Origin of the sequence: Fontibacter flavus (assembly GCF_042432905.1) — a bacterium.
Lineage (GTDB): Bacteria > Bacteroidota > Bacteroidia > Cytophagales > Cyclobacteriaceae > Fontibacter > Fontibacter flavus.
This window is the reverse complement of record NZ_JBHLWI010000009.1, coordinates 234,266-275,126: the sequence shown is the minus strand read 5'-3', so window position 1 is coordinate 275,126 and position 40,861 is coordinate 234,266. Positions and strand designations below refer to the sequence as shown.

The window sequence follows — 40,861 nt, the reverse complement described above, 5'->3', positions numbered from 1 at the left end:
TTAGTCGACCAGTATTATACGTGTCAAGGAAAAAATCTAATCAAAAATCCCCAATCATGACTTTAGATTTTCAAAATCAAAAAATTGCAGCATAAAAAAGGCTGCCCTTTTCGGACAGCCCCTTTTATTTTTCCAGCCATCTTGCCATTGTTGAGCGCTTTTGCATTGTTCTGAGAAGTTGTATTTTTATTTTTTCAATTTTTTAAATTCGGATTCTTGAACCTATCTTTAATCATTAAAAATTTGATCAAACCAATAAACCTATGAGTAAAAAAATCAAATCAGCAATCGTTGGGACTGGATTTATAGGTCCTGCCCACCTTGAAGCACTGCGAAGAATACCCAATATAGAAGTTGTAGCCCTCTGTGAAGTCAATATTGAACTGGCTAGGGAAAAAGCCGAATTATTAGGAATTCCACATGCCTATACTTTTGAAGACATGCTTCAGAATCCAGAGATTGATGTCGTGCATATCTGTACCCCCAATTTCCTGCATTATTCCCAATCCAAAGCAGCTTTATTGGCTGGAAAGCATGTGATCTGTGAAAAACCACTGGCCACAAAAATTGAAGAAGCAGAAGAATTGGTTGCCATAGCAAAGGAAAAAGGCTTGGTCAACGCTGTTCACTTTAATTTGCGTTATTATCCTATGGTACGGCAAATGAAAAATATGAGGGAAAATGGAGAGTTGGGTGAAGTATATAGTATCATGGGATCCTATCTTCAGGATTGGCTTTTCTTAAATACGGACTACAACTGGAGGTTGGAACCGGACAAATCAGGAGATTCCAGGGCTATTGCAGATATCGGCTCGCATTTATTGGATTTGACCGAATATGTTACCGGTCTGAAAGTCACGGAAGTCATGGCTGATTTTTCAACCGTTCATAAAACAAGATTGAAGCCCCTAAAAGCCATTGAAACCTATTCTGGCAAAATGCTACAGGAGTCTGATTATGAAGAGGTGCCTATCAATACCGAAGACCATGCTACGGTTATGCTGAGGTTTGACAATGGCAACAAAGGCTCCGTAACCGTTTCCCAGGTGAATGCAGGAAGAAAGAACAGGTTGAACATTGAAATTGCTGGTTCTAAATCCAATTTCGAATGGTGCTCAGAAAGACCTAATGAGCTTTGGATCGGTAAAAGAGAAACAGCAAATCAGCATTTAATGAAAGATCCTTCCTTGTTCACAAGAGAAGCTGCCGGATTGATCAGCTTTCCGGGAGGGCATATTGAAGGTTTCCCTGATACTTCTAAGCAAATGTTCAAAGAAGTATATGCTTCAGTAAGGGAAGGAAAACAACCAGAAAATCCCACTTTCCCAACTTTCGAAGACGGCTTAAGAGAACTTGTCATCTGTGAAAGAATCATTGAAAGTCACAGAAAACAGGCTTGGGTAAAAATTTAGGATAACATAACCCAATTAATAAATTCAGAATAACCATGAAAAAAACAGTTTTCAAAAAACTAGGCCTATTGGCCGGTATTTTCCTGATGGTAAGCCTATTGGCTCAGGCACAGGATGAGAAACCCAGTCCTGCACGCACTGCTGAGGGAGAAATCAATGGTGCAAAAATCACCATTCAGTATAGCAGTCCTGCAGTAAAAGGAAGGACCATTTGGGGTGATCTGGTTCCGTTAGGCCAGGTATGGAGAGCAGGTGCCAATGATGCCACAACTTTTGAAACCACCAAGGATATCAAAATTCAAGGCCAAACGCTTCCTGCTGGAAAATACAGTTTCTTTATTATCCCAGGAGAATATGAATCAACATTCATTTTCAATAAAGTGGCTAAGCAATGGGGTTCCTATTCCTACGATGAAAGTCAGGATGCGCTTAGGGTAAAGGTATCTTCCGGACAAGGCTCTTCTTTTGAGGAAAGATTGGTGTATGAAGTAAAACCTGATGGATTTGAAGTTCGTTGGGAATACGGACGTGCATCAGCTAAAGTGGAGTAGTTTCCGCTAAATCATCAATGTACCACTGCATAGCATTAGCCATGCAGTGGTATTTTTTTTTACTTTTGCCTGAAAATTAGACCACCTTGAATTTCGATCCCTCAACTGTTGAATTACCCATAGTGGATATTTTATCCACTGTAAGCAAGCAGCTTTCTTCTTCCAACACCTTAATTGTCAATGCTCCTCCAGGAGCAGGGAAAAGTACAGTATTACCTTTGGCTCTTTTAAATGAACCATTTTTAAAAGGGAAAAAAATTCTGATGCTTGAACCAAGGAGATTGGCTGCAAGGTCAATTGCACTGAGAATGGCAGATCTTTTAGGTGAGAAAGTTGGGGAAACTGTTGGTTACAGGATCAGGTTTGATAATCAGGTTTCAACCAGCACAAGACTAGAAGTGCTGACAGAGGGAATTCTGACCAGGATGTTGCATCAGGACAATGCCTTAGAAGAAGTGGGTATGGTGATTTTTGATGAATTTCACGAGCGCAATATCCATGCAGACCTCGCCATGGCACTTTGCAGGGAGGCACAGGAAGTCCTTAGACCAGATCTTCGTATTTTGGTCATGTCTGCCACTTTGGATATGCCAGAACTCACAAAGTTACTAAATGCACCATCGGTTAGCAGTAAAGGCAGAATGTATGCGGTAGAGGTTCAATATACCGGAGATTTTGACATGATGATGATGTCTGAAATGGCTGCCAAAACTGTGTCAGAAGCAGCAAAAAAACATACCGGGGATATTTTGGTTTTTCTGCCAGGTCAAGGTGAAATCAAAAGGACGGAGACACTTTTGAGAAAAAGCCTTCCTGATTTTTCTATCCATCCGCTTTATGGGCAATTATCCCCGACGGCTCAGATTCAGGCCATTCTACCCAACAAAAAAGGAAAAAGAAAAGTAGTTTTAGCGACTTCCATTGCAGAGACAAGCTTGACTATAGAAGGTATTACTGTTGTCGTGGACAGCGGATATGGCAGAACTTCTAAATTCAACCCACGGTCTGGTTTGAGCAGGCTTGAAACCATCAAAATTTCCAAAGACGCAGCAGACCAGAGGGCTGGTCGTGCAGGAAGATTAGGTCCAGGCACTTGTTACCGGATGTGGTCCATTGCCAGTCATCAATATTTGGATGATTTCCGTACTCCTGAAATTCTGGTAGCTGATTTGGCTTTTCTGGTTTTAGATCTGATCCAATGGGGTATTGAGGATTTTCAAAAAATGGCCTGGTTGTCTCCCCCACCAGCTGGAGCTGTTGCTCAGGCCATGGAAATTTTAGAGCAAATCAATGCCATTGAAGATGGGAAGATCACAGCGCATGGCAAAAAAATCCATAGGATTCCGGCACATCCAAGAATTGCTCATATGTTGGTCTTGGCAGAAGAGATGGGCAAAATTTCTTTGGCTATTGATATTGCTGCCCTCTTAGAAGAAAGAGATCCTATGACTTCAGAAAATGGTGTGGATATCAATCTCAGGATTGAAGCCCTTAGAAGAATAAGGAAGGAGCAGTTATCTGTCAAAGGTTATAATAAAGTGGAAAAAATTGCGAGCCAATACCGAAGACTATTCGGTATTGAAGCCAGTAATAATCCTGTAGACCCTTATGAAACAGGCTTATTACTAGCTTATGCCTATCCTGAAAGGGTCGCAAGTTCGAGGCCAGGAAATAACGCCCAATTCCAACTGGCCAATGGGAAAATTGCCATGATCAGCCATCAGGATGATTTGGCTCACGAATCCTGGCTGGCCATATCCCATATCGATGCACGTGAAGGCGTTGGAAAAATATTCCTAGCTTCCCCTATTAACCCCAAGGATCTTTTACCTATGGTCAAAGAACGGAAAGTGATCATTTGGGAGCCGAAAAAAGGAGGATTAATAGCTACGAATAACCTTTCAATTGGTAACATTATCCTAAAGTCAAGCCCTCTTGAAAAGGTTTCTTCAGAGGAAAGAAAGCAGGCAGTGTTGAAAGCGGTGGCTGAGCATGGAGAGGGATTGTTGGATTTTTCAGAATCGGTACTTCAAATTATTAATAGGGTAAATTCTTTAAGAATTTGGAACCCAGACCAAGCTTGGCCTGATTGGACTCTTGAAAATTTATTGAAAGATGCCAAAAGCTGGCTGTTACCTTATTTGGAGAATGTCAGGAAAAATGAGGATCTCAGAAAACTGGATCTTCACAATATCCTTTTCCATGCTTTGAGTTATGAGCAACAGCTTTTGCTCAATGAGCTTGCACCAGAAAAAACACAAGTCCCCAGCGGAAGTTCCATCAAAATAGAATACCGTCCTGATGGAGAGCAACCAATACTCTCTGTTAGGTTACAAGAGCTGTTTGGGTTATTATCAGGTCCGACCGTAAACAATGGCAAAGTCCCCTTGCTGTTGCATCTGCTTTCGCCCGGATACAAACCCGTACAGGTAACGGGAGACCTGAGAAGCTTTTGGACAAATACTTATCATGAGGTAAAGAAAGAGTTAAAAAGAAGGTATCCAAAGCATTCTTGGCCTGAGGATCCTTTTCAGGCAAAAGCTATAAAAGGAGTACCAAAAAAAAATGATTTTAAGCCTTGATGAAACCTTGTAGCATATTGTTTTGATTAGTTTGTGAGTTTTTCACCTCAAGATTTTGGGATTTAGTGATTATAGATCCAAAAAGACCAAGGGATATAGATTTTTGCAATATTGAGTTTGTTTTTAGGTTTTCGCTATTTTTATAATGAAATTTTATACTGGAATTTCAATTGAAAATTAAATGAAGACTTTTATATCAGGAGCAACAGGTTATTTGGGTCAAAGACTTACAATGAAACTGGCCGAAGGTGGCGAAGAAATACATATTTTGGTCAGAAACAAAGCCAAGAGCCCACAACTTGTTCACCCCAACATCAGCATTTTTGTTGGAGACATTTTGGATTCAGATTCGATTAAGGTTGCCATGGAGGGATGTGAGAAGGTTTTTCATGTTGCAGCCTTGGCAAGAGCATGGTCCAAAAATCACTATTCTTATCTGAAAAAGAGAATCGGATAAAGGCTCAAGTATAGTTGACAAAAAGGACGAATCAAATGTGCTCCAGGTAATCAAGCAGGTTGATAAAACTTGCAAGCGTAAATGGAGTTACTTGTTTTTCATGAAGCATGGTCAAGTATTTATTTTTAACATCTTCATACACTTTAGGATTATAGAGTTTGGCCAAGGTAGCCCCTCTCGCTGACCTATAAGTAAAATTTTGTGTGGGTATAGGGGTATCAATGTCACTATTGAAAAATCTTTCCAAAGATTCACCACTGGACAAAGCATCAAGGTATCCGAAACCTTTAGAGACTAAAAACTTTTCAACACCACGGATTACTTCATTGATTTCCTGGTCATTATCCACCAAAAACCTTCTCGGCAATTTACTGTCAATGCTATCCAAAGTTGTCACTAAGGTTATGCTTCTCTCTTTGTAATCACCAAGGGAAGGTAAAAAGCGATGGACAATGTTCTCAACTTTTTCGTTTCTTATTCCCAAATGATATTCTAAATAGGAAACCTCCTCATATTGGGTATGATGAAAAAATAACATCTGCTTTCCTAAGGTTATCTCTTTGACATAATAAAGGGAACGGCCATCTAACCTGAATCCAAAGTCATTTAAGAAATCCTCATGAAGCAATATGACGTCTTTAAATTGCATATAAGTATTAAACATCAAATGGTAAGTAAAAGTTACTGATTTTCATTAAATAAATCCCTCATTTCCTGCAACATAGTTTCTACTTCATCCTTTTTTAGGATGAAGTCATCCGATTCAGCATTGGTATTGTTGATAAAATGCTTCCAATGCTTTTCAGCCTTTTTCAAGACTCTTGGAGTAATGTCAAACTCAACGGAATCCAATAACTCTTTTGCCAGGAGTGAGGCCTTGAAGTTTCCAAATAGGTAGATCCTGAATAAGTCAACAAAATTGTTGCTCAGGTCAAAACCTTCCAGCATTTCGACAAATGCACCGTTTCTATGTTGATTGCTTTTAGAATGAATTACTTCAAGTAAAGGTTCCAGGGCAACTTGGTTATCTCCCATTTTGCTCAATGCTCTTGCAGCAAGGTAGGCCTCATCAAAATCCTCTGATCGTAAAAGCTCCAATAATTTTGATAGCACTTCTTCTGTACCGATTTTGGCAAGCTGATCGGCATAAAAGAAAGCTTCCGATTCATCTTTATCACACATTTTACGAAAGAGGTCCTGAATTTTTTGCTGCATGGTCTTTAAGAGTTTATATCTTCGTGCAAAAATAAGACCATAAAAAGAATATCTTAAGGTAAGTTTGATGAAGCAGCAATTATTTGAAGATGATTGGATATTAAAGTTTTTTAAGTATTTAAAAAACAGGAAATTGATGCTTGAATACTTACCGAAGAAAAGAAAAATTATTTTTTCTACACAAGAACAAGACAAATTGCTGTCCATCAGATTATCTATGCAAATGGACTTTGAACTTGGAGCTTCTGAATTAAAAAGTTCAGATTTCAAAAATTTTGTTTTGATTCTCATCAGGTCCGGTTTAGCTTCTGTTGCTTTGGTTGAAAACGAAGAAATAGTGGACCACAAAGTTTTCAGGTCTTATATGGTCAGAAAAAAACAAGGCAAAAGTCAGATCAAATACCTTAAAACTAAAGGCAAATCCAGAGCCGGATCAAGAGTAAGACTAGCTGAAACCCTTGAGTTCTTCGAGGATATCAATCAAAGAGTTAACACTTACTTTGACGGGTATAGAATTGACCTGATTGGAATTAGTTGTTCGCAAACCCTTCTCCCCTACTTTTTTGGAAGTTCTACCTCATCAGCATTCGACAAAAAAGATCATAGGTTGTTCAGGATACCCAAACACATCGCTTCACCTACGTATGAAAGTCTAAAAAATGTCAAAAATCTATTGCACCTAAATGAGGTAAAGGTGGAGGAAAGTGGATTGGCGATTTTCCAGGATTTTATTGAACAAGAGTCAAAAACAAAATCTGATGATTTTCAAAATGATGACTGGTAATAGCAACTAAAATTTGGAACAGAAATTGAGGTAATGAGTAATCTTTTGAAAATTTTATGAATCGAATTTTAATAATACCACTGTTTATTTTAGTTGCCTCACTATCAAGCCCCGCAGTTTACGGTCAGCGTTACGCATCTGCTGTCGGTATCAGGCTGGGAAGCAATGATTTTAGCAGGACTGTTGGATTAACCGCGCAACAGAGAATTTTTAAACAAGTTACCCTCGAAGGAATTATTCAGTCAGATTTCAATAAAAATACAACGATCCATATTTTGGGTAAAAAACACCATCCCATTATTTCAAAGCGCTTTAATTATTATTATGGGGGAGGTTTTTCTTCTGGTTGGGAAGAAAGCTGGCTGAAACATCCTGAGACAAAACAGGTGCTGCATACCTATGGAAACGCTACTACAGGAATGGATCTGATAGCAGGAATCGAAATGACTGTGGCCAGTACTGTGATTTCCTTGGATTACAAACCAAACATCAATTTGGCAGGAAGAAATGAGTTTTACAGAGGGCAAGTGGGTATTTCTGCCAGAATGGTATTGGTAAAAGGAAGAGAACAGGATAAAAGGTGGAGGCAAAAAGCAAGGGCCAAGAAAAGAGCTAATCGGGAACCTTTCGGAGACAAACTTAAGAATACCTTTAATTTTAACAATAAGTAAATTTTAAACCACAATAAATTTTCATTTTAAGAGTTTCATTGATGCCTCAATAATCAATATTTAAATTTTTTCAATATTTCCAAGAATAGAAATTACTGAATTGAATACATCTCAGGTTTTACATATTCTGAATTTTTCCTTTTGAATAAAAAATAGGTAGAGTTTGAAATTTTTGACCTAAATTATTACGGTTAAGAATTTAAACTCATGCTATGAAAAAATTACATTTTCCTTTGTTGCTCCTTTTCTTGTTTTTCGCTGGACTAAGTCAGGCGCAGGAGAAAAGCATACTTGAGCAATTAGAAGAAATTGCCATCGTAGACCAAAAGGTCATGATGCCAATGAGAGATGGGGTCCGGTTGGCCACAGACATTTACCGACCAAAAACAGATAAGCCTGTACCAATTATTTTCTCCCGTACCCCATACAATTTCAACAGCTACAGAGATGGGGAATTGGTGACGAGAACGCTGCAAACTGCTTATGAGGCCGTTCAGAGAGGATATGCCTATGTAGTTCAGAATGAAAGAGGTAGATTTTTCTCAGAAGGTGAATGGGACATTTTAGGAGTTCCACTGACTGATGGTTACGATGCTTTCGAATGGATGTCCAATCAGTCATGGAGCAATGGAAAAATCGGAACCATCGGCTGTTCTTCCACTGCCGAATGGCAGATGGCAGTCGCGTCCCTCAACCATCCTGCCCATACTGCTTTGATTCCCCAGGGATACGGCGCAGGGGTGGGAAGAGTAGGTGATCTCTACGAACAGGGTAACTGGTATAGAGGCGGAGCTGGTCAAATGCTGTTCACAGCATGGCTCTACAGCACCCAACATGACCCTCTGTCACCAAAGCTTCCTGTTGGTATTGAGCAGGCGGATCTGCTGAGATTGCAGCGTTTTTATGACATGGCTCCAAGATACCCAAGAGTTGACTGGGCTAAGGGACTGGCACATTTACCAGTACAGGACATCATCAAAAATGCCAATGGACCACAGGGAATTTATGAGGAAATGATTACCCGTAAACCAAATGATCCTAAATGGTATGAAGGCGGACTTTTCCATGATGATATGGAATTTGAAAAGCCTAGCTTCTGGTTTGTATCCTGGTATGATGTGGCTTCTACTCCCAACTTGAAGCTTTTTAACCATGTCAGAGAAAATGCAAAAGATCCAAAAATAAGGGACAACCAATATCTGGTCATCGCTCCTACCCTTCATTGCGCTTTTACCCGGGCAACAGAAAATACCATCGTAGGTGAAAGAAGTGTCGGTGATGCAAGACTGGACTATAATGAACTGACCTATGGCTGGTTTGACTATTGGTTAAAAGGTGAGGAAAACGGCATGAAAGAAAAAATGCCAAGGGTAAGGTATTATACTATGGGTTCCAACAAATGGCAAACATCAGATACCTGGCCTCCTAAAGAAGCCCAGATGGTCACTTATTACCTGGACAGTAAAGGAAATGCCAATTCACGTCTAGGTGATGGCAAATTGGTCAGCAGAAGACCTGGCAAGGACAATCCGGACACCTTCCAATATGATCCCCTGGACCCTGTAAACTCCAACGGAGGCAATGTTTGCTGTACGGGAAATGCTGTTCAGGGCGGTTCATTTGACCAACAAGAGATGGAATTAAGAGAAGACATCTTGGTCTATACCTCTGAACCTTTGGAATCTGGCATTGAGGTGAGTGGTTTTATTGAAGCAAAACTCTTCCTCTCTTCTGATGTGAAAGATACCGATCTCACGATCAAGTTGATCGATGTATATCCTGATGGAAGGGCTTATAACTTGGATGAGACTATCCAAAGAATAAGATACAGAGAAGGGTATGAAAAAGAGGTGTTTATGGAAAACGGAAAAGTATATGAAGTCAATATGACACCAATGTCCACTTCCAACTATTTTGAAAAAGGTCACAGGATCAGAATTGAAATCTCATCTTCCAACTTCCCAAGATTTGACAGGAATATGAACACCGGTGGCAATAATTATGATGAAACTGAAGGTGTGGTCGCAACTAACAATATCCATCATTCCAATAAATATCCAAGCAGCATCAGTTTGCCAGTTATTAGAAAATAAAAAAAAATTTATACTCCCCAAAAGCCCTAGATCATCTGGGGCTTTTTTTTAATTATGATTTATTCAAGTTATTATTAAACAAATCAACAGTTTATTTCTGTTTTATTTGCTATATAACTAAATTATTTTTATAATTGAATTTCACCAATAAATAGTCTGGTAATCTGGAAAAGTCTATTTATCTCAAATGCTGAAAAATTTTGAATCCAACTCAGCATTGAAAAACTACATCAAATTGATTAAACGTTATGAAAAATCTCAGTAAAATTCTATCCTGTACTTTTTGGACATTGTGCCTAATTGTATTGTCAACTTTTCTTCTTTCTTGTAACAAAGAAATGGATGATACAGAACCTGTATTGGAATTAGTAAAATTTGAACGTTTATCAAATTTAGTTTGGGGAAGAGCAGATGTTGGTCGATTTGGAAAATTTGATGATAGACTATATTATTCCAATATCAATAATCCTGGATATTTTGATGAAGATGGAAGACAGAATCAATTTGCTTTCCGTTCGTTTGATATGCGTTTTGGGCACGTTTTTTCAGAACAGTTCACTGTTGGAGTAGAAAGTAATCGAAGATCTTTGATCATAATCCCAAATATTGACTATAGTTCAAGCAACACTGTTTTTTTAAACGCTCGTAATATTCCGGAATTATCAACAGAATTTTTGTTGAAACCGGGATGGTCAGAAATTCCGAATTTTGCATTAAATGAAAATTTTCTAATCTCAGCTTGGGAGAAACCCTGGTACAGTGAAAATCCTAACCAAAGAGAAAATGTATTTATCCTTGAATTGAATGCTAGGGAGAACGGAATGGGAGAAAATGGACAGGTAATAGATAGAAATGAACCTGTAATCAATAAAATTTCAATTGATTACCAGATTGAAGGGTTTTCCATGGAAGATCTTATTTCAGTATTTCCATTTGAAGATGGTTGGATTGCTTCTGCCAATATTGCTGGACTTCAACCTTCTTTTTTTATTGAAAAAAACGGAAATGTTTCACCATTATTCAATGACTTACGCAGGTTTGTCATCTTTGGATTGCAAACAAGTGAATCAGGTGAACTTTTTGTTTCCAACGAAGGTGGATTCTATTATTCTCCAAGCGGAAGTCCTTTTACTCTAAACCAAATAGCAACTGCTAATGTTGATTTAAGATTTCGACTGATTGGAGATAGAATTATCGTTTGGGTGGGGATGGATAAGTTATATGAATTGAAAAACTACAGAGATACTTCTGAAATCAGTTTGGTTGAACTTGAAAACAGTGGTTTGGAAGGCCTCTTGATAAAAGATGTTGAACTTTTTCAGGAAAAGTTTTATGTGTCTACAAATGGAGGACTTTTTTTAAAAGATCAGGAGGATTTTTGGACAGAAAAAGAGTTGAGTTCAGATCCTACCCTTGATATAGGCTGGGAGTTTGTCCGTTAAATTTTACCGAAAAATCAAGAAATGACCCTCATTTAAAAACCAAAGGCATCCAATTCTCAATAATTGGATGCTTTTGTTTTTAAAAAAGTTCTTTCAAGTATATCTACATTTTTTACTAATCCCCTATACCATTTATTTCTTAACTCGGATTTTTCGTCATCCGAGAGATTGAAATTTTGAATCTTTCCAAGTTGGGCTTTTTGGTGCAAATCATACAGTAAAATAGAAGCTGAAACTGAGATGTTAAAACTCTCAGTAAATCCATACATGGGAATATGCACCAAGCCATCAGCTTCGGCAATTACCTCATCACTAACTCCTTCATGTTCATTCCCAAATACCAGGGCAATTTTTTGGTCTGGAAATAAATTTTTGAGCGGCATGCTATCCTGTTTAGGGCTAGTCGCAAAAATTTTATAACCTTTTGACCTTAAGTCTGTAAAACAAGCTTTGACAGCTGATCCTTCAGGATTGTAATATTTATGAACATCTACCCACTGAGAGGCTCCCCTGGTAACATAAGGATTGATTTTATATTGATTTGTTTTTTCAATCACATGTACATCCTGAAGCCCAAAACAATCAGCTGTTCTGATGACTGCTGAAGCATTATGAGGTTTGAAGATATTTTCCAGGACAACGGTGAAATACCTTGTTCTTTTATCCAAAACTTCCTCAATCAGTCTTTTTTTATGATCAGTAATATAGGTTCCAAGATATTCCAGAAACTCATCATTGGTATAATTCATGTCCAATTATACCTCAAATGCATAAAACTTAGAAAAATTAAAACGATTTTTTTATCTAAATTCACTGAGTGGATAGGGAAAATAAATTATTCAAAATATTAAATCAACTAACTTAAGGAGTAATAAAAAGATACAACATGGTAGCAGCCAAAGTGTAACCAACTAAAAAAGAGAAAAAGATGGGAGTGCTTAAAGAAAACTTAAGATATTCAGGAACATTCTTATGGTGATTGAAATGACTGATTTTCCTAAGGTATTTTTCAGGAAATAAAGCCAAGATCATTAGCCCATAAAACGAGGTTAGCAAAAACAATGAAAAGAAAGTTTCCATACCTGTTATGTGTATTTCAAAGATAGGAAATTGGACCTCACTTTCCTCATAAAATGCAACAAAATATTCACTATTAAATCATTATAAAGCTTTAGTTTTGAAATTTCTTTCGATTTGAAGATTCCCTAATGATCAGGTTTGTTTTCAGCATAAGGTTTTCCTCTTCTCTTTTTTCCGGATTGTTGATATTATGGATCAGCATTTTTGCAGCATTTACGCCCATTTCATAACCATGTTGGTCAATAGAACTCAAGGTGGGATTGACAATTTCTGCAAGCTTCCAATTACTAAAACCCATAACCCCTACCTGATCGGGGACACGGAAACCGGCTTCTTTCAGATATTTCAAAACACCCAAAGCGACCAAATCTGTAATACAAAAGATCGCATCAGGAGGGTTAGGGCTCTCCATTAATTCTCTGGCAAATTGGTACCCCTCCTCTTCATTGATCATATTACATACCTTTACCCAATCGGAACTATATTCTAAACCATGGTCCTCAAGTGCTTTATGGTAACCTTCTGCCCTTTCATTTGCATTTTTCACTTCCTTCCTACCCCTGATATGGGCAATTTTTGAGTATCCTTGCCCAATCAGATGCTTCACCGCCTGATAGGCACCTTCAAAATCATCCACGGTTACTTTAGGAGTCTCCAATTCATCCGTAATTTTATCAAATTGAATAACAGGTTTCCCTTCTGCTAAAAATTCTTTGATATGCTCACCCTCAAAAGTTTCATTTGAAATAGAAATCAGCAAACCGTCCACACTGCTGGCCAACATCGTCCTGCAAGCAGTGATCTCATCATCCAAAATATCATTGGACTGACTGACTAAAACATTATAACCATGCTTCTTTGCTGTATCTATCGCACCTGAGATTACGGTTGAAAAAAAGTGATGCACCAATTCCGGCACTATCAAACCTATATTGTAAGTCCTGTTTTTTCTAAAATTTACCGCAAGTACATTCGGGACATAGTGATGCTCTTTGGCATAGGCTTTCACGATGCGGATCGTTTCATCGGCTATATCAGGATGTTCCTTGAGTGCCCGTGAGGCCGTTGAAACAGATATGTTCAATTCTCTTGCAATATCTTTCAGCGTAATTTTCCTCTTTTCTGGCATAAGAATATTTATGGCTTTGGTTTACTCTTGGGCTTAAGTCTTTCTACTCCTAAATTACAGGAAAAAGATTTAAAATAAATTAAAATTATTCTAAATAACATGCTTGCAATGGATTGCGCAATCGTTTGAAATTTTTTGACGCTTGGTTAAGATATCAGAAAAGTTTTACTTTTAGTTCTTTGGTATTTTATGGTATCTAAGAATCCCAATTAACCTAACTCATGAATAAAGACCTGATTAGTAACCTTGATCTGATCATCATGGTAATCTACCTGATAGGAATGATTTTTTATGGCCTTTATCATTCAAAAAGGCAGAGTTCTGAAGAATACTTTTTGGCAGGAAGAAGCATGACCTGGCCAATTGTGGGCATTTCTTTGTTTGCTGCCAACATCTCCAGTACAACATTGATAGGTTTGGCAGGTGATGCCTACAGTACCGGCATTTCGGTTTATAACTACGAATGGATGGCTGCTGTAATTCTGGTCTTTTTCAGTATTTTCTTTTTGCCGTTTTATTTACGATCAGGTGTATTTACCATGCCTGAATTTTTAGAAAGAAGATACGACAGAAGAAGCCGCTATTACTTCTCTTTCATCACCTTAATAGGCAATGTAATGATCGAAACAGCTGCAGGACTTTATGCAGGAAGTTTGATTTTAAAACTGGTATTTCCAGAAATCAGCATGACGGTCATAATCATGATTTTGGCATTTGCAGCTGCTGCATATACCATACCTGGAGGATTATCTTCAGTGGTACATACTGAAGTAATCCAGGCAATTCTCTTGTTGGCAGGTTCATTGATCCTCACTTATGTCACCTATCAAGCGGTAGGTGGTTGGGAAAATGTCAAGGCCGCCACTCCTCCTGAAATGATCAGCCTAATCAGGCCAATGGATGATCCATCTGTGCCCTGGACAGGACTAATATTCGGAGTCCCCTTGTTAGGATTCTATTTCTGGGCAAATAATCAATTCATGGTCCAAAGAGTACTGACAGCAAAAGACCTCAACCATGGAAGATGGGGAGCTTTGTTTGCCGGCCTATTAAAATTACCAGTTTTGTTCTTTATGGTGTTTCCGGGAACCATGGCCAGGGTACTTTATCCTGAATTGGAAAACCCGGATACAGTATTTCCCCATCTGGTCTTCAACTTATTACCGGCTGGTTTGATAGGTCTTTTGATGGCGGGCTTATTGGCGGCCATGTCCTCGAGTATTTCAGCCACTTTGAATTCTGCCTCAACCCTGATCACAATGGATTTTGTGAAAAACCTCAGGCCGGGTCTGAGTAGCAAACAGTTAGTGAAAGTGGGGCAATTCGCGACGGTGATTTTGGTCTTATTGGCAGCAGCCTGGACCCCTCAAATTGAGAAGTTCGACTCCTTGTTCAAATATCTTCAAATGGTAGTTGGTCTAATCGCCCCTCCAGTGGTAGTGGTTTTTATTTGGGGCATGTTTTGGAAAAGAGGAAACGCAGATGGGGCCTTTTACAGCTTGATAACGGGTTTTGTTATAGCAGCTATCCTGATCATGTTAAAGGTGACAATGCCGGAAGCTGGTATTTCCCAGTGGCATTTTTTGCATACTGCCCCATTACTGTTTTTGGCATGTACATTGGTCTATGTTGTGGTCAGCTTGTCTACTGACATTCCTTCTTCCGAAAAAATAAATGAATACACCTGGAACAATAAGATCTATACCGATGAAACAGCCAGTTTGAGTGCGCTTCCTTGGTATAAAAATTACCGTATTCTATCTGTGTTTCTTTTGATCTTGACTTTCATCATTGTATGGATTTACAAATAGCAAATGAACAAGCATTGAACTTATTGCGGAAGGCATCCCACGAGAAAGGATTTCTTGCCTCTGCAATTATAAAGGATAATTACCAAAGGGTTTGGACACGGGATGGTATGATTACAGGTCTTGCCGCACTGGCATCAAGAGAAGCTGACCTTGTACAGACTTTTCACCAAACCATTAGCACTTTGGGAAGACATATCAGCCCGCAAGGCCTTGTGCCCTCAAATGTGGATGTGGCGGAAAAATCCATCAGCTATGGAGGGCTCGCAGGACGAGCGGATACTGGGGCATGGTGGATCATAGGTATCTGTCTTTATGTCAAACTTACCGGTGAAAAAGATTTCCTGAAAAGCTTTGAAAGTCAAATTGAAAAAATCCATGAACTCTACCATGCTTGGGAATATAATAGCAAGCACTTGGTTTATGTTCCCCTAGCAGGTGATTGGGCAGATGAATATGTGCTCCATGGATATGTGCTATACGATCAGGTACTCAGATATGCCGCTTTAAGACTTTCCGGGCAACTCTTGGAGCGGCAGGAATGGATTAATAAATCTGATGCGGTAAAACTGGCTATTTATGAAAATTACTATATAAATGAAGATTGGAGAGAATCTGGAATCCATCAAAAGGCCAAAAAAGCATTATTAAAAAAATCTGGGGCTACAGCTTACCTTCCGGCTTCTTTTCATCCTGCAGGTTATCAAGATTACTTTGATGCCTTGGGAAATTCTTTGGCGACCATTTTCAATACCCATCCGGATCCTGAAAAATACCTGGATTGGACTCTCGAAAAATTCGAAAGGGCCATACCGGCGTTCTATCCAACCATTGAAGAAAAGGATCAGGATTTTGCATTATTGAAGCAGAATTTCAGGTTTGAATTCAGAAATAAGCCGAATGAATTTCACAATGGGGGTATATGGCCAATGGTTAATGGATTTTGGGGAATAGCGATGTTCTTGTTTAAGGGTAAAGCTGAAGCTGCTGAAATTTTGGATAAAGTCATTGCATTCAACAGTCAAAATTCATGGGAATTTAATGAATGTTTCCATGGAATAACCGGAAAGGCCTGTGGGATCCCCCAATGTACCTGGAGTGCTGCAGGTCAACTTTTATTAGAAAACACACTGAGTAAAGGATTTTATTTATTGGATTGACATGAAGAAAAGCATAGACATTATTGTCATAGGAGAATTACTTGTGGACCTCATAGGCCATGAATTGAGAGATGAGATTTTCAGAACCCACTCATTCAGACGTTTTCAAGGTGGAAGTCCTGCCAATTTGGGTGCTAATCTGACCCGATTGGGAAAAAATGTACATCTCATAGCAAGTGTGGGCAAAGATGGCATAGGTCAATACCTGATCCATGAATTGGAAAAGTTGGGATTAAATAGCTCAGGAATTAAAGAGAGAGAGAATTTTCCCACCTCATTGGTTTTGCTTTCCAGAACACACGGCACTCCTGATTTTATAGCCTACAGGGAAGCGGACCATTTTATTTTTCCCGAAGACATTTCCGATGAAGTCCTTCATCAGTCTAAACTCTACCATACCACATGTTTTGCTTTGAGTAAACAGCCGGCACAGAGAACCATCATGGATGGGGCAAGGAGAGCTCTAGAACATAATGTTCAATTAAGCATAGACCTCAATTATGCACCAAGTATTTGGCCGGACCACATTGAAGCACTCCATGTCATCCAATCATATTGTAGTTTGGCCCCATTTGTGAAATTAAGCCAGGATGATTGTGATAGGATTTTCATAAAGAAAATCAGCCATGAAGATGCCATACAAACAATTTTGGATTGGGGAGCACGCTTGGTTTGCTTCACATTGGGAAAGGAAGGAAGTTTATTATGGACTTCGGATGGAGAAAAGCTGAAAATTCCTGCAACAGAAGTAAAAATAAAAGGTGATGCTACAGGTGCCGGAGATGCCTATTGGTCTGGTTTTTTGGGAGCTTGGTTAGATGGGAAAGACTGGATGCAATGTGTTGAAAATGCCTCCAAAATGGCCGCATTGAAGCTTTCCATTGATGGGCCTTTACCTGAAAAAGTGACTTTTGCGTGAAAATTTGATCCAACTGACTTTCATAAAAAAATTAACCTGCCGGATTTCAACGAAAATTAGGCAGGTTAAATTTAAGCTTAGACTGAATGGATATCCCTAAACTTATCTTTCTATATACATTTCCACCCTTCTGTTCAGTTCTCTTCCATCTTCAGTATTATTGTCCCCAACAGGCCTTGTTCCTCCCCAACCCGAGATCCTGATTCTTTCAAAATTTATTCCTTTGAGTGTTAAATAAGCCCTTATTTTAGAAGCTCTTTTCAAGGACAATTCTTTATTCAAAACAGGATCACCTGCATTGTCAGTGTGGCCTTCCAGACGTATTTTGATTTCCGGATTGCTTTCCATAAAAGCAACCAATTGATCGAGCACCTGAATGGAAATAGCATCTTCAAAATCCGACGTTCCCCTGACAAATTGAATATTATTTAAAACGAGACTAGCTCCAGACTTGGCAGGAACCAAATATAAGATATTATTTTCCAGACTATTCCACTCAGCGACAGTAAGAGAAGTTGGTAAATATCCTTGAGCAGATACCAAAATACTGCTCCACCTGACTTGCCTAAATGCATCCTGAAGAGATTCATCATCTCTCACCTGCTTTGTTACACCTTTTTCATTGGCCAATGTCAATTGATAACCAACCGGAATTTGAGTTTGAACTTCCAGTACTTTAACATCATTGATGGCTATGATGTCTTCTTCGGCCAATAAGGGCTGCACCATCGGTTCCTCTACATTTGCCGGTACGGCTTTTTGTACCGCTTCACTTTTCACCAATTCAACGGCCTTATTCTCTACCACTATCTCCTTAATAACTGTATCCTGAACGATTACCGGAGGATTGATTACCGGAGGGTTTATCACTGCTTTGTTTGTTACAGAATCAAGATTAACCTGTAGTTGGGTTTCCTGGATCTTCTCTTCAATTTCAACTTTTGCTTCTTCAACCACTGCCACTTCCTCAATAATCAATGACTCTGCTTCTTCAAATTTTACCTGAAAAAAATCCGCGAAACCATCTGAATTCTTTGTTGAAGTCAATAAGGCCAAGTTTTCTTCAGGAAATAACTGAGCATAGCCAAGATCGGATCCGCTGGAATTTACATTTTCCAAAAGTCTTGGACTTGTCCAATCCTTCCAAGAATCATTTAATCGTTGTGCATAGAAAATATTTTTTCCTTTTCCATTGGCATTGGCATTTGTAGAAAAATAAAGTGTTTGCTGATCATTAGATAAAAAAGGAGTCTGCTCCTGGGCAAAGGTATTTATGGTAGGCCCAAGGTTCTCAGGAGAAGACCAAATTCCCTCAGACTGTTTGAAACTGATATAAATATCTTCATTTCCAAAAGAACCGAAAGAGTTCATGGACATGATGATGATACTATCTCCTGATAACCTTGCGCTGAAATGACTTGAATTATTTCTGAAACTTCCCATCAGCAAAGGCCTGACATAATTCCAGTCACTCCCAAACTTTGCATATTGATGAATTCCCTGAGGTTTGCCACTTCCACTATGGTATACAAAAACTGTAACGGGATCTGGAAAACCAACCACAACATCATTACCGGCGGTTGAAAGACCGGGAACTCTTGTTGCTTTTGACCAATTTCCTTTGGAATCCTTGGCACTCATATAAATATCTCCAAAATCAGCAGGTCCACCAGTGTTTTCAGGATGGTACCCAATACTAAAAAATAATTCCCCGGAAGGCGAAAGCACAGCGTGCTGCTCATCATAGGGTGAATTCAAGTTTTTAATCGACTCATTTTCCTGAGCAGATACAGAGAAATAAACACAAAAAGCAAGCAGTAAGGGACTGCTTGCTTTCAATTTTGGAAATATTTTTTCTAGATGCATTTTTATTATTGATCCAAGACTATTGCAAATACCAAAGGTGCTACAATAGTTGCATCAGATTCGATGATGTATTTAGGTGTTTTGATACCTAATTTACCCCATGTAATCTTTTCATTTGGAACTGCTCCGGAATAAGACCCATAAGAGGTCGTAGAGTCAGAAATCTGACAGAAATAACCCCATAAAGGCACATTATCCCTTTGAAGGTCCTGATGCAACATCGGTACCACGCAAATAGGGAAATCACCGGCTATACCTCCTCCAATCTGGAAGAAACCAACTGTACTATCTTCAGTGGCGTTTTTGGTATACCAATCTGCTAGGAACATCATATATTGGATACCACTTTTTACGGTATGCACATTTTTGATATCACCTGCGATCACGTGACCTGCATACATGTTGCCCAAAGTTGAGTCTTCCCATCCCGGAACGATGATTGGCAGGTTTTTCTTTGCCGCTTCCAACAACCAGGAATTTTTAGGATCAATTTGGAAAGAAGCATCCAATTTTCCTGAAAGAAGAATTTTGTAGAAAAACTCATGCGGGAAAAAGCTTTCACCGGCTTGGTCTGCTCTCATCCATTCTTCCAGGATAACATTTTCGATCCTTCTCATGGCTTCCATTTCTGGAATGCAGGTATCCGTCACCCTATTCATATGACGTTCTAGCAAATCTTGTTCCTGTTCTGGTGAAAGGTCCCTATAATTTGGAATTCTTTCATAATAATTATGTGCAACCAAGTTAAAAACGTCTTCCTCCAGGTTTGCTCCGGTACAGGTAATGATCTGAACTTTATCTTGACGGATCATTTCAGCCAATGAAATGCCCAATTCTGCTGTGGACATGGCACCGGCAAGGGTTACCATCATTTTGCCATTATTATCCAGGTGCGTTTTATAACCTTCAGCGGCATCTATCAAAGCTGCTGCATTGAAGTGTCGAAAATTATGTTTTAAAAATTCAGTGATTTTCATGGATATAGTCTTTTAGTTGTCAAGGTGCAAAAGTACCAATTAATCCAACATGAAAAAAGCCCCGGATTATCGGGGCTTTTTAGAAGATCAAAGGTGATTGATTCTTATTTCTTTTCTACTTTGGAAGCAGCGTATTTTTTATTCAACCCTTCCACAACCTCATCGGTTACATCCAATGATTTTTTAGAATACCAAACAGCTCCACCTCTTGTGTAGGAAAGGATCATTTCCAAATCTTTTTCTTCAGCATAGGAAGTAAGATATTCCTGTATCATATCATAAACATCACTGTAGAGTTTGGATTCATCTGCAGAAAGCTCCTGCATCAGGTTGTCTCTATATGTTACCAGATTTCTCTCTTTCTTCATCAAGTCCTCTTGCTTGGCTCTTGCCTGATTCATGGTCATTGAAGAAGCGGTCTGCTCAAAATTGGCCACTTCCTGTTCGAAACCTCTCGCCCTGTTGCTCAGTTCAGATTCGTATTTTCTGCCCTTTTCGGTGATTTCTTCTGATTTCTCTTTATAGAAATCAAACTTTGAAATCACTGAATCAGTAAGAACATAAGCGATTTTAAGATCGGTAATACTTAATTCATTGGAACTTTCAGCATCGGAAGCGGCGGCGCCACTTTGTCCTTGCTGGTTACAGGATGAAAAGGTAATGGCAGCGATGCCTAAAAAACCCAATACTTTTGCTAATTTTTTCACGTGTCTTGACTTAAATTTCAACTAGGCGCAAATATAAACAAAGTATCGAAACCACAAATCTTAAGGCAACTTCGAAATGTTAAAATCCGTTAATACTGTTTTTTCTCTCGGTCTAAAATGGATTTGTACACAACCGCTTGTCCAAAAATTGACAAACCAGCAAAAATAAATGACAAAGCCAGTGTACCTAAGCCAAACCAGGACAGGAATCCTTTACCGCTAAATTTCATGATTGTGGACTCTCCAAGCAGACTCAACCCAAAACCCATCAACAAAATCCCTGCTACTGCATAGGTTAACCACTTTCTTTTCAATGCTTTCATTTTGATCATGATTAAAAGAATAAATCCTGCGCCAAACGATAAGTATTCGCATGAGCTTCTATAATTTGGGAAATTTTCTCAGAATATCCACCTCCCATACAGCACATCACCGGTATTTGATTTTTTTTAGCTGCTTCCAAAACTTTCCTGTCTCTTTCCTTACAGCCTTGAATGCTTAATCCAAGCCTGCCTAATTTATCAGAAGCCAGGACATCCACACCTGATTGATATATGATGAAATCCGGTTGTACATCATCAATAAGTGGCTTAAGATGCTGATCCAACAATTTTAAATACTGTTGATCATCTATCTTATCAGGAAGTCCAATGTCAAGATCGGACTTTTCTTTATGCATTGGATAATTGGCAGCACCATGCATACTGAAAGTAAATACTCTATTTTCCTGCTGAAAAATTTCAGCAGTACCATTACCCTGATGCACATCAAGGTCAATGACAAGAATCTTTTTTGAAAGTTGATTTTCTAACAGGTAATTAGCTGTGATCGCAATGTCGTTCAAAAGACAAAAACCTTCTCCCCTGTCTGTAAAAGCATGGTGCGTACCTCCCGCAATATTCATCGCTACTCCAAATTCCAGCGCAAAAATAGCCGCCTGAACAGAGCCATGCATAATATGAATCTCTCTTTCAACCAATTCCTCACTTAACGGAAAACCTGTTTTCCTGATCTCTGACTTGCTCAGAGAAAGGGTTTTAAGTTTGCTAAAATAAGTCGGTTCATGGGTATTTAAAATCCATTTATCGGCCAAAACCTCTGGATTAAAAAAATTAGCTTCTTTTACCGTCCCTTCATAAAGAAGCTGTTCTGGTAAAAGGTTGTACTTTTCCATTGGAAATCTGTGTCCTTTTGGAAGAGGATGGCAATACTTAGGTGACCAGGCAATTTTCAACATGTCATAAAAAAACGCTTGTTGATTTAACAAGCGAAATGTGTTTTTGTTAGTCGGCTATTGATGACTTTATTCATCATCCACATCCTCTTCTTCAGACTGAAAACTGTATAACGTATCGTCGAGTTTAAGAGTATCATCGTTGAATGCTTTGACAAACTTACTGATAACTTTGTCATCTATATATTCCACATTCAGTGCAGCATCTAACCCAATACCAAAATCATGGTTGGTGTCAATATCAACAAACTCCTGCACTTTTACGGTTTCATCTTCTTCCATATCCATGATAATCTCTGTTATGAACCAACCGATCTCCTCTTCTTCGCTGCTTAATGGTTTCAAGTTGCCATTCTCATCTTCTTCATAATGGATACCTTTGAAATTGGGGAACTTTTTGGCTGCTTCATGTTCTGCAATTTCGTACAATTCAGACGAATGATGCAGCCTTAGGGTATACAATGCAGCATCATATATTACTTCCCTACCTTCATACATCCCAATAAAGTAGAAATTGACAAATTCATCTGAATTTTCTTCTCCAGGAACTATCTTGTATAGTTGCTTGGAAGCAGAAAGTTCACTCTTTAAGGCCTCTATGGTTTCTGGTTTAAAACCTTCATTTAAGATGTTCATAAGAAAAGTTTAGGGTTTACAAAGACAACATACAACACAATCAGTTAATTTAAAAGCTGAAATTTACTATCCGGTCAGTTGTTCAACTTTAAGTAATTAATTTATAAGCAATTAACTTAAAAAAAAATGATGGAAATAAAAAATGATGATGAATATTTAAAAGAATTACTAAAACTTTCTGAAAATGAAACTTTGGATTTTAAACAAGGTATCAACAAATCTTCAAGAATTGCCAAAACATTGATTGCATTTGCCAATACAAAAGGTGGAAAAATTGCCGTTGGGATTTCAGATAAGAAAAAATTAACAGGCATAGATCCGGAGGAAGAAATATTCATGCTCGAAAAAGCCAATAAAGAATATTGCTCCCCTCCCATTCAGATGTCCAATACCGTATATGAAACCAATGGTCTTGATGATCCCAAATCAGAAACCGAAATTTATATTTTAATTGTTGATATCCCGAAATCCGAAGAGAAACATTATTTTATCAATCCGGATCAAACCCTAATGGCCTATACAAGAGTAAAAGATAAAAGCCTGCCTACCACTTCTACCAATTGACATGAAAGACAGTGTAATTATCTCCCAAAGGAAACACCAAGCAAGGAATTGACCAAGCCCAAAATCAGGCCAAATAACAATGCCCACCAAAAACCATCCACTGTAAAGCCTGGAATAATTTGTGCGGCCAAAAGGATTAAAATGGCATTGATGGCCAATAGAAACAGACCAAGCGTAATGATGGTAATGGGAATGGTCAGCACAATCAAAATTGGCTTTATGGTCAAGTTTAACAAAGCTATCAAAGCAGCAACCACCACTCCGGTCCAAAAACTTTCTACATGTACTCCGGGAAGGAGATATTGGGTGATGAAAACGGCTATTCCTCCCAACAGAAGTTGTATCAGAATATTCATTGCCTGATTGTCTTTACTCATATTAATTTGCTCTATAGGTCCTTATTCAAATATAACGGAATAGTTTCATTATTTCAATTCATGATTTTGGTCAAAAATCAAGGTCAATTTTACATGAGTAATTTAAAAATTATGATTTAAGGCTTTATCTTTGTGTCTTAACATCAAATTTATTTACCGAGTGATCTTAATTATCTTCTTTCTGCTGCATTGGTATTTCTCTTTGTTTTGCCAAAGTTTCTTCCTTCACAGATATGCAGCTCATCAAATGTTCTATATGAATAAATTCTGGGAAAGATTTTTCTACATCTTTACCTGGATCTGGCAGGGAAGTTCTTATTTATCCCCAAGAGCCTATGCAATTCTTCACAGAATGCATCATGCCTACAGTGACACCCCTAAAGACCCTCATAGTCCCCATCATACAGAAAATCTCTTTACGATGATGTGGAAAACCAAAAACATTTACAATGATTACTTTACCTTCAAATTGAAGCCAGAAGAAAGGTTTTCCAAAGATGTGCCAGATTGGAACAGATTTGACCGCTTTGCGGATTCCATGTCCATTCGTTTGGGCTGGGGTATTGTATATGTGTTGATCTATGTACTCAGCATTTCGGTATTTGAATTAGCCGGTACTCACTGGTGGATGTATTTCTTACTTCCGATTCATTTCCTGATGGGACCCGTTCATGGGGCAATTGTTAACTGGAGTGGACATAAATATGGCTATGCCAACTTTGACAACAATGACAAATCCAAAAACAGCTTGTTGTTAGACGTTTTGATGCTAGGGGAATTGTTCCAGAACAATCACCACAAACTACCAAACAGGCCTAACTTTGCCGTTAAATGGTATGAATTTGATCCCACCTATCCTATCGTGAAATTATTGCATGCTACAGGCATCATCAAGTTAAGAACAAGTTAAACAAAAAATATTTGTTGAATAAAGAAGCTGTTTTCTCTGGATGGCAGCTTTTTTTGTTTTTTTGATGGATTTTTTTCCTTAAGACTCATTTTTTCACACCATATCCTGATTTGATGTTTTTTTAAAATTATCGCAAATTATAACCTCTTGAAACATACATTTTTGAATAATCCTTAAAATTACTAATGCATTAATTTGTTAACTAATAAATTTTTACTAATTTTACCGTTACCGATAGAAAGATTTATTTCTCATGTTAGGAAAAAACAAACTAAACAGCTAATTTGGATGTGTAAACAAACTTAAACACAATTATGAGAGAATTAACAAGAGCAGAAGAGCAAATCATGCAGATCCTATGGGATATCGAGAAAGGTTTCGTCAAAGATATCTTGGAAAAAATGTCTGAGCCTAAACCGGCTTATAACACCGTATCCACCATTGTGCGTATTTTGGAAAGAAAGGGATTCGTAAGTCACAAAGCTTATGGCAAGTCACATGAATACTTCCCGATTGTTTCCAAGGATGAGTACAGAAGCTTTTCCATCAAAAATCTTCTTTCAGGCTATTTTAGTGGCTCATTCTCGAAATTGGCTTCTTTCTTCGCCAAGGATAAAAACTTGGACTTAAAAGAGCTTGATAAGATCATGAGTGAGGTAAAAGATGATATCAAAAAATAGCCTATGGCTGTTTTAATTGATTATATCTGGCAAAGCACCTTTTGTATGCTGATTTTCTACGGGATATATTGGATATTCCTTAGAAATGAGAAAATTTTCCATGTCACCAGGTTATTCTTGTTGATTGCGCCAATTCTGGCGTTAATTTTCCCTTTGATCAGCATACCGGTAGGATTTGATAAGCCTGATATCTCATTAGAACAAACGCAGTTTTACCGGGCGCTGTCCATTCAGGAAGCGCCCGATGAAATTGCAGCGACTTTTGGCCTTCCTGAGGTCACCGTTGAAAGTACCAAGCTACCTATTTTGTGGGAATTCAAGGATTACTTCATCCTTTCCTATTTTGCAGTAATCATATTTCTTTCTTTTCGGTTATTTTGGAATTTTATCCAATTAAGATTGATATGGGAAAAAGGATGGTACCAAACCTCCTTTAACCTTAAGGACAATTATTTCCTGATTCCGACTTTCGGTCTTACACCTGTTTTTTCTTTCTTTAACAAGTTGTTTTGGGATGATACACAAGAACTGCTTCCTAAAGAAAAAGAACAGATCATCCAGCATGAGATTGTCCATATCAGGCAAAGACACTCGTATGATGTACTTTTCTATCAGGTTTTGAGTGTGATTTTCTGGTATAATCCAGCCATTCACCTATTGAGAAATGCGCTTGTAGATGTCCATGAATACCTCGCAGATGAAAATGTATTAAAAGAAACTTCACATAAAGAAATATATCCAAAACTGATCGTCAAAATGGCTTTTAAGGGAATAGATCTTCCTATCGGTAATTATTTCATAAGATCGACAACCCTCAAACGAATCATGATGATGAAAAAATCAGCAAAAACAAATTGGGTGAAAACCTTGATGGTATTTCCTCTTTCTCTGGCATTGATGGCCCTGGTTTCCATGAAAACCAATTCCGGGAACAAACTTATTCCACTGAGCCTCACGGACAATATAGAAAATATCCGTAACCTACTTTTGGCCTCACAGGACTCATTGGATATCCACATGAAAGTCAAAAAGATCAAAAGTCCTTTGCATTATGAGTATATCCATCCTCTTGAAGGTGATTTACTTAAGGCTCAAATCGGGGAACTGCAATATGAATTCAGTCAAATCAATACTGATGAAGATTATATCAAGGTCAGAAGCCTGATTCAATCCCTTCGGAACACTTCGCAAATCAGAAAAGAGTACCCCGAAACATATAGGGAAGATCAAGTAGATAGAAAAGCAGAGCCTCGGCAAGGTCTTTCGGATTGGAGTTTGGAGTTAATTCGAAATCTGGAAATACCCAAAAAAGAATTGGCGCTTGGAATCGGTGGCAGATTGGAAGTGGAATTTGTCATCAATCAGGTAGGTAATATCGAAAAGCCTGTCATCAAAACAAGTTTTGGAGGTGGACTGGATGACCTGATCCTGAAAGAAATCAGCAAGCCTGCCTATCAAGGTTGGAAAACAGCACAAATAGACGGGAAGCCGGTTAAGATGCTCCAAACAGTTACTTTTGCTTTCTCTCCTGAAAACAACGTCACTGCAAATGCGGCCTCTACCTTTTTTAATCCAAAAGGCAATGAACCTGTTCATCAAAACATTGTTTATGGACAAGATGAGGTTTTTGATGTAGTAGAGGATGCTCCTGAATTCGAGGGAGGTATGGAAGCTCTGAAAAATTACCTGAAAACAAACTTGAAATACACTGATTTTGCAAAAGAAAAGGGAATTGAAGGTACTGTCTATGTGGTTTTTGTGGTAACCAAAGAAGGTAAAGTTGAAAACCCAGAGATACTAAGGGGCATTGGAGGAGGCCTGGACCAGGAAGCCCTAAGGGTCATTTCAGAAAGTCCCGCTTGGATACCAGGAAAACAAAGCGGAAAAGATGTAAACGTACGCATGAGGTTACCGATAAGGTTTAAATTACCGGAGCCCCATACTTCATTAAACGGAGTAGCAACCTTGGATAGCCCCTCTTATTCGGAAACAGGAATCCAGCCTTCAGAAGCCTTTAACATTTATGTAAGAAGAAATATCAAATATCCCCTAGCTGCTAGGGAATCAGAAATCAGTGGTGTAGTAAGAGCGGAGTTGACACTTAATAAAGATGGTCTTTTCCAATCCATAAGCATCATCAATAGCTCTGACAAATCATTTGATGAGGAAGTACTCCGTGTACTTGATCAGAATAAAGAGAAGTGGCTTGTGGATGGCAAGCAGGAAAAATATAAAGTTGTCTTGCCCATTAACTTTATGCTAGCCAACAAAAATGCCTCTGTAAGATCAAAAGAACCACATGAAATTGGGGTAACTTATTACCAAAGTACTGCCAACAGCCAAAATAATTTTAAAGTCAATGAGTTAAATGGGTACCTAAACATGCAGGATGGCGTCAACATTAAGACCCAAACCAAAGAACAACCCTTATTTATCATCAATGGGGAAGCAAGACCCGGTATCAATCTTGACAAAGAAATTGATCCTAAGAAAATTAAAAGCATGGAAGTGCTCAAAGGAGAAAAAGCGAATGAACTCGCAGCTTCTCATGGAGAAAAAGGGCTGAATGGCGTTATTGTTATCTATACCAAAGATTAAAAAATTCAATTAAAGAGAAAAGATAAAGGCCAGCTTATCAACTGGCCTTTATCTTTTTATTTGAGATTTAATTTCCCTTGAGAAACACCAAATAGGTTAGCCATTCTGTAAAGTACCCTTGCCCCTACATTTCCATCCCACTCATCTCCATGAGGTCCTGGTGCGACTTCCACCAAATCAAACCCAATTATCCTTTTTCCGGCTTTGACCACCTGTTTCATGAGGTATAGCACCTGCTCCATTTCAAATCCACCAGCCACAGGAGTACCGGTATGTGGACATAACTTCGGATCCAATCCATCAATATCAATGGTGATGTAAACCTCTGACGGCAATTGTTCCACGATATCATCACAGATAATTTTCCAGGCCTTTCCTTCAAACATATCTTCTTTGATGTCTTTATCATAGAATGTATGGATTCGGTTATTTTCTTTAGCCATAATGGCTTCTTCCTGGCAATAATCGCGGATGCCCACTTGAACCAATTTACTGATCTGTGGAAATTTCAGTGCATTGTAAGCAATCGAAGCATGAGAGTACTCAAAATTTTCGTAGGCTTTTCTCAGGTCAGCGTGGGCATCGATCTGTAAAACACCAAAGCTATCATACTCCTCTGTCAAAGCTTTGATCAAACCCAACGGCGTACTGTGGTCACCGCCAAGAAGGGCTACCTGTTTGCCCATTTCCCTGTATTTTTTTGCTTGGGCATAAACCCAGTCTACCATTTCTAAAGATGCCTTATTGATGATATCCGGTACAGCTGCAAACCTCTCCAAATCCTCTTCAGGCGACCCTGCTTCAAGCCATTGGATATAATTCCTTGCCAAGATTCTATGACTACTGCTAAGGTTATGGATTTCATTGGAAACAGGCAACATATGTATGCCCATTTTCCAGGCGTCATGTATATCGCTTTGGAACAAATCCACCTGATAAGAAGCATTTAATACCGCATCAGGACCATCGGCAGTTCCTGGTGAGTAAGAAACCGTAACTTCCCAAGGCACCGGGATGATAATCAGGTCAGCAGTTTCTTCGTTAAAAGGCAATCCAAAAATACCTTCATAAGTACTTACCCCATTAGGATCAAACTGTTCTATAATTCTATGCTTTAATGACATATTGTTTTTTGGTTAATAATCTAAATTACTGAATAGTGATTCGCTGCGCTTCGATTTATGGTTTTCTAGAGGGTAACCAAACCTAAGCAAATAAAATCAAAAGGTGATTGACAAAAAAATTCTATTGCAATATTTCCTTCAATATCCCTGTATTTCTCCCCACTTCTTTCCATTCATCTACTTGGATTTCAATAATCGCCAACATGCCCGGTTGCAAAGAGATATATCTGTCTCCCGTCAGGTAAGTCAACAATCCGGAAATACCAGGATTATGCCCGACCATAGCAAGGTGATTCACTTCATTTTCAACCTGATTGATCAATCTGAACAAGGTATCCGGATCAGCTTCATAGATTTTTTCCTCATATTGGATATTTTTTGCAGGTAACTCTGAAGTCAAAATACTTGTAGTTTGCCTGGTTCTTACAGCTGGGCTACAAAGAATTCTGTCAAACTGAACAACATCTTTTTTCAAAACTTGGGCTACTCTAAAAACATGGCTTTTACCGTTGGTTGTCAGTGGTCTAACAGCATCTCCTGACATACCAAATCCTGCATCGGCTTCACCATGTCTCATGAGATAAAATATTTTAGGGTTTTTCATGAAGGATAAAATCAACTGGCACAAAATATATACGGAATTATCTTCAAGTAGATTAGATGAAAACAATTTAAATTTGGATTGGAATTTTAAGCCCTCTATTTTTAGGCTTTTATACGGATTGCATTTGCGAGCCATTCTTTAAAAAACGGTTTAATATGTCAAAGAATTTAGTCATCGTGGAGTCGCCTGCCAAAGCGAAAACTATCGAGGGATATTTGGGTAAAGATTTTAAGGTTGCTTCCAGCTATGGCCACGTGCGTGATCTTCCAAAAGGAGATAAAGCAATTGATATCCAAAACAGGTTTAAGCCTACCTACGAAGTCACTCCTGATAAAAAAGAGGTAATCAAGCAATTGAAGAGTTTGGCCAAAGATGCTGAAACTGTTTACCTGGCAAGTGATGATGACCGAGAAGGAGAAGCCATTTCTTGGCACTTAAAAGAAGTCCTGAACCTCAATGACAGCAACACAAAAAGAATCGTTTTTAGAGAAATTACCAAAAATGCCATCACCAAGGCAATCCAAAACCCTAGAAGCATAGACATTGATCTGGTCAATGCCCAGCAAGCCAGAAGGATTCTTGATAGATTAGTTGGTTTTGAATTATCACCTATCCTTTGGAAAAAAATCAAAACAGGTCTATCCGCAGGTAGGGTACAATCCGTAGCAGTAAGATTAATTGTAGAAAGAGAAAGGGAAATTGAAAAATTCAAATCCAAATCTTCCTATAGGATTACCGCCCAATTTGATGTCAAAGGCAAGGTATTAAGTGCCGAACTTCCCAAAAAATTTGACACCCAGGAAGAAGCTGAGAATTTTCTAAAGAAATGTTTGGATGCGGTTTTCACGATCGAAAATCTGGAAACTAAACCCGGGAAAAAGTCTCCTGCACCACCATTTACGACCTCTACCTTACAACAGGAAGCCAGTAGAAAATTGTATTTCTCTGTTGCGCAGACCATGTCCGTAGCCCAAAAGCTCTATGAAGCGGGTAAAATCACCTACATGAGGACTGACAGTGTCAATCTATCCCAGGATGCCATGCAGGCAGCCGAAAATGAGATCAAATCTGCATATGGCGCTGAATTCCATCAGTCAAGGAAATACACCACCAAATCCGAAGGAGCACAGGAAGCCCACGAAGCCATCAGACCTACTGATTTTTCCAAACATGAGGTCACAGGTGATAGAAATGAACAAAGACTATACGATCTGATCTGGAAAAGGGCCATCGCCTCCCAAATGTCAGATGCCAAACTGGAAAAAACGGTGGCAACCATTGGGATTTCTACCACCCCTGAAAAATTAACCGCAAGCGGTGAAGTCATCAAATTTGAAGGTTTCCTCAAAGTCTACTTGGAGAGTACCGATGACGAACCAGAAGATGAGGAAAATGGCAATAAAGGACTTCTGCCTCCATTGAACGTAGGTCAACTTCTGGATTTAATAGAAATGAAAGGAAGGGAAACCTTCAGCAGGCCTGCTCCAAGATATACTGAAGCCTCCTTGGTGAAGAAGCTGGAAGAAATGGGTATCGGTCGTCCATCTACCTATGCGCCAACTATTTCCACCATCCAAAAAAGGGATTATGTGGTTAAAGAATCCAGAGAAGGTACAGAAAGGAAATATGTGGAAATGAAAGTTTCCAATGGCAAATTGACCAAATCAGAAAAAACTGAAATCACAGGGGCAGATAAAAACAAGCTCTTTCCTACCAATATAGCCATGGTGGTCAATGATTTCTTGGTAGAGCATTTCCCCAATGTGATTGATTTTTCCTTTACTGCTAAGGTAGAAAAGGAATTTGATGACATTGCCCATGGTGGTCAGGACTGGCAGGATATGATTGAAAACTTCTATGGCAAATTCCATACCCGAGTAGAAGAAACTGCCAATGTGGCCCGTGCTGATATCAGTAGTTCCAGGGAATTGGGCAAAGACCCAAAAACAGGTAAGCCCGTTATCGCCAGGTTGGGAAGGTTTGGACCTTTGGTACAGATTGGCGAGCAAGAGGATGAAGAAAAACAGTTTGCCAGCATGAAAAAGGGGCAGTTTATCGAAAACATCACCTTGGAAGAGGCTTTGGAACTGTTCAAATTGCCAAGAGATGTGGGCATGTTTGAAGATAAAAAGATGGTGGCAGCTGTTGGTAAATTTGGTCCGTACATCAGACATGACAGTAAATTTGTCTCTTTGAAAAAAGAAATGGATCCATTGAGCATTACTGAAGAAGAAGCCATACAATTGATTCTTGAGAAAAGGGATGCCAATGAGAAAAAGCACATTAAGACCTTTGAGGAAAATCCTGAAATCCAGATTCTCAATGGAAGATGGGGTCCCTATATCAAATTTGGAAAAAATAATTTCAAGATTCCAAAGGATAAAGAAGCTGAAAGTCTTACTTACGCTGAAACAATTGAAATTATTGAAAATCAACCAGTAAAGAAGACAGGAAGATTTACAAAAAAGAAAGCTTAACATTCAGAGCGGATACAAAAAGGTCCGCTTTTTTATTTGAATATTGCTTGTATTCCTGCTAGATTAAGGCAAAAATCAAAATGAAAAAATTGGTTGTATTAACAGGGGCAGGAATATCCGCTGAAAGTGGAATCAGTACCTTTCGGGATGCCGGAGGTCTCTGGGAAGGGCATGACGTCATGGAAGTCGCTTCTCCTGAAGGTTGGCGCAAAAACCGCGAACTTGTCCTGGATTTTTACAACCAAAGGAGAAAGCAAGCTTTGACCTGTCAGCCTAATGAGGCGCATCAGGAACTTGCCAGATTGGAAGAATTTTTTGATGTCACCATAGTAACCCAGAACGTAGACAATCTGCACGGAAAAGCAGGATCATCCAAAATTATCCATCTTCATGGAGAACTGTTCAAATCACAAAGCACTTTAGATCCTTCTTTGGTGTATGAGATGAAAGGTTGGGAATTAAAATTAGGCGATAAATGCGAAAAAGGCAGTCAGCTGCGTCCTTACATTGTATGGTTTGGAGAGATGGTTCCCATGATGGATGCGGCTATTGAAGTTGCCCATGAGGCGGATATTTTTGCAGTAATCGGCACCTCCATGTTGGTCTACCCTGCCGCTGGTCTGATCCAGTATGCGAAAAAGGGAATTCCCAAGTATATCATAGATATCAAACTTCCTGAGACAGGTTTTATTGAAAACCTCATAAAAATTGAAGCCCCTGCATCTGTGGGAACCAAAATCATGTCAGCTCAAATCAAAGAGAAATATGTCTAAAAAAATAGCCGTCATCGGTGCTGGTCCTTCCGGGATCACCGCGCTGAAAAATCTCCTGGACCAAGGTTTGGAAGCCATTGCCTTTGATCGAAACCATGAAGTGGGCGGTAACTGGATTTATTCTGAAGATGAATCCCATTCCAGTGTTTTCGAGACCACCCATATCATCAGCTCCAAAACCCTATCTCAATATGAGGATTTTACTTTTGATGATTTTGATCCTGAGACTGCTGATTACCCCTCCCATGATGAACTGCGAAGATACTTTCAGGCTTATGCCAGAAAATTTGGCCTTTATGAGCATATCCGCTTCAATACCATGGTTATACATTGTGAACGGATAAATGATCAGGAGTGGCTGATTACTACAGAAAAGGAGGGCATTCGTTCCACTGAGAAATTCACTGATCTGGTAGTTAGCAATGGACACCATTGGAACCCCCGATGGCCAAGTTATCCAGGGGAATTTACGGGGGAATTTATCCATTCCCATCATTTCAAGAAAGCTGAGCCTTTTAAAGATAAAAGGGTTTTGGTAATCGGTGGAGGCAATTCTGCCTGTGATGTGGCAGTGGAAACCAGCAGGGTAAGTAAAATGACTGCCATATCCTGGAGAAGAGGTTACCGGATTATTCCAAAATTTTTCTTTGGAAAACCCTCTGATAAAATCGGAGAAAGAAGTTCCTGGATACCCTTGAAAATCAGAAGTTTCTTTTTCGATATCCTTTTGAAAATCATGGTCGGAGACAATAAGCTCTATGGACTTCGCAAAGTTGAAACTAAATTTGGAGAAACCCACCCCACCATCAATGATGAGTTGCTGTACAAAATCCGACATGGAAAGGTCAAACCCAGAATGGATATCAAAAAATTGGAGGGAAAAAAAGTAATCTTTGAAGATGGAAAAGAGGAAAATTATGATGTGATCATTGCCTGTACAGGATACTATCTCTCCCACCCTTTTTTTGATGAAAACTTTATTGACTATAGTTCAGGTCCAGTTCCTTTATACTTGAAAATGTTTCACCCAACCTACCGCAACCTGTATTTTATAGGCATGTTTCAGCCATTAGGCTGTATATGGCCAGGCGCTGAACTTCAGTCAAAAATTATGGCCAGGGAATTGGCCGAGAAATGGGAACGGCCTTCAAATATTGTAGAACTTTGTGAATTGGAAGTGAAAAATCCTCATTATAAGCAAATAGATACACCAAGACATACCATTACGGTAGATTACCATAAGTTTAAAAAAGACCTTTTGAAACACCTGCCCAAAGATTATGTTTCCAAGAAATCAATGCTCAAAGAATCAATCGGTTCATGAAAAAATTGATCAGGTTATAATTTTTTCGTGTCTAAAAAATAACAGTATGAGGTTTGGCTGGGAATAGTACTTCACTAGCATGCCTTGAATAGTAAATCCATAAAAAAAACCGGACTCTCTCAGAGGAGCCCGGTTTTTTTTTATTCTTGATTAATTACAGTACTTATTCAAAGCCTCTTGTGCTTCTTCGTAATTCAGTTTCACTGCTGCTCTTAGGTCTTCACAACCGGATCTTTTATTGTCTGTTGCAATCTTCAGCATGCCTCTGTAATAATAGGCCATACCAAAATCTTTGTCCATTTTGATCGCAGTGCTGTATTCTTTATACGCCTCATCCGTATTCCCTATTTGATGCAAAGCCCTTGCTTTCATAAAATAAGCCATTGCCGGTGCTCCAGGAACTTCCACAGCATACTCGGCATACAACAAGGCATTGTTGTGCTTCTTCTGCTTTTGATAGACATTGGAAAGACTCAGCAAAATCTGCGTGTTTTTCCTATCCTGCTCCAAAGCCAATAGAAAATCCTGCTCTGCTTTTTCATATTCCCCTAACTCTTCATAAGCTCTACCTCTATTGTACAAAGCTTTAAAATCTTTAGGCTTGGTCGACAGGTAAGTATCATAAGCCACAATGGCATTTTCATAATCACCTTGGGTATAATAGCTATCACCTTTATTCGACTCACCACCAGAACAAGAAACTAAGAACATAATGCCTATAAGGGAGGCAAAAACCCATTGAAATACTCTCATTATTAAATTTAATCTATTTTAAACGGCTACATTATTTTCTCTTAATGCATCGTTGAGGGAGGTTTTGAGATCAGTAGAAGCCTTTCTTTGACCGATAATCAAAGCGCAAGGCACCTGAAACTCTCCTGCCGGGAATTTTTTGGTCAAAGAACCAGGAATCACCACAGATCTTGGTGGCACATAACCTTTATATTCTTTAGGTTCAGAACCAGTTACGTCAATAATTTTTGAGCTTCCTGTTAAGGTAACCCCTGCACCTATAACCGCTTCTTTTCCTACCCTTACTCCTTCAACAATGATCGCTCTTGAACCAATAAAAGCCCCATCCTCAATGATCACCGGCGCAGCCTGAACAGGTTCCAAGACCCCTCCAATACCTACACCGCCACTGAGATGGACGTTTTTGCCAATTTGGGCACAAGATCCGACTGTAGCCCATGTATCAACCATCGTGCCACTATCTACATAAGCACCGATATTTACATAAGAAGGCATCATCACAACACCACTTGCCAAATAAGCTCCATAACGGGCTACAGCATGAGGCACTACCCTTACACCCTGTTTGGCATAATTGGTTTTCAAAGCCATCTTATCATGAAACTCAAAAGGACCAACCTCAATGGTATGCATCTTTTGTATAGGGAAATAAAGAATCACAGCCTTTTTGATCCAGTCATTCACCTGCCAGCTGCCGTCTTCCAGAGGTTCCGCAACCCTGAGTTTTCCGGTATCCAAATCACTGATCACCGTTTTGATCGCAATCTCAACATCCTTTTCTTTTAGCAATTCCCTGTTTTCCCAGGCGTTTTCAATAATAGATTTTAATATTTCCATATTTTTGGTCTAAGAGATTAAGTTTTCCCTAAAATGTCACAAATCAAAATTATAATAGCTTCGGTGCTTAAACCATTAAAAGACCCTAGGGCATATTACAGGTTTGGACAATCACTGCGTGAAACAAATAAATACCAGATAAACATCATAGGATTTTCATCAAAAAATGAAGCCTCAGAGAAAAATATAAAATTCAACTCAATTTTTTCAAATAACAGGAAAGCATTCTCAAGACTGTTGGCGAGCTTTAGATTCCTTCGAATATTAAAAAATACCAGGCCCCAAATCATGATCATTTCAACTTGGGAATTGCTGCCTTCTGCAATCCTAGCTAAGCTGATTTTCGGAGGAAAAATCATCTATGATGTCCAGGAAAATTACATATTCAACCTGAAATATAACCAAAGCCTAAAAGGCTGGAAAAAGAAAACAGCAGTCATCATCGTAAATGCCATAGAAAAAGGAACAAAAAGATTTGTTGATCACTATATATTTTCTGAACACTGTTATATTACCGAATTAAAGCATTTAAGGCCCTTTTCTGTTTTGGAAAATAAATTTTTTGGAAAAATCAAGGTTCATGATCCAATAAAATTCAAGGAAAATCAAGACATGCATTTTTTAATTTCCGGTACCATCACTCCTGCTTACGGAATCCTGGAAGCAGTGAAATGGTTTAAAAATATTTTGCCGGCATACCCCTCCTATTCCTTGAATATTATAGGACATGTAACCTTGGCTGAATACCGTTTACAATTGGAAAAAGAGGTAGCCGGCCATGAGGCAATCAGCATGCAGGTTTCAGATATTCCTGTCGATTATCAGGATATTTTGGAAGCATACAAAACCAGTGATATTGTGTTGATGCCCTACTGGCAAGTTCCAAGTATCGTCAATAAAATACCAAGTAAATTTTTCGAATGTATGGCAATGGGAAAGCCTGCATTGTTTTCTCCAAATCCATTTTGGACAGGTATCATGGAAAAATATCCTGCTGGAACTGCAGTAGATTTTAAGGACCTGGCCAATGCTCAGGAAAACCTGGAAAAAGCAATGAGCCAAACCTATTTTATACAGCCCCCTGGAGAGGAGGTTTTATGGAATGGTGATCAGGGTAAATTCCTGCAGTTGATTGCCCAAATGTCTAATACCTCAAGTCAAGATCAAAAAGATATTAGGGACTAAATTCCTATAAATATTCAATCCTATTTTTTTCTATTGAATCCCTGAAGGTCCTCATTGTTTAAGCCTTTATTTCAAATCATTCTTCTAGATTCCCTTTTATAAATCAGCCATCTCAGTAGATTTTCATTTTTAGATCAAGGTCTCTATTGATTTTTTAATCCACATGGCTTAAAAAAGTTATCCACTTCTACCCCATTCAGGAAACCCATTTTACACTTTTGGAAACTCTAAAAAATTATAACTCATCAGCCTTTACCATTCTTATTCATAAGTATTACTTATTGGTTTTCAATGTCTTAAATCAATATTTAGACAACCCTATTTTATTTTTTAGGCTATACTAAAACATTGATAACAATTGAAAAAGGGTTATCCACAGCTGTTTTAGCTTAGGTTAAATTATTTTTTAGCGTGATCTAAATTACTATCTTTGTCCTTTATTAAACAAACCAACCATGACTACCCTGACTTACGCTGAAGAGAATTACCTGAAAGCCATTTACCATCTTTCGGAAGGTGGCCAAAAAGGTGTGTCCACGAATGATATTTCTGCTGAAACCAAAACCAAGCCTGCTTCCGTTTCCGACATGCTCCGGAAGCTTGGGGAGAAACAGGTGATTGAATACAGGAAATATTACGGTGTACATATCACAGAAGAGGGAAAGAAAATCGCCTTACAGACGATCAGAAAACACAGGCTTTGGGAGGTATTTTTGGTGGAAAAATTGAAGTTCTCCTGGGATGAAGTGCATGAGGTAGCCGATGAACTGGAGCATATCCAATCCCGAATTCTGATACAGCGATTAGATGAATATTTGGGTTTTCCAAAATTCGATCCCCATGGAGATCCTATCCCGGACGAATATGGAGATGTCAGGGCAAGACCGCGGTTGCCCTTGGCTGAACTTGGCCTTAATGAAACGGGTCAGATAGTCGCCGTCAAGGATAGCAGTGCCGCTTTCCTCAGGTATTTGGACAAGGTTGGGGCCTACATCGGTGCCCGGATCAAGATTCTGGACAAAGTGGATTTTGATGGTTCCGTAGAGATCCTGGTCGATAACAAAAAGACCATATTTATGTCCAAGGATGTGGCTGGGAATATTTTGGTAATGGTATAGTAGAGGCGAGAGATTAGATACTAGAGGCGAGAGACATAGATACTAGATATTAGTCTAACAGACAAAAAAAGTCAGATTTCGGAAAAGGAAAGTCAAGACCTGACCATAATAATTTTAAAAAACATGCAATACTTAGCCAACTATGTGCCCTCTGTTTCTATTGTGGTAAAGAAAAATCTTTTGAATATTCAAACCTTATATTGAAAAGCGGTTAGACCCAAGAGGCAAGGCATAAGACAAAAAAAGTCGGATTTCGGAAGGAGGATTTCGGAAAAGGAAAGTCAACATGTTATTTGTATCAAGTACCAAGTACGATGTACCAAGACTAAGGAGAACATTGAGATTTTGAGAATATCCATGGTGTTAGAGATGAGTGCTTATAAAAGGGTATATAAAAATATGTACCAAGCACATTGTAAAATGAGACATGTAATTTTTGGCCGCATTTCGAAATCCATTTTCAAAAATCCCCCTTCAATTAGTCTTTTTCTCGCTTCACGTTTCTAGTATCTCGCATCTAGCCTCTACAAATTGGAATAGATTTTGGAACCTGATGAACTTGAAATATATTACCTTCGTTTATATTGGAGCACCCTTAATAAATTGAATAGATGAAAAAAATATTATCATTTCTTTTTTTAACAGTTCTCATGAGCTCAGCCGCAATCGCCCAAACTGAAATCAAATGGCTGACTTTTGAAGAAGCTGCAGCCAAAACAGCTGAGAATCCCAAAATGGTATTTGTGGATGTTTACACCGATTGGTGCGGTTGGTGCAAAAAAATGGACAAAGAAACTTTCACTGACCCCGCAGTCATTGACTTTATCAATGAAAACTTTTATGCCGTCAAAATGAACGCAGAAGATACCAAACGAAAATTCAGTTTTAAAGGCAAAGAATACACTGAAGCTACCATGTCAAGGGCTATGCGCGTAAGCTCCTATCCTAACTTTGTGATCATGGATGCGACAATGGAAAACATCACCCAATATCCAGGTTACCGTCAACCGGATCCTTTCTTAAAAGGTTTGACCGGAATCGTTGCAAGATTTAATAAATAAACATGAGTTTTTCGCTTCACGAAAAAGAAGATACCATCATCGCTTTGGCCACCCCACAGGGAGTTGGTGCCATTGCTGTAATACGTCTTTCCGGTAAAGATGCCATACGCATCACCAATGAAGTTTTCAAAGGCAAAGATCTTGAAAAGCAGGATTCCCATACCATCCATTTCGGAACTATCAGAGATGGTGAAAGAATTATTGATGAAGTATTGGTATCCTTATTCATTGCCCCAAAATCCTTTACCAAAGAAAATGTGGTGGAAATATCTACCCATGGTTCTTCTTATATCGTGAATCAAGTGATCAAACTCCTGATCCGTCATGGTGCCAGACCGGCCAAACCCGGTGAGTTTACCCAAAGGGCATTTTTGAACGGGCAGTTTGATTTGGCCCAAGCGGAAGCAGTAGCCGACCTGATCCATTCGGATTCCGAGGCTTCCCATCAGGCCGCCATCAGTCAGATGCGTGGTGGTTTTTCAGGTGAAATCTCCAAACTCCGTGCTGAACTGATCCACTTTGCTTCCATGATAGAGCTTGAACTGGATTTTACCGAAGAAGATGTGGAGTTCGCCAGCAGAGATGATTTGAGAATCTTGGTGGAAAAGCTGCTTCGCGTAATCGAACAACTCATCGCTTCCTTCGACTTGGGGAATGTGATCAAAAACGGAGTTCCTACGGTCATCGCTGGCAAACCCAATGCAGGTAAGTCTACCCTATTGAATGCTTTGCTCAATGAAGAGAAAGCCATTGTCTCCGATATTGCGGGCACTACCCGTGATTTTATCGAAGATGAAATCAATATCGGGGGTGTGATATTCAGGTTTATCGATACTGCCGGCCTTAGGGAAACCACCGATACCATAGAAGCTATAGGCGTCAGCCGTACGCAGGAAAAGATGAAGACGGCTTCCTTGATCCTTTACCTCTTTGACTTGGGAGATACAGATATGGTAGAGATCAATAGGGACATCAACAAACTGGAGAACCTGGGCGTTCCTTTCCTTAAAGTAGCCAATAAAATAGATAAAGCCAATCCTCAATTTATCAATGACTTAAAAGAAAAGCATCCAGATACGATATTTATTTCTGCCGCCCAAAAAGAGCATCTGGATCTTTTGAAAAACAGGATATTGGAATTGGTGAATTTGGATAAATTCAAGACAGGTAATACCATTGTCACGAATATCCGGCATTACGATTCCCTGGTCAAAACCCGACAGTCCCTACTCGACGTGCTGACCGGTTTGGATAACCATATTACCAATGACTTCTTGGCTATGGATATCCGCAGGTCTTTGCACTACCTTGGCGAGATCACGGGTGAGATTACTACTGATGATCTGTTGGCGAATATCTTCAGTAAGTTCTGTATCGGGAAATAACCTTTGAGGTTTTTGAGACCTCAAAGGTTATTTATTCTTATATAATGGGATTTTTAACCTCTCCCTTGAAATAGCCTCAATCGATAGAACGCAGATCCAACTGATTAATAAGTAGTTCTCCAGAGAATCGGTATATTAACAGATTATTTAAGAGTGAATATATTCGAATAGCTTCTGAGATTTTCACTATTAAAAAAATTAAAGTGCTAAGATGCCTTGTCTGAGTAATAGCACTTTTTTATATGGTTTTTCAGAAATTGATTACCTGCTGATTGAAGCTAAATTCCTGTTTCTAAATCTCATGTATTGGGAGACCGTTTGAGGTTTAGCGTCATTGGTTTCAAAATACAAATGATAATGGTTACTAC

Annotated in this window: 37 protein-coding genes; 22 read left to right on the top strand and 15 right to left on the bottom strand. The window is 38.9% G+C overall.

Going from position 1 to position 40,861, the window contains the following annotated elements; all coding sequences use genetic code 11:
- Positions 1-263 precede the first annotated feature (263 nt).
- The 4 genes from ACFFIP_RS05760 to ACFFIP_RS05745 all read left to right on the top strand — a co-directional run bounded on the left by ACFFIP_RS05760 (position 264) and on the right by ACFFIP_RS05745 (position 5,002).
- The gene (locus ACFFIP_RS05760; RefSeq protein WP_382386620.1) at positions 264-1,412 is read left to right on the top strand and encodes a Gfo/Idh/MocA family protein; all 1,149 of its coding nucleotides are present in this window, start codon (positions 264-266) and stop codon (positions 1,410-1,412) included.
- 35 nt (positions 1,413-1,447) lie between these two features.
- A complete protein-coding gene (locus tag ACFFIP_RS05755) occupies positions 1,448-1,963 on the top strand; it encodes a DUF2911 domain-containing protein (protein ID WP_382386619.1) in 516 nt (171 codons plus the stop codon).
- A gap of 86 nt (positions 1,964-2,049) precedes the next feature.
- On the top strand, positions 2,050-4,545 hold the full coding sequence (gene hrpB / locus ACFFIP_RS05750; protein WP_382386618.1) for an ATP-dependent helicase HrpB: 2,496 nt from the start codon (positions 2,050-2,052) through the stop codon (positions 4,543-4,545).
- A gap of 181 nt (positions 4,546-4,726) precedes the next feature.
- Complete coding sequence (locus ACFFIP_RS05745) at positions 4,727-5,002, top strand: NAD(P)H-binding protein (RefSeq protein ID WP_382386617.1); 276 nt, start codon at positions 4,727-4,729, stop codon at positions 5,000-5,002.
- Between the two features lie 31 nt (positions 5,003-5,033).
- Here the strand turns inward: ACFFIP_RS05745 and ACFFIP_RS05740 are convergent, their stop codons facing one another.
- Both ACFFIP_RS05740 and ACFFIP_RS05735 read right to left on the bottom strand, forming a co-directional pair.
- The gene (locus tag ACFFIP_RS05740) at positions 5,034-5,651 is read right to left on the bottom strand and encodes a hypothetical protein (protein ID WP_382386616.1); all 618 of its coding nucleotides are present in this window, start codon (positions 5,649-5,651) and stop codon (positions 5,034-5,036) included.
- Between the two features lie 32 nt (positions 5,652-5,683).
- Positions 5,684-6,217, bottom strand: a complete 534-nt coding sequence (locus tag ACFFIP_RS05735) for a HEAT repeat domain-containing protein (RefSeq protein WP_382386615.1) — start codon at positions 6,215-6,217, stop codon at positions 5,684-5,686.
- A gap of 136 nt (positions 6,218-6,353) precedes the next feature.
- Between ACFFIP_RS05735 and ACFFIP_RS05730 the strand changes: the two genes are divergently transcribed.
- The 4 genes from ACFFIP_RS05730 to ACFFIP_RS05715 all read left to right on the top strand — a co-directional run bounded on the left by ACFFIP_RS05730 (position 6,354) and on the right by ACFFIP_RS05715 (position 11,207).
- Positions 6,354-7,001: a VLRF1 family release factor gene (locus ACFFIP_RS05730; protein WP_382386614.1), complete on the top strand. Its 648-nt coding sequence runs from the start codon at positions 6,354-6,356 to the stop codon at positions 6,999-7,001.
- Between the two features lie 56 nt (positions 7,002-7,057).
- On the top strand, positions 7,058-7,672 hold the full coding sequence (locus ACFFIP_RS05725) for a hypothetical protein (protein ID WP_382386613.1): 615 nt from the start codon (positions 7,058-7,060) through the stop codon (positions 7,670-7,672).
- A gap of 212 nt (positions 7,673-7,884) precedes the next feature.
- Positions 7,885-9,765, top strand: coding sequence for a CocE/NonD family hydrolase (locus ACFFIP_RS05720; protein WP_382386612.1), 1,881 nt, complete (start codon positions 7,885-7,887; stop codon positions 9,763-9,765).
- Between the two features lie 338 nt (positions 9,766-10,103).
- Positions 10,104-11,207, top strand: coding sequence for a hypothetical protein (locus tag ACFFIP_RS05715; RefSeq protein WP_382386611.1), 1,104 nt, complete (start codon positions 10,104-10,106; stop codon positions 11,205-11,207).
- Positions 11,208-11,263: 56 nt separating this feature from the next.
- Here ACFFIP_RS05715 and ACFFIP_RS05710 read toward each other — a convergent pair whose 3' ends face one another.
- Both ACFFIP_RS05710 and ACFFIP_RS05705 read right to left on the bottom strand, forming a co-directional pair.
- Positions 11,264-11,956: a TrmH family RNA methyltransferase gene (locus ACFFIP_RS05710; protein ID WP_382386610.1), complete on the bottom strand. Its 693-nt coding sequence runs from the start codon at positions 11,954-11,956 to the stop codon at positions 11,264-11,266.
- A 422-nt stretch (positions 11,957-12,378) separates the two neighbouring features.
- Positions 12,379-13,416 carry a LacI family DNA-binding transcriptional regulator gene (locus tag ACFFIP_RS05705; RefSeq protein WP_382386609.1) on the bottom strand — a complete coding sequence of 346 codons (1,038 nt, stop codon included), beginning with the start codon at positions 13,414-13,416 and terminating at the stop codon, positions 12,379-12,381.
- A gap of 221 nt (positions 13,417-13,637) precedes the next feature.
- On the opposite strand from ACFFIP_RS05705, the gene ACFFIP_RS05700 reads away from it, so the two are divergent.
- Genes ACFFIP_RS05700 through ACFFIP_RS05690 form a run of 3 tightly spaced genes read left to right on the top strand, consistent with a single transcriptional unit; the run spans position 13,638 to position 17,303 of the window.
- A complete protein-coding gene (locus ACFFIP_RS05700; protein WP_382386608.1) occupies positions 13,638-15,227 on the top strand; it encodes a sodium:solute symporter in 1,590 nt (529 codons plus the stop codon).
- On the top strand, positions 15,212-16,384 hold the full coding sequence (locus tag ACFFIP_RS05695) for a glycoside hydrolase 100 family protein (RefSeq protein ID WP_382386607.1): 1,173 nt from the start codon (positions 15,212-15,214) through the stop codon (positions 16,382-16,384). The genes ACFFIP_RS05700 and ACFFIP_RS05695 overlap by 16 nt, the downstream gene beginning before the upstream one ends.
- Position 16,385: 1 nt before the next feature.
- Positions 16,386-17,303 carry a carbohydrate kinase family protein gene (locus ACFFIP_RS05690; protein ID WP_382386606.1) on the top strand — a complete coding sequence of 306 codons (918 nt, stop codon included), beginning with the start codon at positions 16,386-16,388 and terminating at the stop codon, positions 17,301-17,303.
- A gap of 102 nt (positions 17,304-17,405) precedes the next feature.
- Here ACFFIP_RS05690 and ACFFIP_RS05685 read toward each other — a convergent pair whose 3' ends face one another.
- The 6 genes from ACFFIP_RS05685 to ACFFIP_RS05660 form a co-directional block, all read right to left on the bottom strand.
- Positions 17,406-19,142: an OmpA family protein gene (locus tag ACFFIP_RS05685; protein ID WP_382386605.1), complete on the bottom strand. Its 1,737-nt coding sequence runs from the start codon at positions 19,140-19,142 to the stop codon at positions 17,406-17,408.
- A gap of 32 nt (positions 19,143-19,174) precedes the next feature.
- Positions 19,175-20,146, bottom strand: a complete 972-nt coding sequence (locus ACFFIP_RS05680; protein ID WP_382386604.1) for a deoxyhypusine synthase family protein — start codon at positions 20,144-20,146, stop codon at positions 19,175-19,177.
- 104 nt (positions 20,147-20,250) lie between these two features.
- Entirely contained in the window at positions 20,251-20,853 is a 603-nt protein-coding gene (locus tag ACFFIP_RS05675; protein ID WP_382386603.1) for an OmpH/Skp family outer membrane protein, read from the bottom strand.
- Positions 20,854-20,942: 89 nt separating this feature from the next.
- Positions 20,943-21,176: a hypothetical protein gene (locus tag ACFFIP_RS05670; protein WP_382386602.1), complete on the bottom strand. Its 234-nt coding sequence runs from the start codon at positions 21,174-21,176 to the stop codon at positions 20,943-20,945.
- An 11-nt stretch (positions 21,177-21,187) separates the two neighbouring features.
- Positions 21,188-22,090, bottom strand: a complete 903-nt coding sequence (locus tag ACFFIP_RS05665; RefSeq protein ID WP_382386626.1) for a histone deacetylase family protein — start codon at positions 22,088-22,090, stop codon at positions 21,188-21,190.
- Between the two features lie 66 nt (positions 22,091-22,156).
- Positions 22,157-22,723 (bottom strand): hypothetical protein, encoded by a 567-nt coding sequence (locus tag ACFFIP_RS05660; protein WP_382386601.1) that lies wholly within the window; start codon positions 22,721-22,723, stop codon positions 22,157-22,159.
- A 126-nt stretch (positions 22,724-22,849) separates the two neighbouring features.
- Here ACFFIP_RS05660 and ACFFIP_RS05655 point away from each other — a divergent pair, with 126 nt between their 5' ends.
- A complete protein-coding gene (locus ACFFIP_RS05655; RefSeq protein ID WP_382386600.1) occupies positions 22,850-23,287 on the top strand; it encodes an AlbA family DNA-binding domain-containing protein in 438 nt (145 codons plus the stop codon).
- A gap of 17 nt (positions 23,288-23,304) precedes the next feature.
- Here the strand turns inward: ACFFIP_RS05655 and ACFFIP_RS05650 are convergent, their stop codons facing one another.
- Positions 23,305-23,664 carry a phage holin family protein gene (locus ACFFIP_RS05650; protein ID WP_382386599.1) on the bottom strand — a complete coding sequence of 120 codons (360 nt, stop codon included), beginning with the start codon at positions 23,662-23,664 and terminating at the stop codon, positions 23,305-23,307.
- Positions 23,665-23,824: 160 nt separating this feature from the next.
- On the opposite strand from ACFFIP_RS05650, the gene ACFFIP_RS05645 reads away from it, so the two are divergent.
- From ACFFIP_RS05645 to ACFFIP_RS05635, 3 genes are all read left to right on the top strand, one after another.
- On the top strand, positions 23,825-24,574 hold the full coding sequence (locus tag ACFFIP_RS05645) for an acyl-CoA desaturase (protein ID WP_382386598.1): 750 nt from the start codon (positions 23,825-23,827) through the stop codon (positions 24,572-24,574).
- 314 nt (positions 24,575-24,888) lie between these two features.
- On the top strand, positions 24,889-25,254 hold the full coding sequence (locus ACFFIP_RS05640; protein WP_382386597.1) for a BlaI/MecI/CopY family transcriptional regulator: 366 nt from the start codon (positions 24,889-24,891) through the stop codon (positions 25,252-25,254).
- Between the two features lie 3 nt (positions 25,255-25,257).
- Positions 25,258-27,852 (top strand): TonB family protein, encoded by a 2,595-nt coding sequence (locus tag ACFFIP_RS05635; RefSeq protein WP_382386596.1) that lies wholly within the window; start codon positions 25,258-25,260, stop codon positions 27,850-27,852.
- A gap of 56 nt (positions 27,853-27,908) precedes the next feature.
- Here the strand turns inward: ACFFIP_RS05635 and ACFFIP_RS05630 are convergent, their stop codons facing one another.
- Both ACFFIP_RS05630 and sixA read right to left on the bottom strand, forming a co-directional pair.
- Positions 27,909-28,976 carry an agmatinase family protein gene (locus ACFFIP_RS05630; RefSeq protein ID WP_382386595.1) on the bottom strand — a complete coding sequence of 356 codons (1,068 nt, stop codon included), beginning with the start codon at positions 28,974-28,976 and terminating at the stop codon, positions 27,909-27,911.
- A 121-nt stretch (positions 28,977-29,097) separates the two neighbouring features.
- Positions 29,098-29,580: a phosphohistidine phosphatase SixA gene (gene sixA, locus ACFFIP_RS05625; RefSeq protein ID WP_382386594.1), complete on the bottom strand. Its 483-nt coding sequence runs from the start codon at positions 29,578-29,580 to the stop codon at positions 29,098-29,100.
- 155 nt (positions 29,581-29,735) lie between these two features.
- On the opposite strand from sixA, the gene topA reads away from it, so the two are divergent.
- The 3 genes from topA to ACFFIP_RS05610 all read left to right on the top strand — a co-directional run bounded on the left by topA (position 29,736) and on the right by ACFFIP_RS05610 (position 34,154).
- Complete coding sequence (gene topA, locus ACFFIP_RS05620; RefSeq protein WP_382386593.1) at positions 29,736-32,057, top strand: type I DNA topoisomerase; 2,322 nt, start codon at positions 29,736-29,738, stop codon at positions 32,055-32,057.
- Positions 32,058-32,137: 80 nt separating this feature from the next.
- Positions 32,138-32,830, top strand: a complete 693-nt coding sequence (locus ACFFIP_RS05615) for an SIR2 family NAD-dependent protein deacylase (protein ID WP_382386592.1) — start codon at positions 32,138-32,140, stop codon at positions 32,828-32,830.
- Positions 32,823-34,154, top strand: coding sequence for a flavin-containing monooxygenase (locus ACFFIP_RS05610; RefSeq protein WP_382386591.1), 1,332 nt, complete (start codon positions 32,823-32,825; stop codon positions 34,152-34,154). Before ACFFIP_RS05615 ends, ACFFIP_RS05610 begins: the two co-directional genes overlap by 8 nt.
- A gap of 150 nt (positions 34,155-34,304) precedes the next feature.
- On the opposite strand, the gene ACFFIP_RS05605 is transcribed toward ACFFIP_RS05610, so the two are convergent.
- Entirely contained in the window at positions 34,305-34,907 is a 603-nt protein-coding gene (locus ACFFIP_RS05605) for a tetratricopeptide repeat protein (RefSeq protein ID WP_382386590.1), read from the bottom strand.
- 18 nt (positions 34,908-34,925) lie between these two features.
- Positions 34,926-35,744, bottom strand: coding sequence for a 2,3,4,5-tetrahydropyridine-2,6-dicarboxylate N-succinyltransferase (locus ACFFIP_RS05600; protein WP_382386589.1), 819 nt, complete (start codon positions 35,742-35,744; stop codon positions 34,926-34,928).
- Between the two features lie 288 nt (positions 35,745-36,032).
- Here ACFFIP_RS05600 and ACFFIP_RS05595 point away from each other — a divergent pair, with 288 nt between their 5' ends.
- The 4 genes from ACFFIP_RS05595 (at position 36,033) to mnmE (ending at position 40,493) form a co-directional block, all read left to right on the top strand.
- Positions 36,033-36,929 (top strand): glycosyltransferase, encoded by an 897-nt coding sequence (locus tag ACFFIP_RS05595; RefSeq protein WP_382386588.1) that lies wholly within the window; start codon positions 36,033-36,035, stop codon positions 36,927-36,929.
- 455 nt (positions 36,930-37,384) lie between these two features.
- On the top strand, positions 37,385-38,047 hold the full coding sequence (locus ACFFIP_RS05590) for a metal-dependent transcriptional regulator (RefSeq protein WP_382386587.1): 663 nt from the start codon (positions 37,385-37,387) through the stop codon (positions 38,045-38,047).
- A gap of 611 nt (positions 38,048-38,658) precedes the next feature.
- Positions 38,659-39,108, top strand: a complete 450-nt coding sequence (locus ACFFIP_RS05585; RefSeq protein ID WP_382386586.1) for a thioredoxin family protein — start codon at positions 38,659-38,661, stop codon at positions 39,106-39,108.
- A gap of 2 nt (positions 39,109-39,110) precedes the next feature.
- A complete protein-coding gene (gene mnmE / locus ACFFIP_RS05580) occupies positions 39,111-40,493 on the top strand; it encodes a tRNA uridine-5-carboxymethylaminomethyl(34) synthesis GTPase MnmE (RefSeq protein WP_382386585.1) in 1,383 nt (460 codons plus the stop codon).
- Positions 40,494-40,861: the final 368 nt, after the last annotated feature.

What these genes read in the sequence shown, in the direction of transcription:
- ACFFIP_RS05705 (WP_382386609.1), bottom strand. Translation starts at nt 13,416, where the DNA reads ATGCCAGAAAAGAGGAAAATTACGCTGAAAGATATTGCAAGAGAATTG.
- ACFFIP_RS05635 (WP_382386596.1), top strand. Translation starts at nt 25,258, where the DNA reads ATGGCTGTTTTAATTGATTATATCTGGCAAAGCACCTTTTGTATGCTG.
- ACFFIP_RS05735 (WP_382386615.1), bottom strand. Translation starts at nt 6,217, where the DNA reads ATGCAGCAAAAAATTCAGGACCTCTTTCGTAAAATGTGTGATAAAGAT.
- ACFFIP_RS05710 (WP_382386610.1), bottom strand. Translation starts at nt 11,956, where the DNA reads ATGAATTATACCAATGATGAGTTTCTGGAATATCTTGGAACCTATATT.
- ACFFIP_RS05720 (WP_382386612.1), top strand. Translation starts at nt 7,885, where the DNA reads ATGAAAAAATTACATTTTCCTTTGTTGCTCCTTTTCTTGTTTTTCGCT.
- ACFFIP_RS05725 (WP_382386613.1), top strand. Translation starts at nt 7,058, where the DNA reads ATGAATCGAATTTTAATAATACCACTGTTTATTTTAGTTGCCTCACTA.
- ACFFIP_RS05680 (WP_382386604.1), bottom strand. Translation starts at nt 20,146, where the DNA reads ATGAAAATCACTGAATTTTTAAAACATAATTTTCGACACTTCAATGCA.
- mnmE (WP_382386585.1), top strand. Translation starts at nt 39,111, where the DNA reads ATGAGTTTTTCGCTTCACGAAAAAGAAGATACCATCATCGCTTTGGCC.
- ACFFIP_RS05755 (WP_382386619.1), top strand. Translation starts at nt 1,448, where the DNA reads ATGAAAAAAACAGTTTTCAAAAAACTAGGCCTATTGGCCGGTATTTTC.
- ACFFIP_RS05740 (WP_382386616.1), bottom strand. Translation starts at nt 5,651, where the DNA reads ATGCAATTTAAAGACGTCATATTGCTTCATGAGGATTTCTTAAATGAC.
- ACFFIP_RS05640 (WP_382386597.1), top strand. Translation starts at nt 24,889, where the DNA reads ATGAGAGAATTAACAAGAGCAGAAGAGCAAATCATGCAGATCCTATGG.
- ACFFIP_RS05715 (WP_382386611.1), top strand. Translation starts at nt 10,104, where the DNA reads ATGGATGATACAGAACCTGTATTGGAATTAGTAAAATTTGAACGTTTA.
- ACFFIP_RS05665 (WP_382386626.1), bottom strand. Translation starts at nt 22,090, where the DNA reads ATGTTGAAAATTGCCTGGTCACCTAAGTATTGCCATCCTCTTCCAAAA.
- ACFFIP_RS05650 (WP_382386599.1), bottom strand. Translation starts at nt 23,664, where the DNA reads ATGAGTAAAGACAATCAGGCAATGAATATTCTGATACAACTTCTGTTG.
- ACFFIP_RS05690 (WP_382386606.1), top strand. Translation starts at nt 16,386, where the DNA reads ATGAAGAAAAGCATAGACATTATTGTCATAGGAGAATTACTTGTGGAC.
- topA (WP_382386593.1), top strand. Translation starts at nt 29,736, where the DNA reads ATGTCAAAGAATTTAGTCATCGTGGAGTCGCCTGCCAAAGCGAAAACT.
- ACFFIP_RS05615 (WP_382386592.1), top strand. Translation starts at nt 32,138, where the DNA reads ATGAAAAAATTGGTTGTATTAACAGGGGCAGGAATATCCGCTGAAAGT.
- ACFFIP_RS05695 (WP_382386607.1), top strand. Translation starts at nt 15,212, where the DNA reads ATGGATTTACAAATAGCAAATGAACAAGCATTGAACTTATTGCGGAAG.
- ACFFIP_RS05745 (WP_382386617.1), top strand. Translation starts at nt 4,727, where the DNA reads ATGAAGACTTTTATATCAGGAGCAACAGGTTATTTGGGTCAAAGACTT.
- ACFFIP_RS05595 (WP_382386588.1), top strand. Translation starts at nt 36,033, where the DNA reads ATGATCATTTCAACTTGGGAATTGCTGCCTTCTGCAATCCTAGCTAAG.
- ACFFIP_RS05700 (WP_382386608.1), top strand. Translation starts at nt 13,638, where the DNA reads ATGAATAAAGACCTGATTAGTAACCTTGATCTGATCATCATGGTAATC.
- ACFFIP_RS05605 (WP_382386590.1), bottom strand. Translation starts at nt 34,907, where the DNA reads ATGAGAGTATTTCAATGGGTTTTTGCCTCCCTTATAGGCATTATGTTC.
- ACFFIP_RS05610 (WP_382386591.1), top strand. Translation starts at nt 32,823, where the DNA reads ATGTCTAAAAAAATAGCCGTCATCGGTGCTGGTCCTTCCGGGATCACC.
- ACFFIP_RS05730 (WP_382386614.1), top strand. Translation starts at nt 6,354, where the DNA reads ATGCTTGAATACTTACCGAAGAAAAGAAAAATTATTTTTTCTACACAA.
- sixA (WP_382386594.1), bottom strand. Translation starts at nt 29,580, where the DNA reads ATGAAAAACCCTAAAATATTTTATCTCATGAGACATGGTGAAGCCGAT.
- ACFFIP_RS05660 (WP_382386601.1), bottom strand. Translation starts at nt 22,723, where the DNA reads ATGAACATCTTAAATGAAGGTTTTAAACCAGAAACCATAGAGGCCTTA.
- ACFFIP_RS05600 (WP_382386589.1), bottom strand. Translation starts at nt 35,744, where the DNA reads ATGGAAATATTAAAATCTATTATTGAAAACGCCTGGGAAAACAGGGAA.
- ACFFIP_RS05630 (WP_382386595.1), bottom strand. Translation starts at nt 28,976, where the DNA reads ATGTCATTAAAGCATAGAATTATAGAACAGTTTGATCCTAATGGGGTA.
- ACFFIP_RS05590 (WP_382386587.1), top strand. Translation starts at nt 37,385, where the DNA reads ATGACTACCCTGACTTACGCTGAAGAGAATTACCTGAAAGCCATTTAC.
- ACFFIP_RS05760 (WP_382386620.1), top strand. Translation starts at nt 264, where the DNA reads ATGAGTAAAAAAATCAAATCAGCAATCGTTGGGACTGGATTTATAGGT.
- ACFFIP_RS05585 (WP_382386586.1), top strand. Translation starts at nt 38,659, where the DNA reads ATGAAAAAAATATTATCATTTCTTTTTTTAACAGTTCTCATGAGCTCA.
- ACFFIP_RS05670 (WP_382386602.1), bottom strand. Translation starts at nt 21,176, where the DNA reads ATGAAAGCATTGAAAAGAAAGTGGTTAACCTATGCAGTAGCAGGGATT.
- ACFFIP_RS05655 (WP_382386600.1), top strand. Translation starts at nt 22,850, where the DNA reads ATGATGGAAATAAAAAATGATGATGAATATTTAAAAGAATTACTAAAA.